Source organism: Streptomyces sp. NPDC059866, assembly GCF_042731325.1.
Lineage (GTDB): Bacteria > Actinomycetota > Actinomycetes > Streptomycetales > Streptomycetaceae > Streptomyces > Streptomyces flavusporus.
Map to the genome: position 1 here is coordinate 222,546 of NZ_JBHWJT010000007.1, position 56,460 is coordinate 279,005.

General features: G+C 70.2%; 48 protein-coding genes and 2 pseudogenes (2 of these 50 running past the window's edge). 28 read left to right on the forward strand and 22 right to left on the reverse strand.

The features are described 5' to 3' along the window. Together ACFV7R_RS13355 and ACFV7R_RS13360 are read left to right on the forward strand one after the other, a co-directional pair. Positions 1-177: the end of an SGNH/GDSL hydrolase family protein gene (locus ACFV7R_RS13355; protein WP_385263195.1), read on the forward strand. The gene continues 717 nt to the left of window position 1, outside the view; the window shows 177 of its 894 coding nt (coding positions 718-894); the start codon falls outside the window, past its left edge; the stop codon is at positions 175-177. 15 nt (positions 178-192) lie between these two features. Then, a complete protein-coding gene (locus tag ACFV7R_RS13360) occupies positions 193-1,161 on the forward strand; it encodes an aldose epimerase family protein (RefSeq protein ID WP_385263197.1) in 969 nt (322 codons plus the stop codon). Positions 1,162-1,230: 69 nt separating this feature from the next. Here the strand turns inward: ACFV7R_RS13360 and ACFV7R_RS13365 are convergent, their stop codons facing one another. Beyond that, positions 1,231-3,675 carry a glycoside hydrolase family 3 C-terminal domain-containing protein gene (locus ACFV7R_RS13365; RefSeq protein WP_385263198.1) on the reverse strand — a complete coding sequence of 815 codons (2,445 nt, stop codon included), beginning with the start codon at positions 3,673-3,675 and terminating at the stop codon, positions 1,231-1,233. A 104-nt stretch (positions 3,676-3,779) separates the two neighbouring features. Here ACFV7R_RS13365 and ACFV7R_RS13370 point away from each other — a divergent pair, with 104 nt between their 5' ends. Continuing rightward, positions 3,780-4,355 (forward strand): TetR/AcrR family transcriptional regulator, encoded by a 576-nt coding sequence (locus ACFV7R_RS13370; RefSeq protein WP_385263199.1) that lies wholly within the window; start codon positions 3,780-3,782, stop codon positions 4,353-4,355. On the opposite strand, the gene ACFV7R_RS13375 is transcribed toward ACFV7R_RS13370, so the two are convergent. Together ACFV7R_RS13375 and ACFV7R_RS13380 are read right to left on the reverse strand one after the other, a co-directional pair. Continuing rightward, positions 4,333-4,728, reverse strand: coding sequence for a RidA family protein (locus tag ACFV7R_RS13375; protein WP_385263201.1), 396 nt, complete (start codon positions 4,726-4,728; stop codon positions 4,333-4,335). The genes ACFV7R_RS13370 and ACFV7R_RS13375 overlap by 23 nt on opposite strands. Then, positions 4,725-5,459 carry an NAD(P)-dependent oxidoreductase gene (locus tag ACFV7R_RS13380; RefSeq protein ID WP_385263203.1) on the reverse strand — a complete coding sequence of 245 codons (735 nt, stop codon included), beginning with the start codon at positions 5,457-5,459 and terminating at the stop codon, positions 4,725-4,727. The genes ACFV7R_RS13375 and ACFV7R_RS13380 overlap by 4 nt, the downstream gene beginning before the upstream one ends. Here ACFV7R_RS13380 and ACFV7R_RS13385 point away from each other — a divergent pair. Both ACFV7R_RS13385 and ACFV7R_RS13390 read left to right on the forward strand, forming a co-directional pair. Next, positions 5,382-5,699 (forward strand): annotated as a pseudogene (locus tag ACFV7R_RS13385) (LysR substrate-binding domain-containing protein); the annotation flags it as partial. The gene ACFV7R_RS13380 and the pseudogene ACFV7R_RS13385 overlap by 78 nt on opposite strands. A gap of 58 nt (positions 5,700-5,757) precedes the next feature. Further along, positions 5,758-6,978, forward strand: coding sequence for a pyroglutamyl peptidase (locus ACFV7R_RS13390; protein ID WP_385263204.1), 1,221 nt, complete (start codon positions 5,758-5,760; stop codon positions 6,976-6,978). Here ACFV7R_RS13390 and ACFV7R_RS13395 read toward each other — a convergent pair. Further along, positions 6,968-7,759, reverse strand: a complete 792-nt coding sequence (locus ACFV7R_RS13395) for an EI24 domain-containing protein (RefSeq protein WP_385263206.1) — start codon at positions 7,757-7,759, stop codon at positions 6,968-6,970. The genes ACFV7R_RS13390 and ACFV7R_RS13395 overlap by 11 nt on opposite strands. Before the next feature lie 43 nt (positions 7,760-7,802). On the opposite strand from ACFV7R_RS13395, the gene ACFV7R_RS13400 reads away from it, so the two are divergent. Further along, positions 7,803-9,107 (forward strand): tetratricopeptide repeat protein, encoded by a 1,305-nt coding sequence (locus tag ACFV7R_RS13400; protein WP_385263208.1) that lies wholly within the window; start codon positions 7,803-7,805, stop codon positions 9,105-9,107. On the opposite strand, the gene ACFV7R_RS13405 is transcribed toward ACFV7R_RS13400, so the two are convergent. Continuing rightward, positions 9,108-9,971, reverse strand: coding sequence for a hypothetical protein (locus ACFV7R_RS13405; RefSeq protein ID WP_385263209.1), 864 nt, complete (start codon positions 9,969-9,971; stop codon positions 9,108-9,110). It abuts the gene before it with no gap. 162 nt (positions 9,972-10,133) lie between these two features. Here ACFV7R_RS13405 and ACFV7R_RS13410 point away from each other — a divergent pair. After that, positions 10,134-12,595, forward strand: a pseudogene (locus ACFV7R_RS13410) (M14 family zinc carboxypeptidase). A 50-nt stretch (positions 12,596-12,645) separates the two neighbouring features. After that, positions 12,646-13,794 carry a serine hydrolase domain-containing protein gene (locus ACFV7R_RS13415; RefSeq protein ID WP_385263211.1) on the forward strand — a complete coding sequence of 383 codons (1,149 nt, stop codon included), beginning with the start codon at positions 12,646-12,648 and terminating at the stop codon, positions 13,792-13,794. Between the two features lie 109 nt (positions 13,795-13,903). Here ACFV7R_RS13415 and ACFV7R_RS13420 read toward each other — a convergent pair whose 3' ends face one another. After that, entirely contained in the window at positions 13,904-14,926 is a 1,023-nt protein-coding gene (locus tag ACFV7R_RS13420; protein WP_385263213.1) for an NADP-dependent oxidoreductase, read from the reverse strand. Between the two features lie 120 nt (positions 14,927-15,046). Here ACFV7R_RS13420 and ACFV7R_RS13425 point away from each other — a divergent pair, with 120 nt between their 5' ends. Next, entirely contained in the window at positions 15,047-15,496 is a 450-nt protein-coding gene (locus tag ACFV7R_RS13425) for a MarR family winged helix-turn-helix transcriptional regulator (protein ID WP_385263215.1), read from the forward strand. Between the two features lie 68 nt (positions 15,497-15,564). Here ACFV7R_RS13425 and ACFV7R_RS13430 read toward each other — a convergent pair whose 3' ends face one another. After that, positions 15,565-15,945 (reverse strand): winged helix-turn-helix transcriptional regulator, encoded by a 381-nt coding sequence (locus ACFV7R_RS13430; RefSeq protein ID WP_385263216.1) that lies wholly within the window; start codon positions 15,943-15,945, stop codon positions 15,565-15,567. Positions 15,946-16,033: 88 nt separating this feature from the next. After that, complete coding sequence (locus ACFV7R_RS13435; protein ID WP_385263218.1) at positions 16,034-16,813, reverse strand: hypothetical protein; 780 nt, start codon at positions 16,811-16,813, stop codon at positions 16,034-16,036. Between the two features lie 256 nt (positions 16,814-17,069). On the opposite strand from ACFV7R_RS13435, the gene ACFV7R_RS13440 reads away from it, so the two are divergent. The 8 genes from ACFV7R_RS13440 (at position 17,070) to ACFV7R_RS13475 (ending at position 27,428) form a co-directional block, all read left to right on the forward strand. Continuing rightward, positions 17,070-18,227 carry a mandelate racemase/muconate lactonizing enzyme family protein gene (locus ACFV7R_RS13440; protein WP_385263220.1) on the forward strand — a complete coding sequence of 386 codons (1,158 nt, stop codon included), beginning with the start codon at positions 17,070-17,072 and terminating at the stop codon, positions 18,225-18,227. Then, positions 18,218-19,231, forward strand: coding sequence for a zinc-binding dehydrogenase (locus ACFV7R_RS13445; protein WP_385263370.1), 1,014 nt, complete (start codon positions 18,218-18,220; stop codon positions 19,229-19,231). Before ACFV7R_RS13440 ends, ACFV7R_RS13445 begins: the two co-directional genes overlap by 10 nt. Positions 19,232-19,342: 111 nt before the next feature. Continuing rightward, on the forward strand, positions 19,343-20,311 hold the full coding sequence (locus ACFV7R_RS13450) for a hypothetical protein (RefSeq protein ID WP_385263221.1): 969 nt from the start codon (positions 19,343-19,345) through the stop codon (positions 20,309-20,311). 138 nt (positions 20,312-20,449) lie between these two features. Beyond that, positions 20,450-21,562, forward strand: coding sequence for a multiple monosaccharide ABC transporter substrate-binding protein (gene chvE, locus ACFV7R_RS13455; protein ID WP_385263223.1), 1,113 nt, complete (start codon positions 20,450-20,452; stop codon positions 21,560-21,562). Between the two features lie 32 nt (positions 21,563-21,594). Beyond that, positions 21,595-23,145, forward strand: coding sequence for a multiple monosaccharide ABC transporter ATP-binding protein (mmsA, locus tag ACFV7R_RS13460; RefSeq protein WP_385263225.1), 1,551 nt, complete (start codon positions 21,595-21,597; stop codon positions 23,143-23,145). Further along, on the forward strand, positions 23,142-24,386 hold the full coding sequence (mmsB, locus tag ACFV7R_RS13465) for a multiple monosaccharide ABC transporter permease (RefSeq protein ID WP_385263226.1): 1,245 nt from the start codon (positions 23,142-23,144) through the stop codon (positions 24,384-24,386). The genes mmsA and mmsB overlap by 4 nt, the downstream gene beginning before the upstream one ends. 53 nt (positions 24,387-24,439) lie before the next feature. Next, complete coding sequence (locus ACFV7R_RS13470; protein WP_385263228.1) at positions 24,440-25,588, forward strand: aldose epimerase family protein; 1,149 nt, start codon at positions 24,440-24,442, stop codon at positions 25,586-25,588. 166 nt (positions 25,589-25,754) lie between these two features. Next, positions 25,755-27,428, forward strand: coding sequence for a pyridoxal phosphate-dependent aminotransferase (locus ACFV7R_RS13475; RefSeq protein WP_385263229.1), 1,674 nt, complete (start codon positions 25,755-25,757; stop codon positions 27,426-27,428). Positions 27,429-27,466: 38 nt separating this feature from the next. Here ACFV7R_RS13475 and ACFV7R_RS13480 read toward each other — a convergent pair whose 3' ends face one another. Beyond that, positions 27,467-28,900 carry a family 43 glycosylhydrolase gene (locus ACFV7R_RS13480; RefSeq protein WP_385263230.1) on the reverse strand — a complete coding sequence of 478 codons (1,434 nt, stop codon included), beginning with the start codon at positions 28,898-28,900 and terminating at the stop codon, positions 27,467-27,469. After that, positions 28,882-29,862 carry an arabinan endo-1,5-alpha-L-arabinosidase gene (locus ACFV7R_RS13485; RefSeq protein ID WP_385263232.1) on the reverse strand — a complete coding sequence of 327 codons (981 nt, stop codon included), beginning with the start codon at positions 29,860-29,862 and terminating at the stop codon, positions 28,882-28,884. Before ACFV7R_RS13485 ends, ACFV7R_RS13480 begins: the two co-directional genes overlap by 19 nt. Before the next feature lie 196 nt (positions 29,863-30,058). Between ACFV7R_RS13485 and ACFV7R_RS13490 the strand changes: the two genes are divergently transcribed. From ACFV7R_RS13490 to ACFV7R_RS13500, 3 genes are all read left to right on the forward strand, one after another. Further along, positions 30,059-31,324, forward strand: a complete 1,266-nt coding sequence (locus ACFV7R_RS13490; RefSeq protein ID WP_385263234.1) for a glycosyltransferase family 4 protein — start codon at positions 30,059-30,061, stop codon at positions 31,322-31,324. After that, on the forward strand, positions 31,321-32,151 hold the full coding sequence (locus ACFV7R_RS13495) for a transferase (RefSeq protein ID WP_385263236.1): 831 nt from the start codon (positions 31,321-31,323) through the stop codon (positions 32,149-32,151). The genes ACFV7R_RS13490 and ACFV7R_RS13495 overlap by 4 nt, the downstream gene beginning before the upstream one ends. 177 nt (positions 32,152-32,328) lie before the next feature. Next, positions 32,329-33,417: a hypothetical protein gene (locus tag ACFV7R_RS13500; RefSeq protein ID WP_385263237.1), complete on the forward strand. Its 1,089-nt coding sequence runs from the start codon at positions 32,329-32,331 to the stop codon at positions 33,415-33,417. 473 nt (positions 33,418-33,890) lie between these two features. Here the strand turns inward: ACFV7R_RS13500 and ACFV7R_RS13505 are convergent, their stop codons facing one another. After that, on the reverse strand, positions 33,891-34,364 hold the full coding sequence (locus ACFV7R_RS13505) for an ATP-binding protein (protein WP_385263238.1): 474 nt from the start codon (positions 34,362-34,364) through the stop codon (positions 33,891-33,893). A 139-nt stretch (positions 34,365-34,503) separates the two neighbouring features. Between ACFV7R_RS13505 and ACFV7R_RS13510 the strand changes: the two genes are divergently transcribed. Then, entirely contained in the window at positions 34,504-35,328 is an 825-nt protein-coding gene (locus tag ACFV7R_RS13510) for a Scr1 family TA system antitoxin-like transcriptional regulator (protein WP_385263371.1), read from the forward strand. Further along, positions 35,325-35,573 carry a DUF397 domain-containing protein gene (locus tag ACFV7R_RS13515; protein WP_385263240.1) on the forward strand — a complete coding sequence of 83 codons (249 nt, stop codon included), beginning with the start codon at positions 35,325-35,327 and terminating at the stop codon, positions 35,571-35,573. Before ACFV7R_RS13510 ends, ACFV7R_RS13515 begins: the two co-directional genes overlap by 4 nt. A gap of 13 nt (positions 35,574-35,586) precedes the next feature. Here the strand turns inward: ACFV7R_RS13515 and ACFV7R_RS13520 are convergent, their stop codons facing one another. Next, the gene (locus ACFV7R_RS13520) at positions 35,587-36,087 is read right to left on the reverse strand and encodes a pyridoxamine 5'-phosphate oxidase family protein (RefSeq protein ID WP_385263241.1); all 501 of its coding nucleotides are present in this window, start codon (positions 36,085-36,087) and stop codon (positions 35,587-35,589) included. A gap of 137 nt (positions 36,088-36,224) precedes the next feature. Between ACFV7R_RS13520 and ACFV7R_RS13525 the strand changes: the two genes are divergently transcribed. After that, positions 36,225-39,023, forward strand: a complete 2,799-nt coding sequence (locus ACFV7R_RS13525) for an ATP-binding protein (RefSeq protein ID WP_385263243.1) — start codon at positions 36,225-36,227, stop codon at positions 39,021-39,023. Between the two features lie 12 nt (positions 39,024-39,035). Here the strand turns inward: ACFV7R_RS13525 and ACFV7R_RS13530 are convergent, their stop codons facing one another. From ACFV7R_RS13530 to ACFV7R_RS13570, 9 genes are all read right to left on the reverse strand, one after another. After that, positions 39,036-39,488 (reverse strand): iron chaperone, encoded by a 453-nt coding sequence (locus tag ACFV7R_RS13530; protein WP_385263245.1) that lies wholly within the window; start codon positions 39,486-39,488, stop codon positions 39,036-39,038. Between the two features lie 547 nt (positions 39,489-40,035). After that, positions 40,036-40,932 carry an RNA polymerase sigma-70 factor gene (locus ACFV7R_RS13535; RefSeq protein WP_385263246.1) on the reverse strand — a complete coding sequence of 299 codons (897 nt, stop codon included), beginning with the start codon at positions 40,930-40,932 and terminating at the stop codon, positions 40,036-40,038. A 268-nt stretch (positions 40,933-41,200) separates the two neighbouring features. Continuing rightward, positions 41,201-42,388, reverse strand: coding sequence for an NAD(P)/FAD-dependent oxidoreductase (locus tag ACFV7R_RS13540; RefSeq protein ID WP_385263373.1), 1,188 nt, complete (start codon positions 42,386-42,388; stop codon positions 41,201-41,203). A 195-nt stretch (positions 42,389-42,583) separates the two neighbouring features. After that, positions 42,584-43,504, reverse strand: a complete 921-nt coding sequence (locus ACFV7R_RS13545) for a carotenoid biosynthesis protein (protein WP_385263248.1) — start codon at positions 43,502-43,504, stop codon at positions 42,584-42,586. 547 nt (positions 43,505-44,051) lie between these two features. Beyond that, positions 44,052-45,566, reverse strand: coding sequence for an alpha-N-arabinofuranosidase (locus tag ACFV7R_RS13550; protein WP_385263250.1), 1,515 nt, complete (start codon positions 45,564-45,566; stop codon positions 44,052-44,054). A 106-nt stretch (positions 45,567-45,672) separates the two neighbouring features. After that, positions 45,673-46,638, reverse strand: coding sequence for an arabinan endo-1,5-alpha-L-arabinosidase (locus tag ACFV7R_RS13555; RefSeq protein WP_385263251.1), 966 nt, complete (start codon positions 46,636-46,638; stop codon positions 45,673-45,675). Between the two features lie 21 nt (positions 46,639-46,659). Continuing rightward, positions 46,660-47,523 carry a carbohydrate ABC transporter permease gene (locus ACFV7R_RS13560; RefSeq protein ID WP_385263253.1) on the reverse strand — a complete coding sequence of 288 codons (864 nt, stop codon included), beginning with the start codon at positions 47,521-47,523 and terminating at the stop codon, positions 46,660-46,662. Beyond that, positions 47,520-48,461 carry a carbohydrate ABC transporter permease gene (locus ACFV7R_RS13565; protein WP_385263255.1) on the reverse strand — a complete coding sequence of 314 codons (942 nt, stop codon included), beginning with the start codon at positions 48,459-48,461 and terminating at the stop codon, positions 47,520-47,522. The genes ACFV7R_RS13560 and ACFV7R_RS13565 overlap by 4 nt, the downstream gene beginning before the upstream one ends. Then, positions 48,458-49,816 carry an extracellular solute-binding protein gene (locus tag ACFV7R_RS13570; RefSeq protein ID WP_385263257.1) on the reverse strand — a complete coding sequence of 453 codons (1,359 nt, stop codon included), beginning with the start codon at positions 49,814-49,816 and terminating at the stop codon, positions 48,458-48,460. The genes ACFV7R_RS13565 and ACFV7R_RS13570 overlap by 4 nt, the downstream gene beginning before the upstream one ends. Before the next feature lie 212 nt (positions 49,817-50,028). On the opposite strand from ACFV7R_RS13570, the gene ACFV7R_RS13575 reads away from it, so the two are divergent. From ACFV7R_RS13575 to ACFV7R_RS13595, 5 genes are read left to right on the forward strand one after another with little or no spacing between them, the layout of a single operon-like run. Further along, positions 50,029-51,267, forward strand: coding sequence for an MAB_1171c family putative transporter (locus ACFV7R_RS13575; RefSeq protein ID WP_385263259.1), 1,239 nt, complete (start codon positions 50,029-50,031; stop codon positions 51,265-51,267). Positions 51,268-51,317: 50 nt separating this feature from the next. Continuing rightward, the gene (locus ACFV7R_RS13580; RefSeq protein ID WP_385263374.1) at positions 51,318-51,836 is read left to right on the forward strand and encodes a toxin; all 519 of its coding nucleotides are present in this window, start codon (positions 51,318-51,320) and stop codon (positions 51,834-51,836) included. Next, positions 51,833-53,008: an MAB_1171c family putative transporter gene (locus ACFV7R_RS13585; protein WP_385263261.1), complete on the forward strand. Its 1,176-nt coding sequence runs from the start codon at positions 51,833-51,835 to the stop codon at positions 53,006-53,008. The genes ACFV7R_RS13580 and ACFV7R_RS13585 overlap by 4 nt, the downstream gene beginning before the upstream one ends. Next, entirely contained in the window at positions 53,005-54,189 is a 1,185-nt protein-coding gene (locus ACFV7R_RS13590; RefSeq protein ID WP_385263262.1) for an MAB_1171c family putative transporter, read from the forward strand. The genes ACFV7R_RS13585 and ACFV7R_RS13590 overlap by 4 nt, the downstream gene beginning before the upstream one ends. Before the next feature lie 14 nt (positions 54,190-54,203). After that, the gene (locus ACFV7R_RS13595) at positions 54,204-55,601 is read left to right on the forward strand and encodes an NAD(P)/FAD-dependent oxidoreductase (protein WP_385263264.1); all 1,398 of its coding nucleotides are present in this window, start codon (positions 54,204-54,206) and stop codon (positions 55,599-55,601) included. 92 nt (positions 55,602-55,693) lie between these two features. Here the strand turns inward: ACFV7R_RS13595 and ACFV7R_RS13600 are convergent, their stop codons facing one another. Continuing rightward, positions 55,694-56,460 carry the 3' portion of an SMP-30/gluconolactonase/LRE family protein gene (locus tag ACFV7R_RS13600; protein WP_385263266.1) on the reverse strand. 76 nt of this gene lie beyond the right edge of the window, so the window shows 767 of its 843 coding nt (coding positions 77-843); its start codon lies off the right edge, out of view; the stop codon is at positions 55,694-55,696.

A 56,460-nucleotide genomic window follows, 5' to 3' on the forward strand; every position in this document is an offset into this window, starting at 1 on the left:
GTGCTGGAGGAGGTGTGCGCGCAGGACGAGCGGTGCCGCTTCGACGACGGCGCGGTGTACGAGTACCGCTTCGGCACGGCGCAGTTGAGCCACTGGGACTGGTTCCATCCGAGCAAGAACGGGCAGGCGCGGCTGGCGGAGATCGCGTACCGGAAGGTCACCGGCAAGGAGGCGTGACCTAGGGTTTCGCTCATGAGCGAACACTTCGGCACACTTTCCGACGGCACCCCCATCGAGCGCTGGACCCTGGAACGGGCGGGCGTGCGGGTGCGGATCCTGTCGTACGGCGGAATCGTGCAGTCGGTGCAGATGCCGGACCGGCAGGGGCAGGCCGCGGACGTGGTGCTGGGCTTCGCGGACCTGGACGGGTACGTCGAACATCCGGGGCCCTACTTCGGCGCCCTGGTGGGCCGGTACGCCAACCGGATCGCGGGCGGCCGCTTCCCGCTGGACGGACGGACGTACGAGCTCGCGCGGAACAACGGGCCGAACTCGCTGCACGGCGGCGAGTGCGGCTTCGACAAGCGGGTGTGGGAGGTGACGCCGGTCGAGCACGGCGTACGGCTCAGCCGGGTCAGCCCGCACGGCGAGGAGGGCTTCCCGGGCCGGCTGGAGGTGTCGGCGACGTACCGCCTCGACGCGACGGGCGCGCTGCGGATCTCCTACGAGGCGGTCACGGACGCGCCGACCGTGGTGAACCTGACGAACCACTCGTACTGGAACCTGAGCGGTTCCGGCACCGCGGGCGGCCATGCGCTGCGGATCGCCGCAGGGCGGTACACGCCGGTCGACGCGGACCTGATCCCGGCCGGCATCGCCTCCGTCGAGGGCACCCGCTTCGACTTCCGCACGCAGCGCAAGGCCGGCGCCGGCTACGACCACAACTTCGTGCTCGACAAGGGGGTGACCGGGACGCCGGAGGAGGTGGCCGAGCTGTACGACCCGGCGTCCGGGCGGGTCCTGACCGTGTCGACCACGGAGCCCGGCCTCCAGCTGTACACCGCCGACCACCTGGGCGAGCCCTTCGCCCCCGGCGACGGCATCGCCCTGGAGACGCAGGCCTTCCCGGACTCCCCGAACCGGCCGGAGTTCCCGAGCACGGTGCTGCGGCCGGGCGAGGTGTACCGGTCGGAGACGGTGTACGGCTTCTCGAACCGTTAGGGCTTCTCGCCACGAGCCCCGGCCCGGGTGTCAGGTCCCGGGCCGGGGCTGTTCGTGGGTTGCCCCGCCTCAGACGTTAATCGTCGCGGTGAGGCGGCGGTCCGTGATCGAGTGGCCGACCTGGATTTCGTACGAACCCTTCACAAACGACCATGACGTGGTCATCTCGTCCCAGATCTCGAACGCACGGCGCGGGAGCTCCACGGTGACCTCGACGCGCTCGCCGGGCGCGGCCTCCACCCCGGCGAAGCCGGCCAGCCGGCGCGCGGGGCGCTCGGGGTCGGGCTCGCTCGGCGCCAGGTACACCTGGACGACCTCGCGGCCCGGGCGCTCGCCGGAGTTGCGCAGGCGGACCCGGACACTGCTGCCCTCGACCTCGACGGACTCGTAGGTCCAGTCGGTGTAGCCGAGGCCGTGGCCGAAGGGGTACGCCGGGGTGCGGCCGTGCTTGTCCCAGGCGCGGTGGCCGATGAACACGTCCTCGGCGTACGGGAGTTCGCCGTCCGTCGGGACGACCTGGGTGACCGGGGCGTCCGCCAGGGAGCCCCATGTGGTCGGCAGGCGCCCGCCGGGCTCGTACGCGCCGGTCAGCACGTCCGCCAGTGCCGCACCGCCCTCCTGTCCCGGGAACCAGGTCAGCAGCACGGCCGCGACCTCCTCGCGCCAGGGCAGCTCCACCGGCGAGCCGGCGTTGACGACCACGACGGTGTGCGGGTTGGCGGCGGCGACGGCGCGGACCAGGTCGTCCTGGCTGCCGGGGAGCCTGAGGTCGGTGCGGTCGAAGCCCTCGGACTCGACGCGCTCGGTGGTGGCGACCACGACGACGGCCGTGTCGGCGTCGCGGGCGGCCTCGACGGCCTCGGCGATCAGTTCGCCGGCGTCGCGCTGCGGCTGCTGGTGGGCGAGGGCGAAGGTGACCATCTTCATCGGGATGCCCTCGGGGTGGTCGATGACGTGGGTGAGGGAGACGTCGACCGGTTCTCCCGCGGTGAGTTCGGGCCGGGCGCGGGGCACCGGGGCGCCGAAGAAGGCCTGGAAGGGGTCGTCGCCGGCGGGGCGCTGGACGTCGTCGTAGTGGGTCGTGCCGTCGACGGTGAGGGTGAAGGCGCCCAGGCCCTTGACGCCGAAGGTGTGCGGGCCGGTCTCGCGCGGGGTGAAGGTGCCGGTCAGTTCGACGGTGTGCAGGCGGTCGTGGGTGACGCCCTCGGGGAGGTCGTCGCCGATCCATTGGATCTGGCCGTTGGGCACCGGGGCGGTGCCGATGACGTTGCCGTCGGCGTCGCGGCAGACGGCACGCAGCTCGAAGCCCTGGTCGGCGACGGCCAGTTCGGTGTTCGGGTCGGCGCCGACGGCGTAGGTGAGGGCGCCGTCGGGGAGGGCGGCGGTGAGGCCGTCGAGCGGGGAGACGACGTGTGCCGGGAAGACGGTGGCGGAGCCGCCGCCGAGGACGCGGGCGTCGCGGGCGGCGGCGCCGATCAACGCGACCTTGCCCGGCCTGAGCGGAAGGGCGTCGTTCTCGTTGCGCACCAGGACGAAGGAGCGGCGGGCGATCTCGTGGGCCAGTGCCTCGCCGTCGAGGGGCTCCGGCAGCTCGGTGACGGCCGGTTCGGCGCCCTCGAGGATGCCGACGCGGGCGGCCAGGCGCAGGACGTTGCGGACCGCCTCGTCGACCTTGGCCTCGGCGACCTCGCCGCTGCGTACGGCCCGGGCGAGGGCGGCGCCGTACACGGTCTGCGGGCCGGGCATGGCGACGTCGAGGCCGCCCTCGATGCAGGCGGCGGTGGTGCGGGCGGCGGTCCAGTCGGAGACATTGAAGCCGTCGAAGCCCCATTCGCCGCGCAGGACCTCGTTGACCAGGTGGTGGTGCTCGGTCATCGTCGTGCCGTTGACCGAGTTGTAGGCCGTCATGATGCCCCAGGGGTGGGCGTTCTCGACGATCGCCTCGAAGGGGGCGAGGTACAGCTCGCGCAGGGCGCGTTCGCCGACCTTGTTGTTCACCGTGAAGCGGTCGGTCTCGGCGTCGTTGGCGACGAAGTGCTTGACGGTGGTGCCGACGCCGCCGGACTGGACGCCGGTCACATAGCCGGCGCCGATCCGCCCGGTCAGGTACGGGTCCTCGCTGTAGGCCTCGAAGTGGCGGCCGCCGAGCGGGGAGCGGTGCATGTTCACCGTGGGGGCGAGCAGGACGTGGACGCCCTTGCGGCGGGCCTCCTGGGCGAGGAGGGTGCCGGCGCGGCGGGCGAGGTCGAGGTCCCAGGTGGCGGCCAGGGCGGTGGGTGAGGGCAGGGCGACGGAGGGGTCGTCGGCACTCCAGCGCACCCCGCGTACGCCGATCGGCCCGTCGGACATGACGAGGGACTTCAGGCCGATGGCGGGCAGGGCGGGCAGGGTCCAGGCGTCCTGCCCGGACAGCAGCCGGGTCTTGTCGTCCAGGTCGAGTGCACCGAGGGCCGCTTCGACGGCGGCCTCGCGGGCCTGGTCGGCGAGCGTGCGGTGGGCCGGGGTCTCCGCCATGGCGGTGCCTCCTCGCGTTGGGTCCGTGCGGCTTCTCCATCCTGCATCGGCCACCTGTAGACCAGTAGGTTTTGTTATCTTTCCGTTATATAAAGTGGGTGGCGATGTCGTACGGTGACGCCATGAGCGCGAGGGTCAGGAGCGAGGAACGGCGGGCCGAGATCGTGCGGGCCGCCCTGGAGGTGATCGCCGAGCGCGGTTACCGGGGCGCGAGCCTGGCCGCGGTGGCGGAGCGGGTGGGCCTGACCCAGCAGGGGCTGCTGCACTACTTCCCGACCAAGAACGCCCTGCTGGTCGCCGTGCTCGAGGAGCGGGACCAGTGGGACGCCGTCCCGGACACCACCTGGCGGGCCGACCTGCTGGCCTCGCTCGTCGAGTACAACGCGATGCGGCCCGGCATCGTCCAGACCTTCTCGGCGCTGCTCGGCGAGAGCGTCACGGAGGGGCATCCGGCGCGCGCCTACTTCACCGAGCGCTACAGGCGGGTACGCGAGTCCATGGCGTGCATTCTGCGCACCGAGTACGGCGACCGCCTGCCGAACGGCCTCACCCCCGAACGCACCGCTCCCCTGCTGGTCGCGGTGATGGACGGTCTGCAGTACCAGTGGCTGCTGGACCCGGAGTCGGTGGACATGCCGGGTGCGTTCCGGGACTTCCTCACGTTGCTGGGCGAGGAGTGACCGCGGCCACGACCTCGATCTCGATCTGCGCCTCCGGCCGGAACAGCTTCGGCACCTCGAAGGTCATGCTGGTCGGCGGGGTGCCGGTGATCAACTCCCGGCGCACGGCGGCGTATTCGGCCAGCTGGGAGATGTCGGTCAGGTAGGTACGGATGTTGATGATGTCGGCCAGGGTCGCGCCGTGCGCGGCGAGCAGAGCCTCCAGGATCGCGAAGACACCCCGGCTCTGCTCCTCCAGCGTCTCCCCCTCGGCGATCTGACCCGAGACGAACAACAGCGCGCTGCCGTCGGCGTGTTCGACCCGGGCGACCTGCGAATAGGCGGGGCTGTGAGGCTGGGGCGCGGTGGCGGGGTTGTCGAGCGTGACCTTCACACGGTGCTCCCGGTGCGGATGCGGTCGGCGGCTGCGGAGATGTCGGCGTCGGGGACGTCGGCTTTGCGGTAGTGCTCCAGTACGGCTTCCAGGGTGGGGAGTTGTGCCTGAGCGGCGGCCAAGTCGAGGTCCTTCACAGCGAGTTCGGTACCGAAGTGCACGCCCTCGGCGAAGGCGCGGGCAGCCGCACCGCCGAGCGGTCCGGAAACGAGGGCTGTACGGGCGACGGCGTCCTCGACACCAAGCGCGTCCGCGAGCCGCAGGCACTCGGCGACCAGGGCGACCCCGCCGAGCACGGCCGAGTTCACGACGAGCTTGAGGGCGGCTCCGGTGCCGAGGGGGCCGGTACGGGTGACCTCGCCGAGCACTCCGAGTACGTCGGCGACACCTTCCACCGCGCCGCCCGCGAGAATCCGCAGCTCACCGGAGGCCGCCTTGTCAGTGCTGCCCACCACGGGCGCGTCGATGAGGGCCGCCGTGCCGCCGAGACGGGCGGCGAGGTCCCGTATCGCGTCGGGTCCCACGGTCGACATGTCGATCCAGTTGGTGCCGGGACGCAGCGCGGGTACGGCGGCCTCCGCGACCGCGGCGAGGGTGTCCGGACCGGCGAGCATCGTGATGACGACGTCCGCGTCCCGGACCGCCTCGGCCGGATCTCCGGCAGCCCACGCCCCGAGGGCACCCTGCTGGACGCGGCCCTGCGCCAGGGCTTCCGGCCGCGCGTGGCGCACGTGGTCGGCGAGTGGACCGCCAAGCAGGGTTACGTCGCCGCGGGCCTCGGCGTGACTCTGGTCCCGGCGCTGGCGGCGGCGTCCGTACGCCCGGACATCGCCCTGCTTCCGGTGCTCGACGAAGACGCGCCCGCGCGGGCGGTGTACGCGGCGACGGCGCGCGGGCGTTCGCTCACGCCGGCCGGGGAAGCGTTCCTGGTGGCGTTGCGGGAGGCGACGGAGGGGGTTCCGGCACCCTGAAGCGGGGAAGCGGGCTATCACCACGCTCCTCGACCGCAACGGAAGGACCGGATTCCCCTTGAATCTCATACGTGTTGGGATCTGCGCCCTGGGTCTCGTGCTGGCCACGACCCTGACGGCCCCCACGACCGCGACCGCCGCCACGGGACCCACGGTCGAGGAGCAGCGGCTCGACCGGGCGGTGCCCCTGGAGATCCTGCGCCGGTCCGGATTCGACACCGTGGCAACGGAGTTCGCGCGGGCGCTGGAGAAGGCCCGGTCCTACGCCGAGGCCCGCGCCGTCGTCGTACGCGAAGGAAGCGCGCTGTGGCGGCGGGCCGTCGAGCGGGCGCAGGGGCGCGGGCCCGCGGTCGGGGATCTGAGCCGGGACGACGACCGGCCGCTGTACTGGGCGCGGTTGGGGATGACGCGGGAAGTGCGGGCCTGGGAACCGGAGTTCGGGCTCTCGGACGAACAGCGGGCCGCGCTGATCGGGCAGTTGGAGCGGACCTCGCGGGGGCAGACCGCGATCCGCTATCCGCACGGCAAGGGGCTGAAGCGGATCCTGGTGACCGGGTTCGATCCGTTCACGCTGGACCGGGACATCCGGATCTCCAACCCCTCCGGGGCGACCGCGCTCGCGCTCGACGGCACGGTGATCGAGACCGCGGACGGCCCCGCCCGGATCGAGACCGTGGTGTTCCCGGTGCGCTGGCAGGACTTCACGGACCAGACCGTGGAGCGGACGCTACGGCCGTATCTCAAGGGCGTCGACCTGCTCACCACGGTCAGCCAGGGACGGGTCGGCCGGTTCGACATCGAGCGGACCAACGGGGCCTGGCGGGGCGGCTTCCCGGACAACGACACCATCGGCCGCACGGAGACCGTGCCGGTCAGCGATCCGGCCTCGCAGCCTCAGTGGACGACGACGACCTTGCCGTACGAGAAGATCGTGGCGGCCTCGACGGGCCGGTTCCCGGTCTACGACAACACCAGCGTGACCGAGATCCCGGCGGGCGGAACGGAGCCTGTGGTGCGGCCGGACGGGCCGACGGCGGGTTCGACCGCGCGGGCCGGGGGCGGAGGCAACTACCTGTCGAACGAGATCGCTTACCGCGCGACGCTGCTGAGGGACCGGCTGGGGCTGCACGACTCGCTGCCCGCCGGGCATGTGCACACGCCCGTGCTGCAGTTCGGGACTGGGAACACTTCCGAGGTGACCGATCCGGAGTTCGTGCGGAACCGGCTGGACATCATCGCGCAGGTGCGGGCGATCATCACGGTCGCGGTCACGCGCTGACGTCCTCGTTCTCCACCTCGCCGTTCTCCTCCAGCGTTTCCTCGCCGAGGAGTTCGCGGGCCATGAGGGTGGCTCCGGCCACCGCGCCGGGCATCAGGAAGACCGCGACGAACGGCACCAGGAAGGCCACGCCGAGGGGGGTGCCGAAGCCCCACACCAGGGTCTTGCGGGAGCGCAGGAGGCGGAGGCGGTCGCGGAGTTCGACGTTACGGCGCTGCATGGCGACCGCGGTGAGCTCCTCGGTGAGGAAGAAGCCGGTGACCATGAAACCGATCACCGGAACGACCGTCTGCCCGGCGACCGGGATGAGGCCCAGCGCGAAGAGCAGGACGCCCCACAGCGCGGCCCGTACGACGATCCGGAGGCTGTCGCGGCCCGAGATCCACAGCTCGCGCCAGAGCGGCAGCCCCGACTCGGGGGCGGTGCCGTCCGGGGAGACGTCCCGGTCGACCTTCTCGGAGAGGTTCTCGTAGAAGGGCTGGCCGATCAGCAGGGTGACGGCGGTGAAGGTGACGGCGGCGAGGAGGAGGGCGAGGACGAACAGCAGGGCGGTCAGGAAACCGCGGAACAGACCGAGCCAGGGGCTCGACCAGTCGTCGGCGAACGGCGTGAACCAGTCGACGAGGTCGTCGCCCCAGAGCACGAGGGAGACGAGCGCGCCCGCGTAGAGGACGAGCGTGATCAGTCCGGGGATCAGCCCGAACCCGTACTGCTTGCCGTGCCGGGCCACCCAACGCTGGCCCTTCAGGAGATAGCGGAAACCCACCCCAAGATCGCGCATGGCCGAACTCTATCGGTCGGGGCGGGGGGTAGGGTTCGCGGCCATGGACGCTGCGGAACTTGATCGTCGGGCCCGGACCCATGAGGGCTGGACACCGCCGTGGCTGGTGTCGTTGCTCGTCGAGCATGGACATCTGGACGTGGTCCGGGAGCGGGCCGGGTTCGACTGGTACTGCGCGCGGGCGCTGGCTGGGGAGGTGCCCCTGGAGGACGCCCTGGTACTGCTGAGGCCGTATGCGGACAGCGGCTGGTGGGCCGCGGCGGACGCGGTGTCCGAACTCCTGGAGGCATGCGGGCGTACGGATGAGGCCGTGGCGCTCGTACGACCGCACGCGGAGGGCGGTGAGCGGCTCGCGGTGCGGCGGCTGGCGGAGCTGCTGGCCCGGCAGGGACGGACCGGTGAGGTGATCGCGCTGCTGGGCCCGGGCATCGAGGACTGGTATCTCGCCGATGCGCTCGTCGAGCTGACCGAGGGGTGCGGGCGGGACGACGAGGTGCTGGCGCTCATGCCCGATCCCGGGCGCGAGTGCCGCGGGCGCTGCCACGACGACGCGGGCGACGCGGGCCGTCGGGCGAAGCTGCTGGAGCGGATGGGGCGGGTGGACGAGGCGGTGGAGCTGCTGCACGGGTTCGTGCTGCGCGACAACGTCCGATACGTCAATGTCGCTGAGCAACTCGCCGATCTGCTGGCCCGGCGCGGGCGGGAGGCGGAGCTGCGCGAGTTCGTCGCCGGGGACGGGACGGACCACGCAGCGTACCGGCTGGCCGAGTGGCTGTCCGAGCGGGGACTCGTCGACGAGGCCGCCGACGTACTGCGGCCGTTCGCCGACGGCGGCTCGCCCAACGCCCGGTGGAAGCTGGCCGACCTGCTGAAGCGGAACGGCCGCGTCGATGAGGCGATCGAGGCGCTGCGGCCCGAGCCGGGGACGGGCGCCGACGACTGGATCGTCCGGGAGCTGTGGACGCTGATGGCCGACCACGGGCGGGCCGACGAGGCGGTCGCGGTCCTCGACGAGATCATCGCCGGTTCCGGCGACGAGGAGGAGCTGCTCCTCCAGCGCATCTGGCTGCTGGACCACTGCGGCCGCACCGAGCAGGCGATCGCCGAGCTACGAGCCCTTCACGAGGCCGGAGCCGACTACCTCGCCCACCACCTGGCCCACCTGCTGACCGACGCCGGCCGCCTCGACGAAGCCCTCACGCTCCTGCGGCCGCATACCCGACATCCTCACAGTGCAGCAGAGTTGATGATCCGTCAGGGGCGAGTGAAGGAGGCCGTCACGCTGCTCGAGCAGTACGTGCCCGCACCGCTCGCCGACGACCCCTGGTCCACCGAGCCCCCCTTCTGATCACCCCGCCGCCACCGCCACGACCACCCCCCGCTCCGCCGTCGGAGACACCGCCGCCGATACCCGTACCGCCGCCGCGCGGGCCACTCGCCCCGCCCGGGCCGCGCTGGACAGGAGCAGAGGCTGGAGTTGTTCCAGGCCCGCCGCCAGTAGCTCCTCTCCCGCGATCAGTACCGGGCGGGCCGCCTTCGTGGTGGCCGCCGCTGCCTCCGTGAGGTCGGCCAGTGGGGGGAGGGCGGCGCGTACGACGTTGGCGCCGGCTGTTGCCGCTCGTTCGGCCAGGGCCACCTGGAGCGGGATCAGGGGGGCTACTGCTGCGGTCAACGCGTCTGTGATACGGCGTAGTTCTGGGGTGCTGTCGCGGAGGACCTCCGCCGCCTCTCGCAGTACCGGGGTCAGGGCCAGCAGGACGCCCGCGACCAGGCCCGCGCCTGCCGGGAGCAGGGGGGACATCGCCTCCACCAAGTCGCCCAGTGCCGTCGCGGACTCCTCCACCGCCGGTTCCACCGCGTCCAGTACCGGCAGCAGGCTGTCGCCCAGCGCGGCGAGCAGGGCCTGGGCCGGTTCGCTTACCGGGTGCACCGCGAGCGGGCCGCCGGTCGTGCCGAGGCGGGTGAGGGTGCCGACTATGCGGTAGAAGGCCTCCTGCGCTTGCGGAGAGGCGCTGGCCTCGGCGAGTTCGGCGGTGGTCTGGCGCAGGACGCGCAGCATCTCCTGGCCCGAACCGTCCCGGGGGTCAAAGGTGTTGAGTGCGATCCTCGTGATGTTCCCGGCCGTGTCCAGCAACTGGCCCGTGATGTCGGTGGTGTTGCGCGCCATGCGCAGTACGTCGTCCCTGCTGGGCAGCGGCGGGATCGTCGCCATGTGCTCTCCTCGGCTCGGGCACCGTCGCCCTCAGGATGCCCTCTCCCCCGTCGCCGAGTGGGCCATCCGGGGCATCGGCGACACCAACTCCCTCTTTTTGTAGTTGAGTCGAACAGGTACACCTCGCCGTACCGATCTCAGGAAGCCCCGGAGGAGGTACGCGTGCGCACCACAAGAACCGTCCCCGTCCTCGCCCTTGTGACCGCCGGATCCCTGTTCCTCACCCCGCACAGCGCCGTCGCCGACCGCTCCACGCCCACCCGTGAGTCCGCCGACCCCCACGACCGGGCCGCCCGCGCCCCCGAGAGCGCCGCGCTGCGGGCCCTCGCCGAGGAAGCCCCGGCCACCGATCAAGTCCGTGGCTATCCGCGCGAGCAGATCCTCTCCCCCGACCCCGAGAACCCCGCCGACAAGTCCCTGAGGCTGGGCCTCACCCCCTACCACGCCATCGCCCCCAAGCTGAACGCCCTGCAACGCCTCGGCGACCGCGTGAGCGTGGAGATCGCGGGCCGCTCCGCCGGCGGCCACCGGCTCTATCTCGTCACCGTGACCGCCCCGGAGACCGCCCGCCGGACTCGCGCCCAGGAGCGGATGCGGGCACTCATCGAGAACGCGCCCGCCACCGCCGCCAAGTCCCCTGATATCAAAGCCGGTTACAAGACCCCCGTCTTCCTCAACAACAACATCCACGGCAACGAGTGGGAGGGCACCGACGCCTCCCTGAAGCTGATCGAGCGGCTCGCCACAGCGAATGACGCGAGCACCAAGAGCCTTCTCGCCCACTCCCGCCTCTACTTCAACATCACCGCCAATCCCGACGGCCGGATCGCCGGTACCCACGCCAACGCCAACGGCTTCGACCTCAACCGCGACTTCGTCACCGCCTCCCAGCCCGAGGCGCGCGCGATGCGGCAGATCGTGGTCGAGAGGGGGCCCTCGTGATGTTCGACCAGTGCGGGTACGTCAACGGCACCGTGAATGTGCCCGCCAACGTACCCGCACCCTGTGAAGAGGAGTACGACCTCTTCGTCAACTGCCCACCGCTTGGGCACGGCAGGCTTGCGCTACGGTCATCGCTGGCTGCGATGCGGCGTACGCGTCCAGCCACCCTGCGGGTGGCAGAGGCAGTTGACTGTGCCCCGCACCTGACGCCCTCGACGTCCGCACATAACCGGGTCCACCGGCAGCGCCGGCGTTGTGCCTCCACGGACTCCTGCGCCGGGACTCCGAAGTTACCACCGCCGATCATCGCGAAGGGCCCGAATTGGCATATTGCCGACGCCCTCGACTTCGTACAGTCCAGGCTCACTTCCCTCATCACCGACCAGGTGTTCCGGCGCGGTGCGGCCAGCGCCGCACAGGTTCCCGTCTCCGAGGGGACCGTCCCCGGCGTTCCCGGCATCGGACCCGAGGACGTCTACACCACCACGTTCCCCCGCGCCTACGTCATCCCGGCCGACGGCGCCCAGCGCTCCCCCACCGCAGCCGTCCGGCTCGTCGACCATCTGATCGCCAACGATGTCCGCGTCAGCCGCGCCGCCCACTCCTTCCGGCTGGACGGACGGTGGTACGCCAAGGGCTCCTACGTCGTCGACATGCACCAGCCCAAGCGAGGACTCGTGAACGCGCTGCTGGCGGACGGGCAGGACATCAGTGACAAGGTGTCGGTGATGTACGACATCTCGGGCTGGAGTCTCGGCCGGCTGTGGGGCGCCACGGTCGAGTCGACGCAGGGCCTGTCCCACGTCACCCTGCGCCCGGTGCGCGCGGCCACACCCGTCGGGTACGTCGCCCCGCGCGGCGACCTGCGGCTGCACCTCGACGATCCGCGCGAGGTAGCCGCACTCAACTCCCTTCTCCAGCAGGGCGTCCGGGTACAGCAGGCGGCGGACGGCAGCGCCGTCGTGCCGGGCTCGGCGCGCCGGCAGGCGGCCGCGGCGGCACGGGCGTACGACGTCGCCTTCGACGCCACCCGCATCACCGGAGGCACCCCCCTGACCCGCGTCCGGGTGGCCGCCGCGGTCACGCCGGGTGAGCTGTTCGCGCTGCGGGAGATGAACTTCGAGGTCACGCCGATATCGACGGCCGTGCTCAACGCGGGGTTCGACTGGTCGACGGTGGATGTGCTGTTCGTGTCGGCGGGGCTGGATCACGACGACCTGAACGCCGCGGCCCGTACCGCCCTCGATGCCTTCCTCGACAACCACGGTCTCGTCGGGCGCGGCGCGGACGGAGCCGCCCTCAACGCCGCCGCCGGGCTGCTGCCGGTCAAGGCCGTCGAGGGCAACGGGAACGCCAACGGTGTGGTGCGCGTGGTGAATTCCGGCGGGAAGGTCACCGCGGGCGCACCGGACCACGGCTTCGTCTACGCGCCGGTCTGGTTCACCGACCTCGGACCCGGCGTGCGGGTGGAGCAGTCGTATGCGACCGGGAACCCGCTCGTGTCCGGCCACTGGCGGCCGCTGGCGGACGGAACCGGCGGTTCCGCCGCGGCAGCGGGGCGGCCCTCGGTGGTGAGCGGCCCGCATGCGGTGCTCTTCGGCGCCGAACCGCTGTTCCGGGCACACCCCAGGGGAGAATTCCCTCAGGTCGGACGGGCATTGTTCACCATGGCGACCATGTAGACCACGGCACACGCGAGCAGCGCTACGGCCGAGGAGGCAGAGGAGATCGGATGACGCAGCAGATCCACGGGACCGTCGCCGAGGGCTTCGAGGAGGTGCGCGAGGAGTTCGCGGCGTTCGTGGCGGCGGAACGGCCGGACTACGAGGGGCAGTTGTGCGCCTACGTCCATGGGCGGCGGGTCGTCGACCTGTGGGCGGGGCCGGACGACGTCTCGGCCGACTCGCTCTACGGCGTCTTCTCCTCCACCAAGGGCGCGGCGCACCTCGTCGTCGCGCTCCTCGTCCAGGACGGCACGCTCGAGCTGGACCGCAAGGTGACGTACTACTGGCCGGAGTTCGCCGCCGAGGGCAAGGGCGCGCTGACCCTGCGCGAACTGGTCACGCACCGGGCGGGCCTGATCGGACTGGACGCCGGGTTCACCCCGGAGGAGCTCGCGGACGACCGGCTGATCTCCGAACGGCTCGCGGACCAGCGGCCGTTCTGGCGGCCCGGCACGGCCTTCGGCTACCACGCGCTGGTCATCGGGGCGCTCGCCGGTGAGGTGGTACGGCGCGCGACCGGCCGTACGCTCCAGGAGGTGTACGAGGAGCGGGTGCGGGCCCCCTACGGGCTGGCCTTCCACCTGGGCCTGCCCGCCGCCGAGGAGCCCCGTTTCCGGACGGTGCAGCCGATGGTCCCGACGGCCGAGCAGCAGGCCGTGCTGGACGCCCAGCCGACCGGTCCGCACACGCTCTCCTCGATCGCGTTCAACACGCACGTGCCCGGCACGGGTGCGCTGGAGGACCACGCCAACTCCCGCACCGTACGGGCCAAGGGCCCGGCGTCGGCGGGCGGTGTGGCGTCCGCGCGCGGGCTCGCCGGGATGTACGCGGCGGCGATCAGCGAGGTGGACGGCCGGCCGCCGCTGCTGAAGCCGGACACCGTCGCCGAGGTCGGGCAGATCCACTCGGTCGGCTACGACCTGGTGGCCCGCGCCCACAAGGCGTACGGGCTGGGCTTCCAGGCGACGGCGGAGAACTGGTACCCGTTCCTGGGCGCCGGGGCCTTCGGGCACAGCGGCGCGGGCGGCTCGCAGGCCTTCGCCGACCCGCGCAGCGGGCTGGCGTACGGCTACACGCGGCGCCGGTGTGCCTTCCCGGGCGGGGCGGCGCCGGAGAACGTGGGGTTCGTGCGGGCGGTGCACAGCGCTGCTCTGTGAGTCGGCGACGCGAGTGGGCGAAGGCCGCACCCCACGTCCAAGGGTGCGGCCTTCGCCGTACGCAACGAGCGCCGTCGGACGAGCGTCACGGTGACGGCTGATCGTGTGATCAGAGCTTGACGATCATCTTGCCGGTGTTGTCGCCGCGCAGGACACCGAGGAAGGCCTCCAGGTTGTTCTCGATGCCCTCGACGACGGTCTCGCGGTACTTCAGGGCTCCCGAGGCGACCCAGGGGCCGACCTCCTGCACGAACTGCGGCTGGAGGTCGTAGTGGTCGCCGACCAGGAAGCCCTCGATGCGGCCGCGGGTCTGGATGAGGCGGGTGAGGTTGCGCGGGCCGGGGGCGGGCTCGGTGTTGTTGTAGACGGAGATCATGCCGCAGACGGCGATCCGGCCACCCTGGTTCAGGGACCCGATGGCGGCCTCCAGGTGATCGCCACCGACGTTGTCGAAGTAGACGTCGATACCGTCGGGCGCGGCGGCGCGGAGCTGCTCGCTCACCGGCCCGTTCTTGTAGTTGAAGGCGGCGTCGAAGCCGTACTCCTCCACGAGGAGCTTGACCTTCTCGTCGGACCCGGCGGACCCGATGACCTTGGACGCCCCCTTCAGCTTGGCGATCTGCCCGACCTGGCTGCCGACAGCTCCCGCCGCGCCGGAGACGAACACGACGTCGCCCTCCTTGAAGGCGGCGGTGCGCAGCAGACCGGCGTAGGCGGTCAGGCCGGTCATACCGAGCACCCCGAGGTACGTCGACAGCGGCGCGGCGTCCGGGTCCACCTTGACGGCGTTCTTGGCGTCCACGACGGCGTACTCGCGCCAGCCGAAGAAGTGCAGCACATGGTCGCCGACGGCGATGCCCTCGGCGTTCGAGGCGACGACCTCGCCGACCGCGCCGCCCTGCATGACCTTGCCGAGCTCGAAGGGGGCGACGTACGACTTGGCGGCACTCATACGGCCGCGCATGTACGGGTCCACGGAGAGGTACAGGTTCCTGACCAGCACCTGGCCCTCACCCGGCGTGGGCATGGGCGCCTCGACCAGGGCGAAGTCCTCGGGCTTGGGCCAGCCGACCGGGCGGCTGAGCAGGTGCCATTCGCGGTTGACGGCGGGGAGTGCGGGGGTGTCGGCCATGAGGGCGCCTTTCCTGCGGGCCGCGTAGGGGCGCGGCGGGCGGAGCAAATACTTCAGAACCTGAAACAACAATGCTCTGGAATATTTCAGGATGTCAAGTAACCGAGTACCCTGGTGAGCATGGCCGTACCACAGACCACCCGCCCCGATGAACTGACCATGGAGGTCGTCGACCTGATCGGCTCGGTCGTGGCCCTCTACCACGAGGAGTACGAGGAGGCCGCCGGCGAGCACGCGCTGACCGGCGCACAGGCCAAGCTGCTGAGCCTGCTGTCGCTCGAGCCGCTGCCGATGCGCAAGCTCGCCCACAAGCTGAAGTGCGAGCCCTCCAACGTCACGGGCATCGTGGACCGCCTGGAGGCCCGGGGCCTGGTGGAACGCCGCCCGGACCCGGCCGACCGCCGCGTGAAGCTGGCGGTGGCGACGGACGAGGGGCGGCGGGTGGCGCGGAGCCTGCGGGAGTCACTGCGGTTTGCTCGGGAGCCGCTGGCGGGGTTGAGCGAGGAGGAGCGGCTTACCTTGCGGGATCTGCTGCGGCGGATGCTGGGGGCGGGCTCCTACGAAGGCTGACCCAACCGGCCTGCCGCAGCCGACAGATCTGAGCGGCGGTATGGCCGCACGCGAGTGCCGCGTACCCGTCAGGCGTCGAAGCGGCGACGGGCAGCCTCGATGTGGCCGAGGTACTGGTGGGTCCAGCCGCACATTCCGTCGACCGTGGCGCGCAGGGCCTGGCCCGGCTCGGTGAGGGTGTACTCGACGCGCGGCGGCACGGTGGGGTGCACCTGCCGCTCGACCAGGCCGTAGCGCTCCAGCATGCGCAGGTTCTGGGTGAGCATCTTGTGGCTGATGCCCTCGACCTCGTTCCGCAACTCGCTGAAGCGCAGGGTGCGCTCACCGAGAGCCTCGATGATCAGGAACGCCCACTTGTTGGCGACGTCCGAGAAGATCTCCCGCGCCAGGGAGTCCGCGCGCCTGAGGTCCGCTTCCTCGGGTGAGCCCGTGAACTGCTTGGTCCCCATGAAGTTCCCCAGTCGCCGACAAAGTGCGTTCTTCCAGGCCGACGGCCAGCCTCCTACGGTTTCCGAGTAACCACAAGAGAGTGACCGGCTAGGTGCACCACCACAAGAACCGCTCGCACGTCTCCGTCGGCGACGGGTCCGGGTCCGGTACCGAGGTCGTCGGCTGTGAGGGCGGAGTCGGGGTCGGGTCCGGGTCGGCGGGTGGGGGCGCGGGGTTGGGGTTCGACGGGTCGGGGGCCGGGTCCGTCGGGGACGACTGGTCGTTCTCCGTCGGGGTCGCGGACTCCTTGTCGTCCTTCTCGTCCTTGTCCTTGTCGGACTTCGACGGGGAAGGGGACTTCGAGGCGTCCGCGGAGGCCGTGCCCGTGCCCGGGGTGGCGCCCGTGGAGCCGTCGGTCAGGGGGTCCGGTGACTCGTCGGACCCGTCCGATGCACCGCCGTCCGGCGAGGCATCCCCGGCCGCTGCCGGCTTCGGGGACGACCCGGGGGCGTCCAGGCCGAGTTCGGCGAGGCTCAGGGCGCCGGCGGCCAGGACGAAGCCCGCCGCGATGAGCAGGGTGCGGCGGCGGCGTCGGCGGTGGGCCGCGGCCTTGCGGTCGCGTCGGCTCACGCCCGGCTGACGGCGTCGCCCGGAGCCGCGTCCGGGGCGGTCGTCGTCGGCATCGTCGACGTCGTCGTCCTCGTCGTACGGCTCGTCGGGCTCCGCCGGCCGTACCACCGTGACGACGTCCGTCCGCACGTCCGTCCGTACGACGGTGTGCACGACCGTCTCCTCCGCGTACGCGCGAAGCTGTTCCGCTGGCGTGCCGCACCCCGGACAGGCGAGGGCGCCATTCAGGTGCCGTCGGCACGGGTGGCAGTAGTCCATGACGCGGGAAGATTAAGTTCCGCATCGGTAACGTTCATAGGCTCCGCTGTGAATGTTCTGTGGTGAACGATCCCTTCCGGCGTGGCGAGTTGAGGGCAACCTGCCCGCATCACCCCGAAACGACTTTCGAAAGTGCCGAAACTGTTATGCGTTCGACCCATTGACACCCCGACCACCCCGTCCTTACTGTCACGCCAACATTTCGAACGTGTGACGAAATATCGAACAGAGCCGACGTTCACGAGGGGCAACTGCCGTGCGCATCACCGGAATCAGCACACACGTGGTCGGGACGCCGTGGCGCAACCTGACGTACGTACAGGTGCACACCGACGAGGGCATCACCGGAGTCGGCGAGACCCGGATGCTGGGCCACACCGACGCGTTGATCGGCTATCTGCGGGAGGCCGAGGCCAACCACATTCTCGGTTCCGACCCGTTCGCTGTCGAGGACCTCGTCCGCAGGATGAAGTACGGCGACTACGGGCGGGCCGGCGAGATCGTCATGTCCGGTATCGCCGTCATCGAGATGGCCTGCTGGGACATCAAGGGCAAGGCCCTCGGGGTGCCCGTCTGGCAGCTCCTGGGCGGCAAGGTCACCGACAAGGTCAAGGCGTACGCCAACGGCTGGTACACCACCGAGCGGACCCCGGAGGCGTACCACAAGGCCGCCCAGGGCGTCATGGAGCGCGGGTACAAGGCGCTCAAGATCGACCCCTTCGGCACCGGGCACTTCGAGCTCGACCACGAGCAGACCCGGTACGCCGTGTCGCTGATCGAGGCCGTCCGGGACGCCATCGGCCCCGAGGCCGAGCTGATGCTCGAGATGCACGGCCGCTTCTCCCCCGCCACCGCCGTCCGGCTGGCCAAGGAGCTCGCCCCCTTCAAGCCGGCCTGGCTGGAGGAGCCCTGCCCGCCGGAGAACCTGAAGGCGCTGGAGAAGGTCGCCGCCAAGGTGGACATCCCGGTCGCGACCGGTGAGCGCATCCACGACCGCATCGAGTTCCGCGAGCTCTTCGAGAGCCAGGCCGTCGACATCATCCAGCCCGACGTCGGTCACATCGGCGGCATCTGGGAGACGCGGAAGCTGGCCGCCACCGCCGAGACCCACTACATGCTCGTCGCCCCGCACAACGTCGGCGGGTCCGTCCTCACCGCCGCGTCCCTCCAGGTCGGCTTCACCACCCCGAACTTCAAGATCCTGGAGCACTTCAACGATTTCGCCGACGCGGAGATCAAGAAGGTCGTCAAGGGCGCGCCCCAGGTGATCGACGGGTACTTCCACCTCTCCGACGCCCCCGGCCTCGGTGTGGAGCTCGACGTCGACGCCGCCGCCGAGTTCCCGCAGCAGCAGGCCCGGTTCGACCTGTGGGCCGAGGGCTGGGAGCAGCGCAAGCCGAAGGAATCCAAGTGACCGCCACCGCCGTCGTCGTCGAGGCGCCCGGCGAGCACCGGCTCGTCGAGCACACGCCCCGCCCGCCCGAGCCCGGCGAAGCCCTCGTCCGCGTCCACGCCGTCGGCATCTGCGGCAGCGACCGCGAGGTCTACCAGGGCAACCGGCCCGAGGGATACGTCCGTTACCCGCTCACCCCCGGCCACGAGTGGTCGGGGACGGTGCAGCAGGTCGGCGCCGGAGTCCCCGCCTCGCTCGTCGGCCGCAAGGTCGTCGGCGAGGGCTTCCGCAACTGCCAGGTGTGCGACCGCTGCCACGCCGGTGAGACCACGCTGTGCACGGACGGCTACGAGGAGACCGGGTTCACCCAGCCGGGGGCGATGGCCACCACCCTCACGCTCCCGGCGCGCCTGCTGCACGTCCTGCCGGACGACGCCGACCTGACGGCGGCGGCGCTGCTGGAGCCGGCCGCCTGTATCGCGGCGGCGGCCCTGAAGGCCAATGCCCTGCCGGGCGAGAAGGTGGCCGTGGTCGGTACCGGCACGCTCGGGATGTTCGCGGTGCAGTTCCTGCGCGCCGCCTCCCCGGCCGAGCTGCTGGTCGTCGGCACCCGTCCGGACCGTGCGGCCCTGTCCAGGGAGTTCGGCGCGACCGAGTTCCGTACCAAGGACGAGGAACTCCCCGGCGACTTCGACGTGGTGATCGAGACGGCCGGCTCCGCCGACGCCGCCCGCACCGCGGCCGCCCTGCTGCGGCGCGGCGGACGGCTGGTCCTGACGGGGATCCCGGCGCCGGGCGCCGACGGCCTGGACCCGACGGATCTGGTCGTACGGCAGCTGGAGGTGCACACCGTCTTCGGTGCGCCGCCGGACGCCTGGGCGCACACGGTGCGGGTGTTCGGCGCCGGACTGCTCGACCCGGTGCCGCTGGTCACCCACGAGCTGCCGCTCACCGAGTTCCCGCAGGCCATCGAGCTGGTGGGAGCCGGCGATCCGAAGGTCGGCAAGGTGCTGCTCCGCCCCTAGTCGTACGCCGGTACGGCGGCGACCTGACGGCCGCCGTACCGGCGTACCTCAGAGCTTCCCCTACCCAGAGCCCCGGACCACGTCCGATATTTCGAACACGAAGGACAGCTTGTGACCGACGCTTCCGCCACGGCAGCCCGCAGGCCCGGTGAGCAGGCACTCACCGCGCTCGGCCTGGGCGCGCCCGCCCTCGACCCCGCCGACGCATCGCCGCACAGCTTTCCGGGCGGTGGCCGCTGGCGCACCGAGATCCCCTCGTGCGAGGGTCCCGAGGCGCTGGCGGTCGTACTCAAGGAGTCCTCACGGCTCGACGTACCGATCCACCGGATCAGCCAGGGCAGCGGCGTGTGGATGCTGACCGACGCCGAGATCACCGAGATGGTCGAGGCCACCGGCGAACGTGACATCGAGCTCTGCCTGTTCACCGGCCCGCGCGGCACCTGGGACATCGGCGGCTCGACCCGCACCGACTCCCGCGGCGGCGGCCTCAGGGCCCGCGGGCACGACGCCGTCGCCGGGTGCGTCGAGGACGCCGTACGGGCCACGGAGCTGGGCGTGAAGTGCCTCCTCGTCGCCGACGAGGGCGTGCTGTGGACGCTGCACCGGGCGCGCACGGCCGGGATCATCCCGGCGGACACCACACTGAAGCTGTCGGCGCTGGTCGGACCGGTCAACCCGGCCTCGTTCTCCGTGTACGAGCGGCTCGGCGCCGACTCCATCAACGTGCCCAGCGATCTGACGCTGGATCACCTCACCGAGATCCGCCGGGTGTCCGGCGCCCCCATGGACATGTACATCGAGGCCCCCGACGATCTCGGCGGCTATGTACGGATGTACGAGGTCGCCGAGCTGATCCGGCGCGGCGCGCCGCTGTACCTGAAGTTCGGCCTGTCCAAGGCACCCGCGATCTACCCGTACGGCCACCACCTGCGGGACGTCACCCTGGCCACCGCCAGGGAGCGGGTGCGGCGTGGCCGGCTGGCCCTGGACCTGCTCGCCCGGCACGGGGCCGACGGGGACATGGCCCCGCTGGGCTCGCGGCTGCCCGGCGAGCTCAAGCGGTTCGAAACATATTCATAAAGGTTTCGACGCGCCCTCTTCACAGAAGACGACGCAGCCAAACAGAATCCCACACACCGTTCACCGGTTTTCACGAACCATCCCAGCGTTGCCGCACACCCCATTCCCAGCCGGGCTGAGACATCAAGGAAGATGACCATGCGCAATCGCCGAGCCGCACTTTCCGCCATAGCCGCAGCGGCCTCCCTCGCCCTCACTCTGACCGCCTGCGGCCAGAGCAGCGAGGGCGGCAGCGAGGAGGACAAGGGCAGCGCCGAGGGCGCCACCATCGGCATCGCGATGCCGACCAAGTCCTCCGAGCGCTGGATCGCCGACGGCAACAACGTCAAGAAGGACCTGGAGTCCAAGGGCTACAAGACCCAGCTGGTCTACGGCGAGGACGACCCCGACCAGCAGGTCTCGCAGATCGAGAACCTGATCACGCAGGGCGTGCGCGCCCTGATCGTCGCGGCCATCGACAACAAGTCGATGAACAACGTCCTCCAGCAGGCCAAGGACGCCGACATCCCGGTGATCTCCTACGACCGACTCATCCTCGGCACGGAGAACGTCGACTACTACGCCTCCTTCGACAACGAGAAGGTCGGCGAGCTCCAGGGCAACTACATCGTCGAGAAGCTCGGTCTGAAGGACGGCTCCGAAAAGGGCCCGTTCAACATCGAGCTGTTCGCCGGCTCCAACGACGACAACAACACCCGCTACTTCTTCCAGGGCGCGATGAACGTCCTGCAGCCCTACATCGACAAGAAGCAGCTGGTCGTCCGGTCCAAGCAGACCGAGCTGAACCAGGTCACCACCCTGCGCTGGGACGGCGGCACCGCCCAGAAGCGCATGGACGACATCCTGACCTCGGCCTACAAGACCGAGCGGGTCGACGCGGTGCTCTCGCCGTACGACGGCATCTCCATCGGCATCCTCTCGGCGCTGAAGTCGGACGACTACGGCTCCAAGAGCAAGCCGCTGCCGATCGTCACCGGTCAGGACGCCGAGGTCGCCTCGGTGAAGTCGATCATCGCCGACCAGCAGTCGATGACCGTCTACAAGGACACCCGCGAACTCGCCAAGGTGGCCTCGAACATGGTCGACGCGGTGCTCAACGACAAGAAGCCCGAGGTCAACGATACCAAGACGTACGACAACGGCTCCAAGGTCGTCCCGGCCTACCTGCTGGAGCCGGTGGCGGTCGACAAGGCCAACTACCAGGAGACCGTCGTCGACTCCGGCTACATCAAGGAAAGCGACCTCAAGTAACCGCCAGCACCTAGGGATTGGAAGGCACGACCATGGCGGGACCCGTCCTGGAAATGCGCTCGATCGTCAAGACCTTTCCCGGCGTCAAGGCGCTGTCGGACGTCACACTGACCGTCCAGCAGGGCGAGGTCCACGCCATCTGCGGGGAGAACGGCGCCGGCAAGTCGACCCTGATGAAGGTCCTCTCCGGCGTCCACCCGCACGGAACGTACGAGGGGGACATCCTCTTCGAGGGGGAGGTCTGCGAGTTCAAGGACATCCGGGCGAGCGAGCACCGCGGCATCGTCATCATCCACCAGGAGCTGGCGCTGTCGCCGTACCTCTCCCTCGCGGAGAACATCTTCCTCGGCAACGAGCATGCCAAGGGCGGCTTCATCAACTGGCGGGAGACCCTGCGGCACGCCACCGAGCTGCTGCGCCGGGTCGGTCTGACCGACCACCCGGAGACCCGCGTCGCCGACATCGGCGTGGGCAAGCAGCAGCTCGTCGAGATCGCGAAGGCCCTGTCGAAGAAGGTGAAGCTGCTCATCCTCGATGAGCCGACCGCGGCCCTGAACGACGAGGACAGCGGCAAACTCCTGGATCTGATCCTGGAGTTGAAGAAGCAGGGCATCACCTCGATCATCATCTCCCACAAGCTCAACGAGATCCGCAAGGTCGCCGACTCGGTGACGATCATCCGCGACGGCCAGACCATCGAGACGCTCGACGTGAAGGCCCCGGAGACCACCGAGGACCGGATCATCAGCGGGATGGTCGGCCGCGACCTGGAACACCGCTTCCCGGAGCGCACCCCGCACGAGCCGGAGGAGGGCGCGGCCCCCGCGCTGGAGATCCGCAACTGGACCGTGCACCACCCGATCGACCAGCAGCGCAAGGTGGTCGACGATGTGTCACTGTCCGTGCGGCGCGGGGAGATCGTCGGTATCGCGGGCCTGATGGGCGCCGGGCGCACCGAGCTCGCGATGAGCGTCTTCGGCCGCACCTACGGCCGGTACGCCGACGGCACGGTCCTCAAGGACGGCAGGGAGATCCGTACGAAGACCGTCCCCGAGGCGGTCAAGAACGGCATCGCGTACGTCACCGAGGACCGCAAGCACTACGGCCTCAATCTCATCGACACCATCAACCGCAACATCTCGCTCAGCGCGCTGGGCAAGGTCGCCAAGCGGGGCGTGGTCGACGAGCACGAGGAGCGGCAGGTCGCCGAGGGCTTCCGCAAGTCCATGAACATCAAGGCGCCGACCGTCTTCGAGCCGGTGGGCAAGCTGTCCGGCGGCAACCAGCAGAAGGTCGTCCTCAGCAAGTGGATCTTCGCGGGTCCGGACGTGCTGATCCTGGACGAGCCGACGCGCGGCATCGACGTCGGTGCCAAGTACGAGATCTACACGGTCATCGACCAGCTGGCCGCCCAGGGCAAGGCGGTCGTCTTCATCTCCTCCGAGCTGCCGGAGCTGCTCGGCATGTGTGACCGCATCTACACGATGGCCGCGGGGCGGCTGACCGGTGAGTTCTCGCGGGCCGAGGCCTCGCAGGAATCGCTGATGCGTCAGATGACTAAGGACAAAGAGGTAACCCGATGAGCACGGATGTGACCGCCAAGACCCCGGCCCCCGCGCCGCCGGGCAAGAGCGGAGGGGCCGCGGGCGACGGCCTGCTCCAGCTGGTTCTGGACGGCATGCGCCGCAACATGCGGCAGTACGGCATGCTGATCGCCCTCGGCCTGATCGTGGCGTTGTTCGCCGTGTGGACCGACGGCGACCTGCTGCTGCCGCGCAACGTCTCCAACCTGGTGCTGCAGAACAGCTACATCCTGATCCTCGCGATCGGCATGATGCTGGTCATCATCGCGGGCCACATCGACCTGTCGGTCGGCTCGTTGACCGCCTTCATCGGCTCGATGGCCGCCGTGTTCATGGTCAAGAACGATCTGCCATGGCCGGTCGCCGTCATCCTCTGCCTCGCCATGGGCGCGGTCGCGGGCGCGGCACAAGGGTTCTTCATCGCCTACGGCGGCATACCGTCGTTCATCGTGACCCTCGCGGGCATGCTGATCTTCCGCGGTCTGACCGAGATCTTCCTCGAGGGCCAGACGCTCGGGCCGTTCCCGGAGGGTCTGCAGAAGGTCGCCAACGGCTTCCTGCCCGAGGTCGGACCGAACACCAACTACCACAACCTCACTCTGCTGCTGGGCTTCGGGATGATCGCGTTCGTGGTCTTCCAGGAGTTCCGCGACCGCCGCCGGCAGCAGGAGTTCTCCCTGGACGTCCCGCCCTTCAACCTGTTCCTGCTGAAGCTGGTCGCGCTCGGCGCCGCCATCCTCACGCTGACGCTGCTGCTGGCCAGCTACAAGGGCGCCCCGATCGTGCTGCTCATCCTGGGCGTGCTGCTCGTCGGCTTCGGCTACGTCATGCGCAACGCGATCATCGGCCGCCACATCTACGCGATCGGCGGCAACCTGCCCGCGGCCAAGCTGTCGGGTGTGAAGGACAAGAAGGTCACCTTCCTGATCTTCGTGAACATGGGCATGCTCGCGGCCCTCGCGGGTCTGGTCTTCGCCGCCCGCTTCAACGCGGCCTCGCCCAAGGCCGGCCTGAACTTCGAGCTGGAGGCGATCGCGGCCTCGTTCATCGGCGGCGCGTCGATGAGCGGCGGTGTCGGCACCGTGCTCGGCGCGATCATCGGCGGTCTGGTACTGGGCGTGCTGAACAACGGCATGAACCTCGTCGGCATCGGCACGGACTGGCAGCAGGTCATCAAGGGCCTGGTACTGCTCGCGGCGGTCGGGTTCGACGTGTGGAACAAGCGCAAGGTCGGTTCGTAAGTCAGCAGGGCCCCGCCGGAAGGCGGGGCCCCCTCCTTATGCAGGAGCCGCACATGGAACTGAACAGACGCACGGTCATCGCGGGAGCCGCGGCGGCGGGCATGGCCGCCACCACGCTCGGCGGCACGGCACACGCCACGGGAGGCAGGACGCCGGTGAAGTCGCTCTTCGGCAAGCTCGCCGACGACACGAAGATCTACAGCTGGTCGCTGGAGAACGGCGGCACCCGCCTGAAGGTCCTCTCCTACGGCGGCATCGTCCAGTCCCTGGAGATCCCCGACCGGCGCGGCCGCTACACCAACGTCTCGCTGGGCTTCGACAACATCGAGGACTACGTCTCCTCAAGCCCGTACTTCGGCGCGCTGATCGGCCGCTACGGCAACCGCATCGCCAAGGGCAGGTTCACCCTGGACGGCAAGGCCTACCAGCTGTCCGTCAACGACGGCGACAACAGCCTGCACGGCGGAGCGCAGGGCTTCGACAAGCGGGTGTGGGACATCGAGCCGTTCACCAAGGGCTCCGACGTCGGCCTGTACCTGTACTACACGAGCGTCGACGGCGAGATGGGCTACCCGGGCACGCTCAGGTCGAAGGTCACATACACCCTCACCCGGCACGGCGACTGGCGCATCGACTACGAGGCCACCACCGACAAGGCCACCGTCGTCAACCTCACCAGCCACGTCTACTGGAACCTGGCCGGCGAGTCGAGCGGCACGATCTACGACCACGAGCTGTCCATCGCCGCCGCCCGCTACACGCCGGTCGACTCGGGGCTGATCCCCACGGGCGAACTGGCGAAGGTCGCGGGCACCCCCTTCGACTTCCGCCGTACCAAGACCGTCGGCGAGGACATCCGTGTCGCGCACCAGCAGCTGCTGTACGGCAAGGGCCTGGACCACAACTGGGCCCTGGACAAGGGCATCACGGCCCGCCCCGAGCACATCGCCACGCTCCGGGACCCGTCCTCCGGCCGCACCCTGAAGATCGCGACCACCGAGCCGGGCCTGCAGTTCTACTCCGGCAACTTCCTGGACGGCTCCCTCGTCGGCACCGGCGGGACCGTCTACCGGCAGGGCGACGGGCTGTGCCTGGAGACCCAGCACTACCCGGACTCGCCGAACCACCCGTCGTTCCCGTCGACGGTGCTGCGGCCGGGGCAGACGTACCGGTCGACGACGGTGCACTCGTTCAGCGCCTGAACACCAGGGCGCGCCCGCCCGTCCGTGAACGCACATTTCCTTCACGCGAGTTGAACGGCGTCACAGCCGCATCCGTATGAATGGGTGGCCCGCGCTCCCCCGCGCGGGCCACCCAGACGACGGACCCGGTCGCCTCCCCACCGGGCCCGCCTCACGCGGAGGTTCCATGGCCGACAACGTCACATCGCTGTTCCGCAGCACTGCGGCGCACAGCCCCTCCATGGCGGCGCTGACGCGGGAGGGCGGCGACGAGGCCGGCCCGGTGGACTTCTGCATCCCCTGCAACCCCTACTTCCCCACCCCGGCCATGTTCGACGAGATGGCGAGCAGGCTGCGGGACATCATCACGTACTACCCGAGCAGCGCCGACACCATCACCGCCGAACTGTGCAGCCTGCTCCAGCTTCCGCCGCAGTGCGTGGCGATGGGCAACGGCTCGACCGAGCTGATCACCTGGATCGACCACCTCCTCGTCCGCGAGTCCCTCGCCATCCCCGTCCCCACCTTCGGCCGCTGGACCGACCAGCCGATGGAGACCGGCAAGCGGGTCGACATGTTCCCGCTCCAGGAGTCCAGCGGCTTCGCCCTGGACCTGGCGCAGTACGCCGAGTTCATCCGGGCCCGCGGCACCCGGGTCGCCGTCCTGTGCAACCCCAACAACCCCGACGGCGGCTACCTGCACAAGCACGCGGTCGTGCAGTTCATGGACGCGATGGCGGACCGGGACCTGGTCGTGATCGACGAGTCGTTCCTGGAGTTCGCCGACGCCGAGACCGAACCCAGCGTCGTGCAGGAGGCGATGATCCGGCCCAACGTCATCGTGCTGCGCAGCCTCGGCAAGAACTTCGGCCTGCACGGCATCCGCTTCGGCTACCTCGTCGCCAACCCGGCGCTCGCGGGCCGGGTCCGCTCCATGCTCCCCAAGTGGAACCTCAACTCCTTCGCCGAGCACGTGGTGTTCATGCTGAAGGAGCACGGCCAGGAGTACGCGCAGAGCCTCCAGCAGGTGCGACGGGACCGGCTGGACATGGCCGGCCAGCTGGCCGCGCTGCCCGGCCTGACGGTTTACCCGTCCCAGGGCAATTTCCTCTTCGTGCGCCTCCCGGTGGGCGCCGAAGGCACCGTGGTCCGGGACCGGATGCTGACCGAGCACCGGATCCTGGTCCGTGAGTGCGGCAACAAGATCGGATCCTCCAGCCGCTTCCTGCGGCTCGTGGTGCGCCCCCAGGTGGATGTGCGTCGCCTGGTGTCCGGCCTGGAACAGGTGCTCTACGGGACCAGGAGGGGAGCCGCCGTGCCCGAGCTGGGCACCGGGACCAGCTACAGCTCGGGTACGGCGGCGGTGGACCGGCTCGTCAGTGCCACCAATGGCGCCGGTGTGCAAGGCCTTGCCGCTCAGGCCGTCGGCGCCGTCGGTGCGGTCGGTGCCGGTGGGCCGGGCCTGGCAGCCGCCCCGCCCGCCGGCACCGGCATGCCGATGCCGGCCGCGGCACAGACCGGCGGGGCGGGGGCGCCGATGCCGGCGGCGGCGCAGACGTTCCCGCAGCCGACGGCACCGCAGCCCGTGCCTCAGCCCGTCCCTCAGCCCATCCCTCAGCCCGTGATTCCGCAGCCGGCGCCACCGCAGGCGATCCCGCAGCCCGCGGTGGCCCAGGCGATGCCCCAGCAGCCGTCCGGCCTCACCCCGCCCGGCGTCCCGGCCCGCGGTGGCCTCACTGCCGCCCAGGTCCGGGGCACGACGGGCCCCGTCGCCCCAGCCGGTCTGGCGACGGCGCCGGCGACCGGCTGGCCGGGCGCGACCAGCTGGCCGAACGCGGCCGGGATGGGCCAGGCGGGGTAGGCGGCCCGCCGGGTCAGGCGGGACAGGCGCCCGCCTGGTCAGGCCGGAGTCAGCCGCCACTGCTGGCAGGCGTTGTTCAGCCACGTCCACTGGCGTACGTCGGCCCCGTCCGCCGTCGAGCAGTCGGCGACGTCGGCGACCTTGCCGGTGGCCTGGTTGACGATCCGTACGTGGCCGCCGTCGGTGGCGACGAACCGGAACCGCTGGCAGGTGTTGTTCAGCCAGGACCACTGCCGCAGATCGGCCCCGTCGTCGGCGGAACAGTTCGCGGTGTCGAGCACCTTGCCGGTGGCCACGTTCACCAGCCGGTGGGTGTCGTCACCGAGATCCTCGAGCCGCCATCGCTGGTTGTTGCCGCCACTGCAGCCGTACTGCTGGACATTGGCCCCGTCGGCACTCGAACCTCCCGCCACATCAAGGCACTTGCCACTGTTGCGGTTGGTGATGGTGTACGTCGTGGAGGCCGAGGCCGGCTCACCGGACGGCCCGGCGAGCGAGGCCCCCAGCCGCACCGGCGTACCGAAGTTCGGCGTGCCGTCGGAGTTCCAGGTGAACTTCTGCGCCCGGGTGGTCCGCCCGTTGTCGCAGCCCTCGCTCGCGCTGTCGTTGGCGTGGTAGACGATCCAGCTCTCACTGCCGTCCGGCGAGGTGAAGAACCCGTTGTGGCCGGGCCCGTAGACGCCGCCTGCGTCACTGCGCTGGAAGACGGGCGTGGACTTCTTCGTCCAGGAGGAGGCGGAGAGCGGGTGGGACCCGGTGAGTTCGAGCTGGCCGAGCTTGTAGTCGGGGGTCCAGCAGCCGCTCGCGGAGTAGATGAGGAAGGTCCGCCCGTTGCGTTGGAGGATCTCCGGGCCCTCGTTGACCGTGCCGCCCTGCCGCTCCCAGTCGTACGTCGGCGTCGAGACCGTCGAGAAGGCCCCGCTGACGGTGTACGGATTCGACATCCGAGCGGCGACGAGGTTCTGCGTCCCGCCACTGGCACTCCCGAACAGATAAAGAGAGCCGTTGATGGTGGCGACGGTCGGATCCAGCATCCAGGCGGAGTTGAGCTGCGCCTTGTAGGTGTACGGCCCCATGGGATCGGACCCGGCGCTCTCCAGCACATGGGTGCGCTGCGTCGGAATGTAGTCGGACACGTTCTGCCCGGCGACGTAGTACAGGTACCAGCGGCCGTTCAGGAAGTGCAGCTCCGGCGCCCAGATGTTGCAGCACCGGGAGGCGGCGTCGCCGGTCCACACCTGCACGCCGGGAGCGGTGGAGAGACCCGCGAGGGTGGTGGACTTGCGGATGGTGATGGCGCTGGTCCAACTGGTCGTGACCAGGTAGTAGTTGCCGTTGTGGTACGAGATCCAGGGGTCGGCGCCCTTGACGGACTTGACCGGGTTGGTGAACGAGGCGGCGCTCGCGGAGGACTGGCCGAGGCCGAGCGCGAGCAGGAGGGCCGCCAGCAGGGTCAGTAAGCGACGGGCCATCCGCTGCTCCAGTTCAGGAGGTTGATGCCGAGCTTGGGGGTGCCGTTGTCGTTGCCGTCGTAGTAGTGGTAGACGATCAGGTCGCCGTCCACGTCGTTCATGATCGACTGCCCGCCGGGCCCGATGATGCTGCCGTGCGACTCGAGGACGGGTGTCCCGCCGTTGTTCATCATCGAGACGCCGTTCTTGTCGTGGTACGGCCCGGTGATGCTGGTGGCGCGGCCGACCTTGACCTTGTACGTGGAGCTGGTGCCGGCGCAGCAGGTGTCGTACGAGGCGAAGAGGTAGTAGTAGCCGCCCCGCTTGACGATGAACGGCGCCTCGACGGCCTTCGTCCCGGTCGGGCGGGAGGCGAGGGAGTACCGGGTGGTGTTGGAGGAGAGCTGCTTCCCGGTGGACGGATTGATCTGGATCATCTTGATGCCGGTCCACCAACTGCCGAAGGACAGCCACCACTTGCCGTCGCCGTCGACGAAGAGGTTGGGGTCGATGGCGTTGTAGTCGCTGGAGGAGCTGGAGGTGTAGACGATGCCGTAGTCGGTCCAGCTGCCCGGCTGGCCGGTAGTGGAGCCGGCGAGCCCGATGGCGGAGGTGTTCGAGCCGAACTTCGAGACGGAGTAGTACATCAGGTACTTGCCGCCGTGGTACGAGATGTCCGGTGCCCAGGCCTCCGGCACGGAGGAGTAGTTCGACCACCAGCTGGGACGGCTGCCGAAGGCGTCGGCGCCCGCGCTGAAGGCGATGCGGTCGCTCGACGTCTTGTTGGCGATGCCTCCGCCGGTGGCGTAGAGCAGGTACTGGCCGGACGAGGTGCGGATCATCGTCGGGTCGTGGGTGACGACGGAGCCGGTGACCCGTCCGGGGTTGGGGTAGGCGCTCGCCGTGCTCGGGATGAGGGCGAGCAGGGCTGCGGCGGGGAGGGCGAGGAGTGCGGTTCTGGTCGTTCGGGAGGTGCGGCTCACGCGGATCCTCCTTGCGGGTGGGGGGCGTTGGAAAGGAAGCGCCCGCATGTCCGTGATTTCGAACAGCGATCGCAAGCTCGGACGGGACCGTAGAATCGAACCACTTGCGCGTCAATGGTCCGCGCAGTCACAGCGGGCGCACTACGAAGTGGTAACGGGCGGCAACTGCCGATGAGCTGCCATGGTCTAGCCCGCCATGAAGATCTCTTTCCTGCTCCACAACGCCTACGGAATCGGAGGCACGATCACCACCACCTTCAACCTGGCCCACGCACTGGCCGAGCGGCACGAGGTGGAGATCGTCTCCGTGCTACGGCACCGGGAGCACCCGAACTTCACCCTGGACCCGAGAGTGTCGCTCAGGCCGCTCGTGGACTTGCGGCAGGAGAAGAACCATCCGCTGCATCTGAGACCGGCGGGGGTGTTCCCCCGCGCCGAGTACCGTTACGGGCAGTACAGCGAGCTGACCGACCAGCGGATCGCCGAGTGTCTCGCCACGATCGACGCCGACGTGGTGATCGGCACCCGGCCGGGGCTGAACGTCCACCTCGCCCTCCAGGCTCCGGAGCATGTCGTCCGCATCGGACAGGAGCACCTCACCCTGGACAACCATCCGCCCCGGCTGCGCACCACGCTGCGCCGGGCCTACCGCCGGCTCGACGCGCTGACCACGGTGACCGAGGCGGACGCCGCCGCCTACCGGCGCAAGATGTGGCTGCCCGGGGTCCGGGTGGAGGCCCTCCCGAACAGCGTGCCGGATCCCGTGCTGCCGGCCGTCGACGGCTCGGCGAAGGTGGTCGTCGCGGCCGGCCGACTGGTCCCGGTGAAACGTTACGACCTGCTCATCGAGGCCTTCGCCATGGTTGCCGCCGAACACCCGGACTGGCAGCTGCGCATCTACGGCAAGGGTGAGGAGCACGATCGGCTGCGGCAGCTCATCATGGACCTCCGCCTGTGGAACAACGTCTTCCTGATGGGTGCGGCGGCCCCCATGGAGGGAGAGTGGGTCAAGGGCTCGATCGGTGCGGCCGCGTCCAACTTCGAGCCGTTCGGCATGACGATCGTCGAGGCGATGCGCTGCGGCCTGCCGGTGGTGAGCACCGACTGCCCCTACGGACCCGGCGAAATCATCGAGGACGGGGTCGACGGCCGACTGGTGCCGGTCGGGGACCGTGCCGCGCTCGGCGCGGCCCTGCTCGAACTGGTCCGTGACGACGAGGGGCGCCGCCGTATGGGCCGTGCGGCGTTGGAGAACGCGCGGCGGTTCGCTCCCGGCCCCGTGGTCGAGCAGGCCGAGCGACTGTTCACGGAGGCGGTCTCGGCGAGAAGGGCGGGACGGCCCGTCGTACCGGAACGCGCCCGTATGCACCGCGCCCTGGTCAGCCAGGGCTTCGCCGCCCGCGACGCCGCGTTCGCCTCGGCGAGCAGCGCGCTGCGCATGGTCCGGAAGGGACAGCGATGAGCACGGAACAGAATGCGGCACAGAGTGTGGATCCGCGCGTCGGCTGCGTGGTCGAGCCGGACGGCCGGATCACGTTCGATCTGCCGCCGCTGCCGGCCGAAGGGCCGCAGGTGTTGCTCCGGCTGCGTCCGAAGAAGGGCCGGCCCGAGAAGACGCTGCACACCCTCGGCCTGGCACCCGCCGCCGACGGTCGCCTGCGCGCCGTCCTGGGCCCGCAGCCCGTTCTCGAGGAGGGCCGGTGGGACGTGTACCTGCTCCGGGAACCGGGATCCGAGCGGCAGCGTCTGCGGCCGGGCCTGCGTGACCTGCGGGCCCTGGTCGACGGACACCTCCGCGACCGGCAGTCACCGCTGGCCGTCCGGGTTCCCTACGTCACCAAGGACGGGTACCTCGCAGTACGGACCTGGCTGCGCCCCGCCCACGCGGAGGTCGACGGCATCGACATCACGGACCGCTCGATGACGGTCGGCGCCCGCCTGCACGGCGCCTCGTTCCAGGAGGGAGCCGCCGTGCACCTGCGCCTGCGGGGCGGCAGCGGCACCGTGCACCCCCTGGAGCCACGGCCCGCACCTGACGGCCGAAGCTTCTCCTTCACGGTCGACCACGGGGAGTTGACCGCCGGGACGGACGCCGGAAGCGGCGTCTGGGACGTCTTCGTGCGGCCTGCGGCGCAGGCGCCTCTCATCCGGGTCGCCCGTCTGCTCGACGACCTGGCAGACCGCAAGGAGGTCTTCGTCCACCCGGCGGTCACGCTCGGCGGTGCCGTCCTGCGTCCCTACTACACCGTCGACAACGACCTCTCCGTGGAGGTGACGAAGGCCGGTTGAGGTGGGCGACGGCTGTCTCGCCACGGATCACGCCTCCGACTGCGCCCACCGCGAGTCGGCACCCGCTTCTGCATTGCCTTTTGCGGCGGGCCGGTCCACGGTGTTGGCCCGTGACGAACGCCGAGGATGAGGGGGAAGGCCGTGCGAAGACGGAGCTTTCTGAGCGGATTAGGGAGCGTGCTCGGTGCGGGGGCGGTCGGGCTCGGGCTCGCCTCCACCAGCAGCGGTACGGCGAGTGCGGCGGACCTGGACGCCGCGGAGCCCCATGACTGGCAGGCGGTCACCGCGCCCGACTGCACTCCCGCCGCCCACCTGATCGACGTGGCCGCCGCCGGGCCCGGCCTCGCCTGGGCCGTGGGCGAGGAGGGGCGCAACGGCAGTACCCGAGGCACGCCGCTGGCCCTCGCCTGGGACGGCGGGACATGGACCCGCGTCGGCCTCGCCCACCTCGGCTTCGGCGGCTCCCTGCACTCCGTCGCCGGCACCTGCGCCCGCTCCGCCTGGGCGGTCGGCACCGACGCCTCCGGTGCGACGCACCTGCTCGCCTGGGACGGGCGCACCTGGCAGGAGGCCGACTTCCCGGGGCGGGGGCAGGCCGGGACTGTCCTCACCGGGGTCGCGGTGGACCCCGACGGGCAGGCCTGGTGCTCCGGCCGTAACAGCGACGGCTCGGTGCTGCTGCGCGGCGGGCGAGGCGGCTGGTCGTGGGTGGCGGCACCGCCGAGCGGGGCCGCGGCCACCCCCTCGGGCGTCCGGGTGACCCCCGACGGCAACGTCTGGGTCTACGGCACCGGAATCGTCGCCCGCTGGAACGGCACCGCGTGGACCGAGCTCCCCGCCTACCAGGGCATCCGCGCCACCGTCACCGGACTGCTCCCGGTCGCCGACGACGACATCTGGCTCACCGGCTACGACTACGGAGTCGGCGGCCCGCCCGGCAAACCCCCCGGCGTCACCCTCCTCCACGGGGACGGCAGCACCTGGCGGAGCGTCACCGCGCCCTTCACCGTCGGCATGCTCACCGGGATCGTGGGCGACGAGCGGGGACTGCCCGACCGTGTTTCCGGCTGGGATTTCTGGGACCAGAACCGGGCGCATCACCTGCGGTGGGACGGGGCGGCCTGGGTGAGTGAGCGCGGGGCCGCCTCGTCGGCTCCTGTGGTGATCAACTCCCTGGTGTCCGTGCCTGGTACGGGCGGCTACTGGGGAGTCGGTACGACGTCCTCCTCCCCCTATCCGCCCGCCCAGGTCCGGATCGAGCGCTGAACCACACCAGCCGGATCACGTTCCAGGACAACGGCTCCAGGACGGCGGTCAGCCGACCGTCCTGGAGTCCCGTGCCCTCGACCAGGTCCGGGGAGACCCGCTCGGGGCCGTCGAGCGTATTGCTCAACTGCCTGCCGACAGATGGCGGATGGATGGCGCCGCTCGACCGGCCAGGCGGCTGCGCGGCCCCAGGAGGCCGCGTCCACTGACGCGGTGCACGGCGGTCGCCCACCGGTAGGGGAATCCGCAGGTGCAACACATCTGGCGGATGTGTTGCATTCCCAGCCGCTGCACCACTCCTGCGGACACGGCAGGGCGCCGTCAGCACGGCCCGGGCACCGCTGAGTCTGCTCGGCGGCCTTGCGCCGGTGGGCGCATTCATCGACGCGGGCCGCGGGAGGCGGGATGGAAGGGACTGATTGGCGGAGGCCCGAACCACCGAGCTCACACCGCGTTCGTCGCGGCTGATCCGTTCAAGCGGGCCTGTCGCAGCGGGAAAGAGGCGGCACGTCGATCTCGGCGCGTACGGTCTTTCCTGGCGGTGGTTCACGGTCCAGTACCTCCCAACGGGCGGCGAGCGCGGCGACGAGTGCGAGGCCGCGCCCGGATTCCTCGAGCGGCTCCGGCGTCCGTACGGCATCCGGATCCGGCGGACGTGGCTCCGTGCGGGTGTCGGTGACCTCGATGCGTACGCTTCCCGCGACCAGGGACAGCCGCAGTTCGAAGTCCCGCCCGGGAACGCGGCCGTGGAGCACGGCGTTCGCAGCCAGTTCGGCGACGATCACGGCGATGGCGTCGGAGGCGTCACAGCCGTGCGGGATGCCCCAGGCGTGCAGCTGGTTCAGGGCCAGGTGCCGGGCGAGGCGGGCTCCGCGCGGGGTGGCGCTGAGGCGCTGGGTGAACATACGTACGGTAACCGGCTGTTGGGGAGTGAGCGGTGCGGTCATGCACCCAATCTGGCGGTTGTGCGGGGCAGTTCACCAGGTCGGCGGCGCGTACGCTGCTCGAGCGTACGCGGTTACGGAGTGGACAGTACTCATCACCAGCCGTGACCATGGGTGCGGGAGGTGACCGTCAGTGGTCGATGTGCTGGGTACGGGTGGCGAGCCGGAGTCGTCGGACAGTCTGCGGACGTTCGGGGCGGTCGTACAGGCATTGCGGGAGCATGCCGGGTTGAGCCGGGAGGAGTTCGGGGACCGGGTGGAGCTCTCCAAACACACGGTGGCTTCAGTGGAGTTGGGGCGGCGGATGCCGGATCCGACGTTCGCGGAGCGATCGGAGGCAGTGCTCGGGAATACGGGGGCGTTGCGACGGGCGGCACAGCATCTGGCTCGGCAACCGGGACTGGCGGCGTGGTTTCGGCGGTGGGCGCGGTTGGAGGCGACCGCGATCACGCTGTACACGTACGAATGCCGGTTGATTCCAGGACTGTTGCAGACGGAGGCTTATGCCCGGACACTGTTCACCAACCAGCTGCCGCCCCTCGACGACGAGCAGATCGAGGCGCAGTGGATCGCTCGGGCGGAGCGGCAACGGTTACTTCGGGAGCGACCCAACACCGCCTTCGGCTTCATCCTGGAGGAGGGGCTGTTCCTGCGGCGCACGGGTGGGGTGGAGGTCACGCGCGAGCTGATCGACCATGTGCTGGAGATCGCGGAGTTGCGGAACATCGAGATTCAGGTCATGCCACAGGTGCAGGAGACCCACGCGGGACTGCACGGCCCCATGCGGTTGCTGGAGACGCCGGAGAACAAGTGGTTCGCCTACTGCGAGGGGCAGGAAAGCGGCCAGCTCATCGCTGACCCAAAGGTGGTCAGCGTGCTCCAGATGCGATATGCCAGGATGCGCTCACAGGCTCTCACCATCAAAGACTCCGTGAGCCTGTTGCAGCGGATGCGAGGAGCCTTATGAGCACCAATGAACTGGTCTGGTTCAAGAGCAGCTACAGCAGCGGCTCCGGCGACGACTGCGTCGAGGTCGCCCTCTCCTGGCACAAGTCGAGTTACAGCAGCGGCGGTGACGGCGACTGCGTAGAAGTCGCCCCCTCCCCCACCACCATCCACATCCGCGACTCCAAGAACAAACAGGGCCCCCACCTCACAGTCACCCCTGCCGCTTGGATGAACTTCATCTCCCTTGCGGCACACGCAACTTGACGGGACCTGAGCGTCACACCAGCCAACAGCCGTCGCGCATCAACTCGCGGTAGGACAACTCGTTCTCCTCGCGCCAGGCCTGGATGCGGCGCGGGGTGATGCGGAACCAGCGGTATGGCGTGGCCGGCGTGCGCGGGTCGAAGCCGGTGCGCGCGGCGAACCGGTCTCCCCGCTGCTGCGGCAGCGCGTCGATCTCGAGGGCCTCGACCTCGCCGTCGATCATGGTTACGTCGCGGGTGTGGCCGAGCCCCAGCCGGACGACCCGGGTGGCGGCCAGGTTCCTGCCGGTCGGGCTGTCCGTCGGGGTGGCCACCAGCATCGCCTCGCCGTCCCAGTCGAAGGACAGCGGCACCAAATACGGTGCGCCGTCCGCCGAGGCACTGGCCACCCAGACATCGACATCGTGGGTGAGCCGGTGCTCGGTGTCGCGGCGGCGCTGAGCACGGGTTCGGGGTCCGGCGGTCACCTCGGCCTGCAGCACCGTCTTGATTCCCCCGGTGGATGAACGGGTCATGGTCACTCCCCTTGGTCGTGGGTCCCGATCGGCCCGGTGTGTCCTGTCGGGCTTGATCGCTGTGGTCACCAGGCTCTCCCGGCCGGGGTGCGGTCCACCTCCGTGCCGGCCACGGAACCGCCACGGATAATGAGCCGGTGTCCAGTTCAGTGATCTCGGCTCGGGAAGCCGACGTGCTCGCGCTGCTCGGGGAGCACCTGAGCAACGCGGAGATAGCCGCGCGGTTGTTCATCTCCGTACGCACGGTCGAGTCGCATGTCTCCTCGCTGCTGCGCAAGCTTCAGGTGCCGGACCGGCGGGCGCTGTCCCGGCGCGCGGCGGAACTCGCTCCCGCTGAACAGTCGCGCTCGGCAGCCGCCCTTCCGGCACCGCTGACGGCGTTCGTCGGCCGGGGGCGCGAGCGCAGGGAGCTGGCCGAGGCGGTGAAGGCGCACCGGCAGGTGACGGCGGTCGGTCCGGGCGGGGTGGGAAAGACGCGGCTGGCGCTGGCGGTGGCGGCGGAGGTGGCCGACGACTTCGCCGACGGGGTGTGGTTCGTCGATCTGGTCCCGGTCACCGAACCGGGGCGGGTGGCTGCTGCGGTCGCGGCGGCCGTGGGTGTGGGCGAGCAACCCGGGCGCGACATCGACGACGCGGTGCCGGCCGCGCTGGCGGATCACCGGGCGCTGCTGGTGCTGGACAACTGCGAGCAGGTACGCGACGGGGTGGCGCCGTTCCTGGAGCGGCTCTTGACGGCGTGCCCGCGGTTGCGGGTGCTCGCCACGAGCCGGGCCCGGCTGATGGTGCCGTTCGAGCGGGTCTTCCCGGTCCCGCCGCTGTCGCGGGCCGGCGGCGACGCGTCGGAGGCGGTGGCCCTCTTCATGGACCGGGCGGCGGCGGTCGGCCTGCCGCCGGGTCCGGCGGTGAGCGAGGGGGTCGTGGCCCTCTGCGAACGGCTCGACGGCATGGCGCTGGCGATCGAGCTGGCGGCGGCACGGTGGCCCACGCTCGGACTGGACGGCCTGACGGCCGGTCTCTCCGATCAGCTGAGGATCCTCACCGGCGGGCCCCGCGCCGACGACCGGCACCGGTCGGTGCGGGCGGTGCTCGACTGGAGCCATGACCTGCTTCAGCCGCAGGATCAGGCGCTGCTGCGGCGGGTGTCGGTGTTCGCCGTGCCGTTCACCGCCGAGGCGGCCACTGCGGTCGCCGGGTTCGCCCCGCTGGATCCGGCCGCGGTCACGGATGGGCTTGGCAGGCTTGCCGAGCAGAGCCTGCTCGCCGTGACACCGTCCGCGGCCGGCACCCGTTACCAGCCGCTGGAGACCATCCGCCAGTACGGGACGGAGCGGCTCGCCGACGCCGGTGAGCTGATCGACGTCCGATCCCGCCACGTGGATTGGTGCCTGGCCGGCGCGACCGCCCTCATGGGAGCCGGCGGCGCGGACTGGCGCGCCCGGTTCGACGCTCTGGCGGACGACCTCAGGGCCGCTCTCACCTGGGCCGCCGAACAGCCCGAGCGGCGCGCGGACGCCTGCCATCTCGCCTTGGCCCTGGCCGAGTTGGCGTTCACCCGCAACCTGCTCGGCGAAGCCCAGCAGCGGTACGAGCAGGCGGCCCGGCTCGTTGACGACGACGCCGGTGCCGGTGCCGCTGCGCTGCGGCATGCCGCCTCAGTGGCCGGGTGCCGCAGGCTCGGCGACGACATGTTCCGACTGCATCGTGCCGCCGCGGAGGCCGCCCGCCGGGCCGGGGACAACGCCGGTGCCGGCCGTGACCTGGCGGACGCCGCCACCGTCGCGTACCGCTTCTCCACCTCGTTCACGCGCATTCCCCCCGTGGACGAGGTGACCGCCATGCTCGCGGAGGCGCGAGAGCTGTCCGGTGACACCCCGGCCGCCGAGGCGGCTGTCGCGCTGGCCGAGGCGGCGGTGCTCACGGACGCGTACGGCGCGATTCAGGGAGCCGCGGACAACACCGTTGAGGAGACGGTCGAGCGAGCCGAACAGGCCGTCGGGCTCGCCCGGCGCACCGGCGACCCGGTGGCGGAGTCGGCCGCCCTCGACGCGCTCTCCGGCGCCCGGAGCTGGGCCGGTGATGCCTTCGCCGTCGCGGGCATCGCCCGGCGCCGGATCGACATCCTGGCCTCTGTGCCGCCAACTCCCGCCAGGACGCACGAGTTGATGGACGCCCTCGCCATGGCCGCCGGAACCTCCCTCGGTGTGGGGAAGCTGCCGGAAGCCCGTCGGTGGGGCAGGCAGCTCGCGGACCACCCGCTGCTGGCCGAGGCGGGTCACCACGCCACATCCTGGATCCTGACCGCGGACGCGTTCGCCGGCCATGCCGACGAGGTACTCACCCGCAGCGTGAGGTTCCTCGACGCGTGGGAGCAGAGCGGCCGGCAGCGCTCACTCTCCCTCGGCGCCGCAGCCGCGTCGGTCGCCATGATCCACGGCTTGCGCGGCGACCACGACGCCCGGGCGGCCTGGCTCGCGGTCCTCGACCGGGCGGACACGGCGGCGGAGCACCATCACGGCTACGGTGCGGTCTTCGACGCCATGGTCCTGCTCCACCACGGAGAGGTCGACGCCGCGCTGGAGCGGGTCGCGCCGAAGCCGGATGAGGTGTGGAAGTGGGTGTGCTGGATCTGGCATCACTGGTACGTGTCGCTCCGGGCGGAGACGGCGGCGCTCGCCGGGCACCCGGACGCCCGGGCCCGGATCGACGCCGCGCGCGCCGTGGTCACCGGTAACCCGGTCGCCACCGCCCAGGTGGACCGGGCGGAGGCGCTGCTGGACGGCGACCTGCCGCGCCAGCTCGCCGCCGCAGCGGCGTTCGACGCGGCCGGCTGCCCCTACCAGTCGGCGCGCACGCTGCTGCTCGCCGGCGGCGACCATGCCACCGCCGGCACGACCGCACTGGCCGGCCTCGGCCTCGCGCCCAAGGCCGTCCGGTAGCGGGCGTGCCCCTCAGCTCACCGCCTGCTTCACGAGTGCGGCGATCCGCGCCTCCGCCTCGGCCGTCACCTCGGTCAGGGCGAAACCGGTCGCCCACATCGTGCCCTCGTCCAGGTTCGCCTGGTCGCTGAACCCGAGTGTCGCGTAGCGGGACTTGAACTTCGCCGCGCTCTGGAAGAAGCAGACGACCTTGCCGTCCCGCGCATAAGCAGGCATGCCATACCAGAGCTTCGGCGCGAGAACCGGGGCGCCGGCGGTGACGACGGCATGGACGCGCTCGGCCAGGATCCGGTCCGAATCCTGCATCTCGGCGATCTTCGCGAGCACGTCCCGCTCCGCCTCCGCCGCCTTGTCCGCACGCGAGCCGCGGCGCGCTGCCTTCTTCTGCTCCTGGGCGTGCTCCTTCATCGCGACCCGCTCCTCGGCCGTAAACCCCTCGTACGTGCTGCTTTCGGTGCTGCTCATGGTCACTCCCGTAGCCGTGGGTCACGATCGGGCCGGCGTGTCCTACCGGGCCCGATCACTGCGACCACAGCCTCTCCCGCCCGGCGCACGGACCGCCTCCGTGCTGACCACGGAAACCACCACTGACTACCGGGCGGCCGAGTAGTGATGCCTGGGAGGATCGGCGAATGATCCACAGCGAGGAGAGCATCGCCGCCGAACTGGATCGCGTACGGCAGCGCCCACCGGCCGAGGCGGCGCCACCGTTTCTGGCCGCATTCACCGATCACGGTGTATCAGGCGTATCCGCGGGAGATCGCCGAACCGGCGCTGCGCGCCCGGCCGACGGTCGACCCGGACCCGAAGGTCCGGGCGACGCTTGCCCATTGAGACGTTGCCGTCTTGAAATGTGTTGGTCAGTGGGGCTGGTGTGAGCCGGAGGTGGGGTGCTCGTGCTGGTCGTCCGGCTGATCGTGCTGGGGTGATCGTCTGCCGCGTCGAGTCAGCGGCTTGTTCCGCGACGCCTGCGCTACCGCGCACCTCGGTCGGCCGGGTCGCGGGGAGACGGTCAGCGGGAGGTGAGGGGGGTTTCGGACTCGACGCGGGTGAGCTTTTCGGGGTTGCGGACGTAGTAGAGACCCGTGACGCGGGCGTTCTCCACGCGGAAGGCCAGCACGCCGTCGATCACGCCGTCCACGCGCAGGATGAGTCCGGGGTTGCCGTTGACCGTCGTGGGCTCACTGGTGAAGGTGCCGCCGGCCTTTTCGACACTGCCGGCCATGTAACGGAGCACCTTGTCGGCGCCGGTGACCGGCCGCAGGGCCGCCAGCTTGAAGCCGCCGCCGTCGCTGACGAAAACAACGTCCGGGGCGAGTACGTCGAGCAGCCCGTGCAGGTCCCCGGTTTCGAGCGCGGACTGGAACGAATTCAACGCTTCCCGGGTTTCTTCCGGGGAAACCGATGTGCGCGGCCGGCGGGCGTCGACGTGTTGGCGGGCGCGGTAGGCGATCTGGCGGGTGGCGGCGGGGCTCTTGTCGATTGCGGCCGCGATGTCCTCGTAGCCGATGTCGAAGACCTCGCGCAGCACGAAGACGGCGCGTTCGGTCGGTGAGAGGGTTTCGAGGATGAACATGAGTGCCAGCGACAGGTTCTCGGACAGCTCGACGTCCTCGGCCACGTCCGGCGCGGTGAGCAGGGGCTCGGGCAGCCAGGGGCCGACGTAGGCCTCCTTGCGCCGTTTGAGGGTGCGCAGCCGGTTGAGTGCTTGGCGGGTCGTGATCCGTACCAGGTAGGCGCGCTGGTCCTGCACCTGCTCCAGGTCGACCTTGACCCACCGCAGCCAGGCCTCCTGGAGGACGTCCTCGGCGTCCGCCGCCGATCCGAGCATCTCGTAGGCGACGGTGAACAGCAGGTTGCGGTGGGCGACGAAGGCCTCGGTCGCGGGGTCGGTGACGTGGTCGTTCATGTCGTGCGTTTCACTCTCTTGTGGTTGGCCCCATGTGCCGGAAGCAGGCCGTGAAGAACATGTACCCGGTCCGATGACGGGTTGTCGGCAGCAGCCTTCCCACTGATCAGGCCATGTGGGAGGGGCGGGCTGTGGGGCCGGCGCCCCGGAGCGCGGCCACGGCCTACGAGGCCGCGGCGTTGTGTGCTTGTCGCTCCGGCTCGGTCCTTCTCGGGCCGGACCGGTCGGTCCGGCCGCGAAGGAGGGGTCTTGGCGGCCGGCCCGCGCGTCAGGTGTTGGACGGCGTCGTGGGGTGTTCCGGCTGAGGCGTCACCACGCGGTCGGTGCTGTCGCCGTGGGATCCGCGGGAACTGGCCTTGCGTGCCCCGGACACCAACTTGTTGAGGGTGAACACGCAGGCGATCTCCTTGACGCCGGCACCGGTCCGCCCGCTGATGCTGAGCGCGTTCACCTTGTCGTTCGGGTAGGAGAACTGGGTGACGCCCCCCTTCCGGCCGAGGCTGAGGCACTGCCCGGCGAAGAACATCCGGACGGGAGAGGCTTTCTTCCCCGCGATCCGGCGCAGGATCGTGGCGGCGGCCGCCGGGCCCAGCTGCGTGGCGGCCTGGCAGCTCAGCCGGAACGGGTGGTCCGGCATCACTCCCGCGTCCCCAGCGGCGATGATGCGCTCGTCGTCCACACTGGTCAGCGTCGTGTCGGTGACCAGACGGCCTTCGGCGTTGGTGCGCAGCCCGCTGCGGGCGGCCAGGTCCGGGATACGGAATCCCGCAGTCCAGATCGTCACCGCGCTGGGCAGCTCGCGGCCGTCGTCGAGCCGTACGCCGTCGCGTGTCACTTCCGCCACCTTCGTACCGGGTCCTTCGAGGACGGTCACACCCAGCTTGGCGAGCCGGCGGGCGACCGGGCGGCGGACTCGGGCGTGCAGGGAGGGGCCGAGCACCTTGCCGCAGACCAGGGTGACCTTGCGGCCCGCCTCCGCCAGCTCGGCGGCGGTCTCCAGGCCGGTCGGGCCGGCCCCGACCACGGTCACCGGAGCCGACGCGGGCGTCGTATCCAGCGCCGACCGCAGTCGTTCCGCCCCCTCGAGGTCCGACACCGAATGAGCGAACTCCGCCGCTCCGGGGACGCCGGGATCGGCGGCGCCGCTGCCCACCGCGTAGACGAGGTAGTCGTAGGAGACCGTGCCACCGCCCGCCAGCGACACCTGACGCTCGGCAGCGTCGATCCGGGTCGCGGTGTCGACCACCAGCCGGATGTTCCCGCCCATGACCCTGTCGAAGCCCTCGACCGCGTCATCGGAGCCGGTCACGAGCTGGTGCAGGCGGATCCGCTCGACGAACTCGGGACGCGGATTGATCACGGTCACCGACACACCATCGCGCCGAGCCAGGCGATTGGCCGCCGTCACGCCCCCGTACCCGCCGCCGATCACGACTACCTCGACGTTCCCGTTCATCATGTCTCCTCGTGTTGTGGACTCGGCATGGAGACACCGGCTGCCCGTCCGGCATAACAACCTGCGGATGAGACGTGGCGCACATCAAATGCCGCGAAATGCGGCCCTGACGAGGTCGGGCTCACCGCATTCGCTGGAAAACACCGCGAACGGCCGCCGGAAAGCCGAGCGGCGGCCGTTCTGCGTCAGTCGGAATCAGCGTCGCAGGGCCAGGTCGTTGCGAGCCAGCTTGACCGCGGCAAGAAGCGCAGCGAACACCGTGCCGAACAGGTTGATCGTCATCAACGTCTCGTTGATCGCGTCCCCGCTCCAGCTGACCGAGGCCCCGTCCTTGACCATGTCACCGGAGGCGCCGATGAAGTAGGGAACCGAGCTCAGTCCCAGCGCCCCGTAGAAGAGCACGTTCTGCGCCAGCACCCCCCGCCCCTCGGTCCGCACCGACACCGAGGCCGACGCCGGCTGACGCTTCATCAAATACAGGGCGAAGATCTGGAAGTAGAGATAGGTGACAAACCACCAGCCCAAATAGTTGGTGTAGGGCACCCCGAACACCCCGCCCCCGTCCTCCCAGACCCAGACCCGCTTCACGGTGGCGGCGATCGAGTCGACGCCGAGGTCGAACATGGTCATCAGTGCCGCGGCCAGCATCGGCAGCGCCACCACCTCGACCCGGCCGGCGACCGACCCGGACGAGCCGCCCAGACGGCTGTCCGCCTCGTCGAGCAAGGTGTTGGCCACCTGCCAGCAGAGGTAGCCCAGACCGAAGTAGATCGGTCCGATCTCGATGGGCACATGAATCAGCTGCGGATGGCCCGTGTAGTGGTATTGGCCGAAGGGGAACCCGGTGGAAACGCTGAGGTTCTCGAAGAAGTTGCTCACCACCAGGGTCACGACCAGAAAGAACAGCAGCGTCCGCCACCCGTATCTCCGCACCCCGTGGATCAGCGCGAACGGGACCGACAGCAGCAGCATCGGCACCGCGATGTGTGTCCCGGTCAGCGGTACGGTGAGGCCCACTGCTGCTGCGGCGGCTGCCAGCAGCCAGAGGACGCGGTTCCATGGGTTCATTTTGTTTCTCCTGTAATGGTGGGTGCAGCTGCCTCCGCCGCCGCGCACAGTGCCAGGGTGTGGTGGAAGCGCCCCCGGAATGCGGCCAGTCGGTGGGGTCCGCGGGTTCGGGTGCGTCGGGGACGGCACGGCGGTACCCGGTGAACACTCGAGACACCCAGGCGCTGGTGGACTGGCGGCCGTAGGGCCCCACCGGCCCGACCGGCGTGCCGACGCCCGCACTCAGGCCCGGGTGCGTGCCCGGTCAGAAGCTGGTGCAGGCGGATCCGCTCGACGAACTCGGGACGCGGATCGACCACGGTCACCGGCACACCATCGCGCCGAGACCGAGCCAGGCTGCCGGCCCGCCGTCACGCCCCGTCCCCGCCGCCGGCAACCACCGCGCTCGGCGTTCCCGCTCATCGTCTCTCCCCATGTCGTGGACTCGGCATCAAGACACCAGCCACCCCGCTGCCGTAACAGCCCGCGGATGAGACGTAGCGCACACCGGACACAGCGGAACGCCGTCGCTACGAGTTCTCCTGGGGTGAGCACGGCGGAGCCGCCGGAGGGTGAGATGTCCTCCGGCGGCTCCGTCGGCTTTGTCCGGTCCGGATCAGGCGAGGCGGATCACGTTCCAGGACAGCGGCTCCAGTACGGCGCTCAGTCGCCCGTCCTGGACGGTCGTGCCCTCGATCGCGTGCGGGGTGACGCGCTCGGGGTCGTCGAGGGTGTTGCGGGCGTCGGGGTCGGCGTCCGCGAGGGCACTGTGCTCGACGACCCGGGTGAGGTCGAGGCCGTTCAGGGCGACCTCGAGCGGCAGCGGTTCGGTGCGGCTGCGGTTGACGGCGAAGACGGTGACGGTGCCGTCCTCGGCGCGTACGGCGGTGGCGTGCAGCAGGTCGGTCTCGCCGTACTTCCGGGTCTCGTACGTCGGTGAGTCGACGCGTACGTCCAGCACCTCGCCGCGGCCGTACTTCGAGGCCTGCGCGAAGGGGAAGAACGTCGTCTGCCGCCAGGCCGGGCCGCCGGGCTCCGTCATGATCGGCGCGATGACGTTCACCAGCTGGGCGAGGCAGGCGACCGTGACGCGGTCCGCGTGGCGGAGGAGGGCGATGAGCAGGGAGCCGAAGACGACGGCGTCGGTGACGCTGTAGTTGTCCTCCAGCAGGCGCGGGGCCTCCGGCCAGTCGAGCGGGTCGCTCTCGTTCTGCTCCTGGAACTTCGACATGTACCAGACGTTCCACTCGTCGAAGGAGAGGTTGATCTTCTTCTTCGACTTCAGCTTCGCGCCCACGTGGTCGCAGGTGGCGACGACGTTCTCGATGAAGGACTCCATGTCCACGGCGGAGGCGAGGAAGGAGTCGATGTCGCCGTCGGCCGGTTCGTAGTAGGCGTGCAGGGAGATGTAGTCGACCAGGTCGTACGTCTCCGCCAGTACCGTCGCCTCCCACTCGGCGAAGGTGGGCATGCCCTGGCCCGAGCTGCCGCAGGCGACGAGTTCCACGTTCGGGTCGATCTGGCGCATCGCGCGGGCCGTCTCGGCTGCGACGCGGCCGTATTCCTCGGCCGTCTTGTGGCCGGTCTGCCAGGGGCCGTCCATCTCGTTGCCGAGGCACCACAGTGTGATGGCGAAGGGGTCCTTGTCGCCGTGCGTGATGCGGAGGTCGGAGAGGGTCGTGCCGGAGGGGTGGTTGGCGTATTCCTGGAGTTCGAGGGCCTCGGCGACCCCACGCGTGCCGAGGTTGACGGCCATCATGGGTTCGGCCTGCGGGCCGATCTTCTTGAGGAAGCCGATGTACTCGGAGAGGCCGAACCGGTTCGTCTCCGTGGAACGCCAGGCCAGGTCCAGGCGGCGGGGGCGCTCCGCTGCCGGCCCGACCGAGTCCTCCCACTTGTAGCCCGAGACGAAGTTGCCGCCGGGGTAGCGGATGGCGGTGACACCGAGTTCGCGGACGAGGTCGAGGACGTCGGTTCGCAGGCCTTCGGCGTCTGCTGTGGGGTGGTCGGGTTCGTGGATGCCGGTGTAGACGCAGCGGCCGAGGTGTTCGACGAAGGAGCCGAAGAGGCGGGGGTTGACCTTGCCGGTGGTGAAGGCGGGGTCGAGAGTGAAGCGGGCCTTCTTTTGCATGTTCGCCTTTCGAGGAGGGTGGTACGTGTTTCATGTGCGGCTGCGGGTGTGTGGGGGTTGATCGCGCCCACGCGGCGGAGCCGCAAATTGATACAGCCCCGCGCCCCTAAGGGACGCTTGGCCAGCCGTTCCTTTGCCAGTTCAGCTTGTTCAGGCCCAGCTTGGGTGTGCCCTGGTCCTCTGCGTCGTAGTAGTGGTACGCCAGCCAGTCCTGGCCTCGGTCACGGAAGACCGACTGGCCTCCCGTGCCGATGTATCTCCCGTGGCCGGCCAGCAGCAGGTCACCGCCGCCCTCCAGCAGCGGCTTCCCCACGCTGTCCACGTACGGGCCCGTCACCGACGTCGACCTGCCGACCTTGATCTTGTACGTCGAGTTCATGCCCGAGCAGCAGGCGTCGTACGACGCGAAGAGGTAGTAGTAGCGGCCGTGCTTCACGATGTACGGGCCCTCCACCGCGTACGGCACGTCTGGGCGGGTCGCCAGGTGGTGGACGGGTGCGTTCTCCACCGCCTTGCCCGTTCTCTCGTCCAGCTCGACCATCCGGATGCCCGTCCAGTACGAACCGAAGGACATCCAGAGCTTGCCGTCGGCCCTGATGATCGCCGGGTCGATGGCGTTCCAGTGGTCGGTTGTCTCGGAGGTGAAGACCTTGCCGTGGTCGGTCCAGGTGCCGGGGAGGCCGGAGCGGGAGGTCGCGACACCGATCGCGGAGTGGTTGGTGCCCCAGGACGACACGGCGTAGTACAGCCAGTAGCGGCCGTCGCGGTAGGAGATGTCGGGCGCCCACGGGTCCCCTGTGTCGTTGTACTCGTACCACCAGCTCGGCGGCTCGGCGAAGGCGTTGCCGGCGTCCTCCCAGTGGACGCGGTCCTTGGAGAGGCGGGCGCCGATCACGCCGCCGGTCGAATAGGCGACGTAGCCGCCGGACTTGAGGCGGATGACCGTCGGGTCGTGGATGATCTGCTGGCCGGTGATGGGCTGAGGGTCGGGGTAGGTCACGGCCTCTGCCGTGCTCGGCAGCAGGGCGATGAGCGCCGCGGACAGCAGCGTCACGAGTCTGAAGCGCTTCAACTCACGCTCTCCTCAAGGGGGTTACTGGCCGGCGAGGCCCGTGTGGGCGACGCCCGCCACGATCTGCCGCTGGAAGAAGACGAAGACGACGATCAGGGGCAGGCCCGCCATCAGGCCGCCGGCCATGAGCTGGGCCCACTGGATGCCGTAGGAGTTCATGACGGTCGCGATGCCGTTCGGCATGGTCATCAGGTCGGGGTTGTTGGTGACCATGTACGGCCAGAGGAAGTTGTTCCACGACGCGATGAAGGTGAAGATGCCGACCGCTGCCAGGGAGGGGCGGGCGAGCGGGACGACGATGGTGAAGAAGACGCGCCAGCGGCCCGCGCCGTCGATGAACGCGGCCTCCTCCAGTTCGCGCGGGATGCCCTGGAAGAACTTGTAGAGGATGTAGACCATCGCGGCGGGCGCGCACTGCGGCAGGATCATGCCCCAGTACGTGTCGACCATCCCCATCTGCTGGACCGTGGTGAACAGGGGGACGCCGAGGACCGCCGGGGAGACCATCAGGCCTGCCATGACGACGCCCAGCAGGACGTTCTTTCCGCGGAACTCGGTGCGGGCGAAGCCGTATCCGGCGAGTGCGCTCACGATCAGCACCACCGTCGTCACACACACCGAGACGACCAGCGAGTTCACGAACCAGTTGGTGATGTTGCCGGTCTCGAAGATCGCCGACCAGGCCTGGCCCGTCCACTCCTTCGGCAGCCAGTGCGGCGGCACCTCGACGGCTTCGGTCTCCGCCTTGAGCGAGGTGAACAGCGCCCACGCGAGCGGGGCGAGGAACACCACGGAGACGGCCACGCCCAGGAGGGTGAGCACGATCTGACTGGGTGTCCAGGACGACCTGCGGGGCTTGACGCGGATTTCTGCGGCGGTGCTCATCGGCCGCCCTCCTCACGGTTGCGCAGCAGCCACATCCGCGCGAGGGCGACGGCCGCGATGATCACGAAGAAGATGATGGAGATCGCTGAGGCGTAGCCCACGCGGTAGCTGGTGAAGCCCTCTTCGAGGGCGAACTGGACGAAGGTGCGGGTCGATTCCTCCGGTCCTGGCGTGAAGTCCATCATCACGACTGCCTGGTCGAAGACCTGGAGCGAGGCGAGGATCTGCAGGGCGATCACGAGCCCGGTGATGTTGCGCAGCATCGGCAGGGTGATGTGCACCATGCGGTGCCAGGCGTTCGCGCCGTCCAGCTTCGCGGCCTCGTAGAGGTGCTCGGGGATGCCCTGGAGCGCGGCGAGGTAGAGCAGGAAGCTGAAGCCGACCGTCCACCACAGGGTCGTGATGACGATGGCGAGCATCGCGTACGACTTGTCGGTCAGCCAGGGCGTCTCGATGCCGAAGACGTGGTTGATCATGCCTGTGCCGGGGTTGAACAGCCACTGCCACAGGTTGCCCGCGACGGTGGAGGGCAGCAGGAACGGGGCGAAGAAGCACAGCCGCCACAGCCACTTGCCGCGCTCGATGTGGTGGGCGAGCATCGCCAGGAGGAAGGCGAGGACCGTGATGCAGGGCACGACCAGGAGCGTGAAGTACGCGCTGTGGCCGAGGGCGTCCCACATCAGTGGGTCCTGCAGGGCCTCGCGGTAGTTGTCGAGGCCGATGAAACGCGCGCCGTCGCCGGAGATGTTGGCGTCCGTGAAGCTGAGGTAGATGCCGCGCAGCAGCGGCCAGATCACGAAGAGCGCGAACAGGGCGAGGAACGGGGCGACGAACCAGCCGCCGTGCTGGAAGCCCTGCTTGCGGCGGACGGTGGCGCTCAGCGCGGCGGTCTTCGCGCGCGCTGGTGCGAGGACGGTCTCTGTACTGGCGGTCGTCATGCGACGGCACCTCCCTGCGCGGCGGTCTTGCCGTCCATGGGGTTCTTCATGCCGAGCAGTTCGGTGAGCGCGCCCTTCATCCGGCGGGCGACGGCCTCCGGCTTGGCGGAGCCCATCGTCGAGGAGACGATGATGGGACCGATGCGCTGGGCGAGGATGCCGGTGGAGCCCGCGAACCACACCTTCGGCTCGGTGGCCTGGTGGTCCATCGCGGAGACGTACTCGCTCTGCGGGTTCAGCTCCTTGTAGGCGGCCGTGGACAGGGTCGGCGTGTAGGCGGGGATGTGGCCGCCGGCCGCCCACTGCTGGGCGTGCTGGACGATGTAGGCGGCCAGTCGGTGGGCGCCCTCGTTGGCGGCGCCGCCGCGGTCGGACTGGTGCGGCAGGACGAAGGCGTGCGACTCGGCGTGGGTGGCCTGCCTGCCGAAGACGGGCGGCAGCGGGGTGGCACCGTAGTCGACCTTCGCGCTGTCGAAGACCGGCACCGACCAGTTGCCCTCCCAGGCGAAGGGGGCGCCGTTGAGGAACTGTTCGGCGCCGGCGGTGCCCCCGAAGCCCGGGTTGGCGTATCCGTCGGTGATGTGCCGGCGCAGGAACTCCAGGACCTGGGTGGCCTTCTCGGTGTCGAAGGCGACCTCGGTGTTGGCGGCGTTGAACCAGGTGCCGCCGAGCTGGGTGTAGAAGGCGACGAAGAACCACCACTGGAAGTTCTGGTCGTTGTGCCAGAAGCCGATGGTCTGCAGCCCCTTCTTGGTGGCCTTCTTGGCCTCCTTGAGCACGTCGAACCACTCGCCGGTCGACGTCACGGGCACGATCCGGCCGTCGCCGTCGAGCAGGCCCGCCTTCTTCAGTACGTCCTTGCGGTAGAAGCAGAGCTGGACGTGGATGTCGAGCGGGAGGGCGTAGAGCTTGCCGTCGATGACGGCGCGCTTCCACAGGTCGGGGTTGAAGTCCGCTTCCCGTACGCCGTACTTGGCGAGCAGGTCCACGTCCCAGGGGTCCAGGAGGCGGCCGGGCGAGAAGCCGGTGACCCGGCCCAGGTGCATGACGCCGAGGTCGGGTGCGCGGTTGCCGGCGGCCGCCATGGCGAGCTTGGTGTAGAAGGGGTTGCCCCACTGGAGGGTGGAGTCCTTCACGTCGATGCCGGGGTTCTCCTTACGGAAGGCGTCCAGCATCGCGATCATGTTGGCGCCGTCGCCGCCGCTGAAGAGGTTCCAGTAGCGCACCCGGGTGTCCGCGCCGGAGGCGAGCGCGTCGGCTCCGGTCCCGAGGGCGGCGAAGCCGAAGCTGCCCGCGACCGTCAGTCCGCCTGCCGCGGCCAGAAGTTGCCTGCGATTCAGGCCAGGTTGTCCCATGCCCTGCCCTTACTGTTCGATATTTCGAAATACGCTCGTAACTTCGAACGGGACCGTAAAATCGAAGCGCTTGCGCGTCAATGGGTTGGACAGGACTTTCGGTCGGCGCCGGTCGTTTCGGGGTGGACTACGGTCGCCGTATCACATGACGCGGACAGTTCCGAGCGCGTAACCTCGGACAAGCTGCCGAACGGCGGTGAGAAGGGGGTCCGATGGGCATCGCGGGCGCGCCGGCGCTGGATCCCGCCGCGTTCGTCGGCGAGCTGTACGGCTCCTTCATCTGGATCCCGACGGCGATCCTGGTCGCCGCTCTCGCCATCAAGCTGCCGACCATCATCCGGCTCTGGAAGGACCCACTGCTGCGCGCGGTCGGCGGGCTGCTGCTGCTCGCCTGCTGTGTGTTCGTGTTCGTGGCGCCGGCCACGATCGCCTGGGTCAACCGGATCACGGGCGTCCCCAACATCTCCGCGCCCTGGGTGTACTCGCTGCTCACCGCGTTCTGCGGATCCTGCCTGCTGCTGATCATCGCCTGGCGCAACGGCCTGTCCGACCGGTCGGCCTCGACGCGCCGCGCCATGCGGTGGGTCATCACCCTGTACTCGGGCGTGATCGTCGCGCTGTGGGTGCTGTTCGCCCTCGCGGACGCCCCGGTGGAACGGGTACGGGACCTGGACACGTACTACGCCAACACACCGTTCATGCGCGAGATGACGGTGCTCTATCTGGTCGCGCACTGTGTCGCCGTCCTGATCACCTCCAAGCTGATCTGGAACTGGGTCCGCACCGACGGACTCGACGCCTGGCTGCGCTGGGGTCTGATCTCCCTCGGGGCCGGCTATGCGATGAACCTGATATTCGACGCGGCCAAGTTCACCGCCGTGGCGGCCCGTTGGAGCGGGCACGACCTCGACTGGCTCAACACCGGCGTCGCACCGCCGATCGCCTGTCTGTCCGCCATCCTGATCGCGGTCGGCTTCATCCTGCCGCACAGCGGCCAGTATCTGCACGACCGCTGGCGGGTCCGGCTCGCCCACCATGAACTGCGGCCCCTGTACCTGCTGATGCGCTCCGTGAACGGCCCCGGCGTGCCCTTCGTGCTGCACTCCACCCAGGAACTGCGTCTGATCCGCCGGGAGACGTTCATCCGCGACGTGCTGCTGCCGCTGGCCCGGCACATCGAAGCGGACCAGCAGCGCAGAGCGTACGACGCGGCGCTCGCCCTCGGCCTCGACCCCGGCCCGGCGAAGGCCTACGCCGCCGCCGTGACGATCCAGGACGCCGTCGACGCCAGACGGCGCTCCCCGGACACCACCGGCACCGGCGACCAGGACACCACGGATCTGCTCCAGGAGATCTACGCCGTGTCCCGCGCCCTGCGCCGCCCCGACGTCCTCGCGGCGGTACGCGCCCGCACGGCCACCCCCGCACGGAGCGTGCCCGTCCATGAGTGACCCCACCGCCCTCGAGACGCTGAACGACGAGACAACCCCGGGGAAGAATGGTGCGTAAGAAGAAGGAGATGCGCCGGCTCGCCGACGCCCTCATCGCCCAGATCCGGGTTCCCGTCCCGGCCGACCCCGAGGCTCTGCTGGCCGCACTCGTCGCATCCGTCAGTGAGTGGCGGGGCCGCGAAGTCGTCCTGCACCGGGAGGTCTTCCCGCCCCACACCGCCAGCGGGCTGTGGCTGAACCGTGAGACGCGGGACGACATCGTCGTCGACAAGCGGGCTGCCGTATGGCACCAGATCGTGATCTTCTGTCACGAGGTGTGGCACATGAGCCGGGAGCAGTCGGAGACGTCGCATGCCACAGCCGCCGACGGGCCCGCCGCGCTGCGGACCGACTTCTGCCTCGCCGACGAGCAGGAGGCCGACCGGTTCGGCATGCTGATGGGCCAGCGGCTGCGCGCCTTGATAGAAACACCGCCGGACCCCGCTCCCCCTGCCGACGGCGGCGCCGACCCGCAGGGGCTGGCCGGCCGGATAGGAGCCGCACTCAACTACCGCGGGAACCGCAGATGAGCGGCCTCGTCAACTACATCAGCTGCGGTGTGCTGTGGCTCGGCCTGGCGGTGAAGGCGCCGGACCTGATCCGCCACCGGCAGGACCCCTACCTGCGCGCGATCTGCGCGGTCCTGGGCCTGGCCGGCCTGTGCTTCTTCCTCGGGGCACCACCCACGGTGGGGGCGATCAACCACGTCAGCGGCATCCCCAACCTCGCCGCGCCGATGACGTACGCGGCGATCACCGCGTACAGCGCCGCCTCCCAGGTGCTGATCGTGTGCTGGCGGGGCGGGCCGCAGGTTGCGGTGACCGCGCGCCGCTGGATTTTCGCCTATGCGCTCGTCGTCATCGGCATCGCCGTGTCGTTCGCCCTGGGTGACGCCCCCGTGGAGCGCCGCACCGACCTGGACACCTACTACGCGACGACGCCGTTCATCGCCGAGATGATCGTGCTGTACCTGGTCGGACACCTCACCGCCGTCAGCGTCACCACGGTTTCCTCGCTGCGCTGGGCCCGCCAGGTGCACGGCTGGCTGCGGGCCGGCCTGGTCACCCTGGGCGTGGGCACGCTGTGCGCGTCGGGGTACAGCCTGTGCAAGCTGACCGCCGTCATCGGCCGCTGGTTCGGGCAGGACTGGACCGCACTCGACACCAACGTCTCCCTCGCGGCGGCCGGCCTGGGCGCGTTCGTCGTCTCCGCCGGCATCCTGATCCCGCTGGCCGGGCCCCGGCTGACGCGGTGGCTGCTGTCCTGGCGGACGTATGCGCGCCTAGCCCCGCTGGAGCGCGAACTGGACGACGTCCTCACCCGCCGCTCGCTGCGGCTGGCCCGGCCGCGCTGGGCCTCCCCCACCACCCGGCTCATGTGGCGCCAGACCAGCATCCACAACGCGCTGAGCTATCTGGACGCGTTCTACGACCGGGTCCTGTACGACCGTACGCTCGACGCCGAACTGCGGGCGACGGGCGACCCGGAGCGGGCCGAGGCCACCGCGTGGGCTTCGGTCATCGCCGCGGCCACCCGGGAGGAACGTGACAGCGTCGCCGTATCAGCGGACGAGGCGGACCGGCTGCCGGTCGAGGTGCCCGGCCCGGCAGCCCTCGTGCCCATCGCCGAGGCACTGGCGGGTTCCCCGGCCGTCGCCGCCGCCCGGGTCAGCAGCAGGGCGACCACGAGGGGGCGGGCATGAGCCTCGTCGTGTATCTGGCGGCCGGCCTGCTGGGGCTGTCCTTCGCCGTGCTGTTCCGGCGGCCGCGCACCGCCGTACGCAACCCGCTGACCGTGTCCACGTGCGTGGCCATCGCACTCGGCGCGCTCGTCTTCGTCTGCTCGGCACCGCTGACCCTGGGCGCCGTCAACGACCTGACCGGCATCACGAACTTCGGTGCACCGCTGACGTACGGACTGCTCTCCGCGTACAGCTGCTCCCTGGTCATCCTGCTGATCCACTGGCGGGGCGGCCCCCGCGAGCGGATCCGGCGCATGGTCGCCCGCAGTGTCACCGCCTACGCCGCGCTGATCGTCGCCATCGTCGTGATGTTCGTGCTCGCCGACGCGGACACCGAGCGGCTGTCCGACCTCGACACGTACTACGCCAACACACCGTTCATGCGCGAGATGACGGTGCTCTACCTGGTCGGGCACAGCGTCGCGACCGTGGTGATGTGCGCGCTGTGCCTGAAGTGGATGCGCGAGGTCACCGGGCTGCTCAGGACCGGCCTGCAGCTGATCATGACCGGCGCGGCGCTGGACGTGCTGGGGTTCCAGCTGACCAAGTACACGGCCGTGGTGGCGCGTTGGGCGGGCGGGGACCTCGACTTCCTGTCCACGTCCGTCGCCCCGCCGATGGCCTCGCTCGCCGCGCTGGTCTGTTCCGCGGGCTTCGTGCTGCCGAGGCTGCTGCCGCCGGCCGTCGCCCACTGGCGCTGTCTGGGCGACTACCGCAGGCTCGGCCCGCTGTGGTCGCGGGTGCGGTTCGTGTCCACCGCGCCGAAGTCGCCCAGCAGTTGGTGGCAACTGCCTCGGGAGCGGCTGCACTGGCGGGAGGTGTCCATCCACGACGCGCTGCTGGCACTGGCCCCCTACTTCGACGACCGGGTGCGTGAGCGGGCCCGGGACGCCACCCTGCGTGAGAACCGCTGCGCGCACGAGGCCCGCGTGGTCGCGGAGGCCGCGATGGTCGACGACGCCGCGCGCCGTGCCGCCGCCGGAGAGCAGCCCCTCGACCGGCCGAGCACTTATCGGCTCTACGCCACCGAAGTCTCCGACCCGAGCGGGCTGGTGGAGCTGGCGCAGGTCCTGACGCGCTCGCCGGTGGTCGCCATGCGTGAAGGTACGGTGAGCACCTCGCATGGCTTGAACCATGGCTGAATCCAAGGAGTCCCATGTCGCGTAGAGCTGTTGTCATCGGTGCCGGCCTGGCCGGCATGCTGGCCGCGGCGGCGTTGTCCACCGTCGTGGACGAGGTGATCGTGCTGGAACGCGACGACCTGCCCGAGGGCCCGGAACACCGCAAGGGACTCCCGCAGGGGCGCCACGCCCACCTCCTGATGGCCGGGGGTATGGCCGCCATGGAGGAGCTGGTGCCGGGCACCCGGCTGCGCAAGGACCTGCTCGCCGCGGGCGCCCACGAGATATCCCTCGGCCGGGGCATGGTGGCCCTCACGCCCGAGGGCTGGCTCCGGCGCTGGCGGCACGAGGGGCCCCAGATGATCACGTGCACGCGGGCGCTGCTGGACTGGACGGTGCGCGAGGCGGTCGTCGCCGGGACCCCGGTCGAGATCCGTAAGGGGCAGGTCCTCGAACTCATCGGCAGCGACAGGCGTGTTCACGGTGTCCGTGTGTCAACACCCGACGGTGACACGGACCTTGACGCCGCGCTCGTCGTCGAGGCGAGCGGACGGGGGACACGTGTCATCAAGTGGCTGGATCTGCTGGGCATTTCCGGCATCAGGGAGACATCCGTCGACTCCGGTCTCGTCAACGCCACCCGCATCTACCGCACACCGCCGGGCGCCGAGGGGTTCCCGCTCACGATGGTGCAGGCCGACCCCTACGCGTCCCGGCCGGGCCGCAGCGGGATGGTCCTGCCCATCGAGGGCGACCGCTGGATGGTCAGCCTCGCCGGCACCCGGGGTGGCGAGCCGCCCGCCGACCCCGACGGCTTCCTCCAGTACACCCTCGACCTGCCCGACCCCATCGTGGGCCGGCTGATCTCCGGCGCCGAACCACTCACCGACGTCCACATCGGGCGCAGCACCAGCAACGTCCGACGGTATCTGGAGAAGACCCGGCAGTGGCCCGAGGGCTTCGTCGTTCTCGGTGACGCGGTGGCCGCCTTCAACCCGGCCTACGGGCAGGGCATGTCGGTGGCCGCGCTCGGCGCCCAGCTCCTCGCCCGCGAGCTACGGCGCGACGGCCCGGCCGCACCCGGACTGGCCCGCCGCGTGCAGCGCGCTGCCGCCGGGACGGTGGACGCGGCGTGGACCCTGGCCGTCAGCCAGGACGTCTGGTACCCGGGAACACGCGGCGGCCGACCCGGCACCGCGGACCGGCTGGCCGCCGGGTACACCCGCCGACTGACAAGAGCGGCCACCGGCTCCTACGCGGCGGCCTCCGCCCTGTGGGACGTGACCAGCCTGGCCGCCGGCCCGACCCGCCTCTTCCGCCCGAACGCCCTCCTGGCCGCCCTCACGGGTCCGCCTCTGCCCGCTCCTGCGGGACCGCCGCTGACGGCGAAGGAGCGGGAGGTTCTGCGGGGGTTGGATCGGACGGGGTGGTAGGCGGGTCGCTGATCGGACGGGGGCGGGTCGCGCAGGCCGGCGTTGGGGGGTGCCTCCCCCAGAGGGGGAGGCACGACTGCCCGCGGCTGGTGCTAACCCGTGAACGCCGGTTGCGGCAACCCTTTCCCCACGCCCCGCACCACCAGCAGCGATCCGGCCACCGGGTGCGGGGCGTCCAGCCCCACTCGGGCGGTCGTGATGTAGAGGTCGGACAGGTCGGGTCCGCCGAAGGCGCACGCGGTGACCCGCGGGGTGGGAAGGGTGATCACCCGGTCCAGCTCGCCCCTCGGCGTGTAGCGGCGGACCGCTCCGCCGTCCCACAGCGCCACCCACACGCAGCCGTCGGCGTCGACGGTGAGGCCGTCGGGGAAACCGGCACCCTCCTCGATCTCGACGAAGGGGCGCCGGCCGAAGACGCGTCCGCTCTCGAAGTCGAAGACGTCGACGCGGCGGGTCGGTGAGTCGATGTAGTACATCAACCGTCCGTCGGGGCTCCACCCCGTGCCGTTGCTCACGGCCACGTCGTCGAGGACGACGTCCACCGAGCCGTCACCGGTGATCCGGGACAGGGTGCCGCCGCCGGGAGCCTCGTCGTAGCGCATCGTGCCCGCCCACAGGGTGCCGTCGGGGGCGACGGCGGCGTCGTTGGCGCGGCGGCCGGGGACGGGGTCGCGGTGGAGCCAGCGGAAGGAGCCGTCCGGGTCGAGGAGGCCGACTCCGTCGCGGAGGTTGAGGACCAGGCCGCCGTTGGTGCGGGGCTTGGCCGCGCCGACGTGCTGCGGGGTCGAGCGGGCCGTGCGGACGCCCGAGGAGGGGTCGTAGGTGTTCAGCCGGGAGCCGAGGATGTCGATCCAGATCA

Excerpts from the sequence above, each read along its gene's own strand:
- ACFV7R_RS13360 (WP_385263197.1), top strand. The coding sequence starts at position 193 with ATGAGCGAACACTTCGGCACACTTTCCGACGGCACCCCCATCGAGCGC.
- ACFV7R_RS13365 (WP_385263198.1), bottom strand. The coding sequence starts at position 3,675 with ATGGCGGAGACCCCGGCCCACCGCACGCTCGCCGACCAGGCCCGCGAG.
- ACFV7R_RS13370 (WP_385263199.1), top strand. The coding sequence starts at position 3,780 with ATGTCGTACGGTGACGCCATGAGCGCGAGGGTCAGGAGCGAGGAACGG.
- ACFV7R_RS13395 (WP_385263206.1), bottom strand. The coding sequence starts at position 7,759 with ATGCGCGATCTTGGGGTGGGTTTCCGCTATCTCCTGAAGGGCCAGCGT.
- ACFV7R_RS13400 (WP_385263208.1), top strand. The coding sequence starts at position 7,803 with ATGGACGCTGCGGAACTTGATCGTCGGGCCCGGACCCATGAGGGCTGG.
- ACFV7R_RS13405 (WP_385263209.1), bottom strand. The coding sequence starts at position 9,971 with ATGGCGACGATCCCGCCGCTGCCCAGCAGGGACGACGTACTGCGCATG.
- ACFV7R_RS13415 (WP_385263211.1), top strand. The coding sequence starts at position 12,646 with ATGACGCAGCAGATCCACGGGACCGTCGCCGAGGGCTTCGAGGAGGTG.
- ACFV7R_RS13420 (WP_385263213.1), bottom strand. The coding sequence starts at position 14,926 with ATGGCCGACACCCCCGCACTCCCCGCCGTCAACCGCGAATGGCACCTG.
- ACFV7R_RS13425 (WP_385263215.1), top strand. The coding sequence starts at position 15,047 with ATGGCCGTACCACAGACCACCCGCCCCGATGAACTGACCATGGAGGTC.
- ACFV7R_RS13430 (WP_385263216.1), bottom strand. The coding sequence starts at position 15,945 with ATGGGGACCAAGCAGTTCACGGGCTCACCCGAGGAAGCGGACCTCAGG.
- ACFV7R_RS13435 (WP_385263218.1), bottom strand. The coding sequence starts at position 16,813 with ATGGACTACTGCCACCCGTGCCGACGGCACCTGAATGGCGCCCTCGCC.
- chvE (WP_385263223.1), top strand. The coding sequence starts at position 20,450 with ATGCGCAATCGCCGAGCCGCACTTTCCGCCATAGCCGCAGCGGCCTCC.
- mmsA (WP_385263225.1), top strand. The coding sequence starts at position 21,595 with ATGGCGGGACCCGTCCTGGAAATGCGCTCGATCGTCAAGACCTTTCCC.
- mmsB (WP_385263226.1), top strand. The coding sequence starts at position 23,142 with ATGAGCACGGATGTGACCGCCAAGACCCCGGCCCCCGCGCCGCCGGGC.
- ACFV7R_RS13470 (WP_385263228.1), top strand. The coding sequence starts at position 24,440 with ATGGAACTGAACAGACGCACGGTCATCGCGGGAGCCGCGGCGGCGGGC.
- ACFV7R_RS13475 (WP_385263229.1), top strand. The coding sequence starts at position 25,755 with ATGGCCGACAACGTCACATCGCTGTTCCGCAGCACTGCGGCGCACAGC.
- ACFV7R_RS13480 (WP_385263230.1), bottom strand. The coding sequence starts at position 28,900 with ATGGCCCGTCGCTTACTGACCCTGCTGGCGGCCCTCCTGCTCGCGCTC.
- ACFV7R_RS13490 (WP_385263234.1), top strand. The coding sequence starts at position 30,059 with ATGAAGATCTCTTTCCTGCTCCACAACGCCTACGGAATCGGAGGCACG.
- ACFV7R_RS13495 (WP_385263236.1), top strand. The coding sequence starts at position 31,321 with ATGAGCACGGAACAGAATGCGGCACAGAGTGTGGATCCGCGCGTCGGC.
- ACFV7R_RS13505 (WP_385263238.1), bottom strand. The coding sequence starts at position 34,364 with ATGACCGCACCGCTCACTCCCCAACAGCCGGTTACCGTACGTATGTTC.
- ACFV7R_RS13515 (WP_385263240.1), top strand. The coding sequence starts at position 35,325 with ATGAGCACCAATGAACTGGTCTGGTTCAAGAGCAGCTACAGCAGCGGC.
- ACFV7R_RS13520 (WP_385263241.1), bottom strand. The coding sequence starts at position 36,087 with ATGACCCGTTCATCCACCGGGGGAATCAAGACGGTGCTGCAGGCCGAG.
- ACFV7R_RS13530 (WP_385263245.1), bottom strand. The coding sequence starts at position 39,488 with ATGAGCAGCACCGAAAGCAGCACGTACGAGGGGTTTACGGCCGAGGAG.
- ACFV7R_RS13535 (WP_385263246.1), bottom strand. The coding sequence starts at position 40,932 with ATGAACGACCACGTCACCGACCCCGCGACCGAGGCCTTCGTCGCCCAC.
- ACFV7R_RS13540 (WP_385263373.1), bottom strand. The coding sequence starts at position 42,388 with ATGAACGGGAACGTCGAGGTAGTCGTGATCGGCGGCGGGTACGGGGGC.
- ACFV7R_RS13550 (WP_385263250.1), bottom strand. The coding sequence starts at position 45,566 with ATGCAAAAGAAGGCCCGCTTCACTCTCGACCCCGCCTTCACCACCGGC.
- ACFV7R_RS13560 (WP_385263253.1), bottom strand. The coding sequence starts at position 47,523 with ATGAGCACCGCCGCAGAAATCCGCGTCAAGCCCCGCAGGTCGTCCTGG.
- ACFV7R_RS13565 (WP_385263255.1), bottom strand. The coding sequence starts at position 48,461 with ATGACGACCGCCAGTACAGAGACCGTCCTCGCACCAGCGCGCGCGAAG.
- ACFV7R_RS13570 (WP_385263257.1), bottom strand. The coding sequence starts at position 49,816 with ATGGGACAACCTGGCCTGAATCGCAGGCAACTTCTGGCCGCGGCAGGC.
- ACFV7R_RS13575 (WP_385263259.1), top strand. The coding sequence starts at position 50,029 with ATGGGCATCGCGGGCGCGCCGGCGCTGGATCCCGCCGCGTTCGTCGGC.
- ACFV7R_RS13585 (WP_385263261.1), top strand. The coding sequence starts at position 51,833 with ATGAGCGGCCTCGTCAACTACATCAGCTGCGGTGTGCTGTGGCTCGGC.
- ACFV7R_RS13590 (WP_385263262.1), top strand. The coding sequence starts at position 53,005 with ATGAGCCTCGTCGTGTATCTGGCGGCCGGCCTGCTGGGGCTGTCCTTC.
- ACFV7R_RS13595 (WP_385263264.1), top strand. The coding sequence starts at position 54,204 with ATGTCGCGTAGAGCTGTTGTCATCGGTGCCGGCCTGGCCGGCATGCTG.